Annotated in this window: 62 protein-coding genes, 1 tRNA gene and 1 pseudogene (1 of these 64 running past the window's edge); 25 read left to right on the top strand and 39 right to left on the bottom strand. The window is 34.9% G+C overall.

Features of this window, described 5'->3' with window-relative positions; translation table 11 throughout:
* The 8 genes in view from ACP5O9_RS00465 to ACP5O9_RS00430 are tightly spaced (at most 1 nt apart) and all read right to left on the bottom strand, a layout consistent with a single transcriptional unit that may run on beyond the window.
* Positions 1–228, bottom strand: partial view of a hypothetical protein gene (locus ACP5O9_RS00465; RefSeq protein WP_353686459.1) — the 5' portion only. Its footprint begins 318 nt before the window's first position; 228 of the gene's 546 nt are visible here — the first part of the coding sequence; its start codon is at positions 226–228; its stop codon lies beyond the left edge, outside the window.
* A gap of 1 nt (position 229) precedes the next feature.
* Positions 230–1054 carry an ExeA family protein gene (locus tag ACP5O9_RS00460; RefSeq protein ID WP_353686458.1) on the bottom strand — a complete coding sequence of 275 codons (825 nt, stop codon included), beginning with the start codon at positions 1052–1054 and terminating at the stop codon, positions 230–232.
* Positions 1054–2268 (bottom strand): type II secretion system F family protein, encoded by a 1215-nt coding sequence (locus ACP5O9_RS00455; RefSeq protein ID WP_428723223.1) that lies wholly within the window; start codon positions 2266–2268, stop codon positions 1054–1056. The genes ACP5O9_RS00460 and ACP5O9_RS00455 overlap by 1 nt, the downstream gene beginning before the upstream one ends.
* Positions 2265–3905 carry a GspE/PulE family protein gene (locus ACP5O9_RS00450; RefSeq protein ID WP_424904833.1) on the bottom strand — a complete coding sequence of 547 codons (1641 nt, stop codon included), beginning with the start codon at positions 3903–3905 and terminating at the stop codon, positions 2265–2267. The genes ACP5O9_RS00455 and ACP5O9_RS00450 overlap by 4 nt, the downstream gene beginning before the upstream one ends.
* Complete coding sequence (mshL, locus tag ACP5O9_RS00445) at positions 3902–5509, bottom strand: pilus (MSHA type) biogenesis protein MshL (protein ID WP_424904832.1); 1608 nt, start codon at positions 5507–5509, stop codon at positions 3902–3904. Before mshL ends, ACP5O9_RS00450 begins: the two co-directional genes overlap by 4 nt.
* A complete protein-coding gene (locus ACP5O9_RS00440) occupies positions 5485–5913 on the bottom strand; it encodes a hypothetical protein (protein ID WP_353686454.1) in 429 nt (142 codons plus the stop codon). Before ACP5O9_RS00440 ends, mshL begins: the two co-directional genes overlap by 25 nt.
* Positions 5897–6415 (bottom strand): hypothetical protein, encoded by a 519-nt coding sequence (locus tag ACP5O9_RS00435; RefSeq protein ID WP_424904830.1) that lies wholly within the window; start codon positions 6413–6415, stop codon positions 5897–5899. Before ACP5O9_RS00435 ends, ACP5O9_RS00440 begins: the two co-directional genes overlap by 17 nt.
* Positions 6390–7703, bottom strand: a complete 1314-nt coding sequence (locus tag ACP5O9_RS00430; protein ID WP_428723222.1) for a hypothetical protein — start codon at positions 7701–7703, stop codon at positions 6390–6392. The genes ACP5O9_RS00435 and ACP5O9_RS00430 overlap by 26 nt, the downstream gene beginning before the upstream one ends.
* A 122-nt stretch (positions 7704–7825) precedes the next feature.
* On the opposite strand from ACP5O9_RS00430, the gene ACP5O9_RS00425 reads away from it, so the two are divergent.
* The gene (locus ACP5O9_RS00425) at positions 7826–9049 is read left to right on the top strand and encodes a bifunctional 3,4-dihydroxy-2-butanone-4-phosphate synthase/GTP cyclohydrolase II (protein ID WP_353686451.1); all 1224 of its coding nucleotides are present in this window, start codon (positions 7826–7828) and stop codon (positions 9047–9049) included.
* Here ACP5O9_RS00425 and ACP5O9_RS00420 read toward each other — a convergent pair.
* Positions 9050–9122, bottom strand: a tRNA-Arg gene (locus ACP5O9_RS00420). It abuts the gene before it with no gap.
* A gap of 32 nt (positions 9123–9154) precedes the next feature.
* On the opposite strand from ACP5O9_RS00420, the gene guaB reads away from it, so the two are divergent.
* From guaB to ACP5O9_RS00400, 4 genes are read left to right on the top strand one after another with little or no spacing between them, the layout of a single operon-like run.
* Positions 9155–10615 carry an IMP dehydrogenase gene (guaB, locus tag ACP5O9_RS00415; RefSeq protein WP_353686450.1) on the top strand — a complete coding sequence of 487 codons (1461 nt, stop codon included), beginning with the start codon at positions 9155–9157 and terminating at the stop codon, positions 10613–10615.
* Between the two features lies 1 nt (position 10616).
* Positions 10617–12149 carry a glutamine-hydrolyzing GMP synthase gene (guaA, locus tag ACP5O9_RS00410; RefSeq protein ID WP_424904828.1) on the top strand — a complete coding sequence of 511 codons (1533 nt, stop codon included), beginning with the start codon at positions 10617–10619 and terminating at the stop codon, positions 12147–12149.
* Between the two features lie 2 nt (positions 12150–12151).
* On the top strand, positions 12152–13036 hold the full coding sequence (locus ACP5O9_RS00405) for a polyprenyl synthetase family protein (protein ID WP_353686448.1): 885 nt from the start codon (positions 12152–12154) through the stop codon (positions 13034–13036).
* Positions 13033–13800, top strand: coding sequence for a TlyA family RNA methyltransferase (locus ACP5O9_RS00400; protein WP_353686447.1), 768 nt, complete (start codon positions 13033–13035; stop codon positions 13798–13800). The genes ACP5O9_RS00405 and ACP5O9_RS00400 overlap by 4 nt, the downstream gene beginning before the upstream one ends.
* 52 nt (positions 13801–13852) lie before the next feature.
* On the opposite strand, the gene ACP5O9_RS00395 is transcribed toward ACP5O9_RS00400, so the two are convergent.
* Complete coding sequence (locus tag ACP5O9_RS00395) at positions 13853–14212, bottom strand: ArsR/SmtB family transcription factor (RefSeq protein ID WP_353686446.1); 360 nt, start codon at positions 14210–14212, stop codon at positions 13853–13855.
* Positions 14213–14356: 144 nt separating this feature from the next.
* Between ACP5O9_RS00395 and rfaD the strand changes: the two genes are divergently transcribed.
* Positions 14357–15316 (top strand): ADP-glyceromanno-heptose 6-epimerase, encoded by a 960-nt coding sequence (gene rfaD / locus ACP5O9_RS00390; protein ID WP_353686445.1) that lies wholly within the window; start codon positions 14357–14359, stop codon positions 15314–15316.
* Between the two features lies 1 nt (position 15317).
* On the opposite strand, the gene ACP5O9_RS00385 is transcribed toward rfaD, so the two are convergent.
* A complete protein-coding gene (locus ACP5O9_RS00385) occupies positions 15318–15893 on the bottom strand; it encodes a class II aldolase/adducin family protein (RefSeq protein ID WP_428723221.1) in 576 nt (191 codons plus the stop codon).
* Between the two features lie 41 nt (positions 15894–15934).
* Between ACP5O9_RS00385 and ACP5O9_RS00380 the strand changes: the two genes are divergently transcribed.
* Together ACP5O9_RS00380 and ACP5O9_RS00375 are read left to right on the top strand one after the other, a co-directional pair.
* Positions 15935–16573 (top strand): HEAT repeat domain-containing protein, encoded by a 639-nt coding sequence (locus ACP5O9_RS00380; RefSeq protein WP_353686443.1) that lies wholly within the window; start codon positions 15935–15937, stop codon positions 16571–16573.
* Entirely contained in the window at positions 16551–17426 is an 876-nt protein-coding gene (locus ACP5O9_RS00375) for a metallophosphoesterase family protein (protein ID WP_428723220.1), read from the top strand. Before ACP5O9_RS00380 ends, ACP5O9_RS00375 begins: the two co-directional genes overlap by 23 nt.
* Here the strand turns inward: ACP5O9_RS00375 and ACP5O9_RS00370 are convergent.
* The 13 genes from ACP5O9_RS00370 to ACP5O9_RS00310 form a co-directional block, all read right to left on the bottom strand.
* Positions 17398–17598 carry a DUF6485 family protein gene (locus ACP5O9_RS00370; protein ID WP_353686441.1) on the bottom strand — a complete coding sequence of 67 codons (201 nt, stop codon included), beginning with the start codon at positions 17596–17598 and terminating at the stop codon, positions 17398–17400. The genes ACP5O9_RS00375 and ACP5O9_RS00370 overlap by 29 nt on opposite strands.
* A gap of 23 nt (positions 17599–17621) precedes the next feature.
* Positions 17622–18287, bottom strand: a complete 666-nt coding sequence (locus ACP5O9_RS00365) for a Crp/Fnr family transcriptional regulator (RefSeq protein ID WP_428723219.1) — start codon at positions 18285–18287, stop codon at positions 17622–17624.
* A 33-nt stretch (positions 18288–18320) separates the two neighbouring features.
* On the bottom strand, positions 18321–19925 hold the full coding sequence (locus tag ACP5O9_RS00360; RefSeq protein ID WP_428723218.1) for a (Fe-S)-binding protein: 1605 nt from the start codon (positions 19923–19925) through the stop codon (positions 18321–18323).
* An 11-nt stretch (positions 19926–19936) separates the two neighbouring features.
* Positions 19937–20830, bottom strand: a complete 894-nt coding sequence (locus ACP5O9_RS00355) for a respiratory nitrate reductase subunit gamma (protein WP_428723217.1) — start codon at positions 20828–20830, stop codon at positions 19937–19939.
* 112 nt (positions 20831–20942) lie between these two features.
* Positions 20943–21560 carry a YkgJ family cysteine cluster protein gene (locus ACP5O9_RS00350; RefSeq protein ID WP_428723216.1) on the bottom strand — a complete coding sequence of 206 codons (618 nt, stop codon included), beginning with the start codon at positions 21558–21560 and terminating at the stop codon, positions 20943–20945.
* Positions 21547–21921 carry a cyclophilin-like fold protein gene (locus ACP5O9_RS00345; protein ID WP_353686439.1) on the bottom strand — a complete coding sequence of 125 codons (375 nt, stop codon included), beginning with the start codon at positions 21919–21921 and terminating at the stop codon, positions 21547–21549. The genes ACP5O9_RS00350 and ACP5O9_RS00345 overlap by 14 nt, the downstream gene beginning before the upstream one ends.
* Positions 21918–23147 (bottom strand): ATP-dependent Clp protease ATP-binding subunit ClpX, encoded by a 1230-nt coding sequence (gene clpX / locus ACP5O9_RS00340; RefSeq protein ID WP_353686438.1) that lies wholly within the window; start codon positions 23145–23147, stop codon positions 21918–21920. Before clpX ends, ACP5O9_RS00345 begins: the two co-directional genes overlap by 4 nt.
* 9 nt (positions 23148–23156) lie before the next feature.
* Positions 23157–23744, bottom strand: coding sequence for an ATP-dependent Clp endopeptidase proteolytic subunit ClpP (clpP, locus tag ACP5O9_RS00335; protein ID WP_353686437.1), 588 nt, complete (start codon positions 23742–23744; stop codon positions 23157–23159).
* Positions 23741–24976 carry a trigger factor gene (gene tig / locus ACP5O9_RS00330; RefSeq protein ID WP_424904935.1) on the bottom strand — a complete coding sequence of 412 codons (1236 nt, stop codon included), beginning with the start codon at positions 24974–24976 and terminating at the stop codon, positions 23741–23743. Before tig ends, clpP begins: the two co-directional genes overlap by 4 nt.
* Positions 24977–25037: 61 nt before the next feature.
* Complete coding sequence (locus ACP5O9_RS00325) at positions 25038–25562, bottom strand: DUF4416 family protein (RefSeq protein WP_353686435.1); 525 nt, start codon at positions 25560–25562, stop codon at positions 25038–25040.
* Positions 25562–26086 carry a TlpA family protein disulfide reductase gene (locus ACP5O9_RS00320; RefSeq protein WP_428723215.1) on the bottom strand — a complete coding sequence of 175 codons (525 nt, stop codon included), beginning with the start codon at positions 26084–26086 and terminating at the stop codon, positions 25562–25564. The genes ACP5O9_RS00325 and ACP5O9_RS00320 overlap by 1 nt, the downstream gene beginning before the upstream one ends.
* Positions 26087–26094: 8 nt before the next feature.
* Complete coding sequence (locus ACP5O9_RS00315) at positions 26095–28545, bottom strand: ATP-dependent Clp protease ATP-binding subunit (protein WP_353686433.1); 2451 nt, start codon at positions 28543–28545, stop codon at positions 26095–26097.
* A gap of 80 nt (positions 28546–28625) precedes the next feature.
* On the bottom strand, positions 28626–29288 hold the full coding sequence (locus tag ACP5O9_RS00310; protein ID WP_353686432.1) for a DUF1828 domain-containing protein: 663 nt from the start codon (positions 29286–29288) through the stop codon (positions 28626–28628).
* A 68-nt stretch (positions 29289–29356) separates the two neighbouring features.
* Between ACP5O9_RS00310 and ACP5O9_RS00305 the strand changes: the two genes are divergently transcribed.
* Genes ACP5O9_RS00305 through ACP5O9_RS00295 form a run of 3 tightly spaced genes read left to right on the top strand, consistent with a single transcriptional unit; the run spans position 29357 to position 32831 of the window.
* Positions 29357–30589 carry a DUF1015 domain-containing protein gene (locus ACP5O9_RS00305; protein ID WP_353686431.1) on the top strand — a complete coding sequence of 411 codons (1233 nt, stop codon included), beginning with the start codon at positions 29357–29359 and terminating at the stop codon, positions 30587–30589.
* 12 nt (positions 30590–30601) lie between these two features.
* Positions 30602–31606 (top strand): type I glyceraldehyde-3-phosphate dehydrogenase, encoded by a 1005-nt coding sequence (gene gap / locus ACP5O9_RS00300; protein ID WP_353686430.1) that lies wholly within the window; start codon positions 30602–30604, stop codon positions 31604–31606.
* 10 nt (positions 31607–31616) lie between these two features.
* Positions 31617–32831: a phosphoglycerate kinase gene (locus ACP5O9_RS00295; RefSeq protein WP_353686429.1), complete on the top strand. Its 1215-nt coding sequence runs from the start codon at positions 31617–31619 to the stop codon at positions 32829–32831.
* Here ACP5O9_RS00295 and speE read toward each other — a convergent pair.
* Positions 32828–33727: a polyamine aminopropyltransferase gene (gene speE, locus ACP5O9_RS00290; protein ID WP_428723214.1), complete on the bottom strand. Its 900-nt coding sequence runs from the start codon at positions 33725–33727 to the stop codon at positions 32828–32830. The two genes, ACP5O9_RS00295 and speE, sit on opposite strands and share 4 nt — an antisense overlap.
* Entirely contained in the window at positions 33702–34109 is a 408-nt protein-coding gene (speD, locus tag ACP5O9_RS00285) for an adenosylmethionine decarboxylase (RefSeq protein WP_353683595.1), read from the bottom strand. Before speD ends, speE begins: the two co-directional genes overlap by 26 nt.
* Before the next feature lie 377 nt (positions 34110–34486).
* Here speD and ACP5O9_RS00280 point away from each other — a divergent pair, with 377 nt between their 5' ends.
* Together ACP5O9_RS00280 and ACP5O9_RS00275 are read left to right on the top strand one after the other, a co-directional pair.
* Complete coding sequence (locus ACP5O9_RS00280) at positions 34487–36229, top strand: putative sulfate exporter family transporter (RefSeq protein WP_428723213.1); 1743 nt, start codon at positions 34487–34489, stop codon at positions 36227–36229.
* 13 nt (positions 36230–36242) lie between these two features.
* Positions 36243–36407, top strand: a complete 165-nt coding sequence (locus ACP5O9_RS00275; RefSeq protein ID WP_353686425.1) for a hypothetical protein — start codon at positions 36243–36245, stop codon at positions 36405–36407.
* 337 nt (positions 36408–36744) lie between these two features.
* Here the strand turns inward: ACP5O9_RS00275 and ACP5O9_RS00270 are convergent, their stop codons facing one another.
* From ACP5O9_RS00270 to lptC, 13 genes are all read right to left on the bottom strand, one after another.
* Positions 36745–37167, bottom strand: a complete 423-nt coding sequence (locus ACP5O9_RS00270) for a F0F1 ATP synthase subunit epsilon (RefSeq protein ID WP_353686424.1) — start codon at positions 37165–37167, stop codon at positions 36745–36747.
* A 17-nt stretch (positions 37168–37184) separates the two neighbouring features.
* A complete protein-coding gene (gene atpD, locus ACP5O9_RS00265) occupies positions 37185–38606 on the bottom strand; it encodes a F0F1 ATP synthase subunit beta (protein ID WP_353686423.1) in 1422 nt (473 codons plus the stop codon).
* 35 nt (positions 38607–38641) lie between these two features.
* Positions 38642–39526 carry an ATP synthase F1 subunit gamma gene (gene atpG, locus ACP5O9_RS00260; RefSeq protein ID WP_353686422.1) on the bottom strand — a complete coding sequence of 295 codons (885 nt, stop codon included), beginning with the start codon at positions 39524–39526 and terminating at the stop codon, positions 38642–38644.
* 31 nt (positions 39527–39557) lie between these two features.
* Complete coding sequence (gene atpA / locus ACP5O9_RS00255) at positions 39558–41066, bottom strand: F0F1 ATP synthase subunit alpha (protein ID WP_424904931.1); 1509 nt, start codon at positions 41064–41066, stop codon at positions 39558–39560.
* A gap of 6 nt (positions 41067–41072) precedes the next feature.
* A complete protein-coding gene (gene atpH / locus ACP5O9_RS00250; protein ID WP_353686420.1) occupies positions 41073–41618 on the bottom strand; it encodes an ATP synthase F1 subunit delta in 546 nt (181 codons plus the stop codon).
* Positions 41615–42178 (bottom strand): F0F1 ATP synthase subunit B, encoded by a 564-nt coding sequence (gene atpF, locus ACP5O9_RS00245; protein WP_353686419.1) that lies wholly within the window; start codon positions 42176–42178, stop codon positions 41615–41617. Before atpF (ACP5O9_RS00245) ends, atpH begins: the two co-directional genes overlap by 4 nt.
* An 11-nt stretch (positions 42179–42189) precedes the next feature.
* Entirely contained in the window at positions 42190–42609 is a 420-nt protein-coding gene (atpF, locus tag ACP5O9_RS00240; protein ID WP_353686418.1) for a F0F1 ATP synthase subunit B, read from the bottom strand.
* 125 nt (positions 42610–42734) lie between these two features.
* Positions 42735–43586, bottom strand: coding sequence for a RapZ family nucleotide-binding protein (gene rapZ / locus ACP5O9_RS00235; RefSeq protein WP_428723212.1), 852 nt, complete (start codon positions 43584–43586; stop codon positions 42735–42737).
* A gap of 1 nt (position 43587) precedes the next feature.
* Positions 43588–44109 (bottom strand): ribosome hibernation-promoting factor, HPF/YfiA family, encoded by a 522-nt coding sequence (gene hpf, locus ACP5O9_RS00230; protein WP_353686416.1) that lies wholly within the window; start codon positions 44107–44109, stop codon positions 43588–43590.
* Between the two features lie 12 nt (positions 44110–44121).
* A complete protein-coding gene (gene rpoN, locus ACP5O9_RS00225; protein WP_428723211.1) occupies positions 44122–45534 on the bottom strand; it encodes an RNA polymerase factor sigma-54 in 1413 nt (470 codons plus the stop codon).
* Entirely contained in the window at positions 45534–46268 is a 735-nt protein-coding gene (lptB, locus tag ACP5O9_RS00220) for an LPS export ABC transporter ATP-binding protein (RefSeq protein WP_353686414.1), read from the bottom strand. Before lptB ends, rpoN begins: the two co-directional genes overlap by 1 nt.
* Positions 46265–46747, bottom strand: a complete 483-nt coding sequence (locus ACP5O9_RS00215) for an LptA/OstA family protein (RefSeq protein WP_353686413.1) — start codon at positions 46745–46747, stop codon at positions 46265–46267. The genes lptB and ACP5O9_RS00215 overlap by 4 nt, the downstream gene beginning before the upstream one ends.
* A complete protein-coding gene (gene lptC / locus ACP5O9_RS00210) occupies positions 46728–47246 on the bottom strand; it encodes an LPS export ABC transporter periplasmic protein LptC (protein ID WP_353686412.1) in 519 nt (172 codons plus the stop codon). Before lptC ends, ACP5O9_RS00215 begins: the two co-directional genes overlap by 20 nt.
* 87 nt (positions 47247–47333) lie before the next feature.
* Here lptC and ACP5O9_RS00205 point away from each other — a divergent pair, with 87 nt between their 5' ends.
* From ACP5O9_RS00205 to ACP5O9_RS00150, 12 genes and pseudogenes are all read left to right on the top strand, one after another.
* Positions 47334–48992 carry an FG-GAP repeat domain-containing protein gene (locus ACP5O9_RS00205; RefSeq protein ID WP_353686411.1) on the top strand — a complete coding sequence of 553 codons (1659 nt, stop codon included), beginning with the start codon at positions 47334–47336 and terminating at the stop codon, positions 48990–48992.
* 2 nt (positions 48993–48994) lie between these two features.
* A complete protein-coding gene (locus tag ACP5O9_RS00200; RefSeq protein WP_353686410.1) occupies positions 48995–49702 on the top strand; it encodes an isoprenyl transferase in 708 nt (235 codons plus the stop codon).
* Positions 49683–50471, top strand: coding sequence for a phosphatidate cytidylyltransferase (locus tag ACP5O9_RS00195; RefSeq protein WP_353686409.1), 789 nt, complete (start codon positions 49683–49685; stop codon positions 50469–50471). Before ACP5O9_RS00200 ends, ACP5O9_RS00195 begins: the two co-directional genes overlap by 20 nt.
* A gap of 9 nt (positions 50472–50480) precedes the next feature.
* The gene (locus tag ACP5O9_RS00190; protein WP_353686408.1) at positions 50481–51626 is read left to right on the top strand and encodes a 1-deoxy-D-xylulose-5-phosphate reductoisomerase; all 1146 of its coding nucleotides are present in this window, start codon (positions 50481–50483) and stop codon (positions 51624–51626) included.
* On the top strand, positions 51623–52693 hold the full coding sequence (rseP, locus tag ACP5O9_RS00185) for an RIP metalloprotease RseP (RefSeq protein WP_424904926.1): 1071 nt from the start codon (positions 51623–51625) through the stop codon (positions 52691–52693). Before ACP5O9_RS00190 ends, rseP begins: the two co-directional genes overlap by 4 nt.
* Entirely contained in the window at positions 52690–53115 is a 426-nt protein-coding gene (locus tag ACP5O9_RS00180) for an NUDIX hydrolase (RefSeq protein WP_353686406.1), read from the top strand. Before rseP ends, ACP5O9_RS00180 begins: the two co-directional genes overlap by 4 nt.
* Entirely contained in the window at positions 53093–54097 is a 1005-nt protein-coding gene (gene rfaE2, locus ACP5O9_RS00175) for a D-glycero-beta-D-manno-heptose 1-phosphate adenylyltransferase (protein WP_353686405.1), read from the top strand. Before ACP5O9_RS00180 ends, rfaE2 begins: the two co-directional genes overlap by 23 nt.
* The gene (gene pgsA / locus ACP5O9_RS00170) at positions 54078–54614 is read left to right on the top strand and encodes a CDP-diacylglycerol--glycerol-3-phosphate 3-phosphatidyltransferase (protein ID WP_353686404.1); all 537 of its coding nucleotides are present in this window, start codon (positions 54078–54080) and stop codon (positions 54612–54614) included. Before rfaE2 ends, pgsA begins: the two co-directional genes overlap by 20 nt.
* Positions 54611–55198, top strand: coding sequence for a glycerol-3-phosphate acyltransferase (plsY, locus tag ACP5O9_RS00165; protein WP_428723210.1), 588 nt, complete (start codon positions 54611–54613; stop codon positions 55196–55198). Before pgsA ends, plsY begins: the two co-directional genes overlap by 4 nt.
* On the top strand, positions 55195–55860 hold the full coding sequence (queC, locus tag ACP5O9_RS00160; protein WP_428723209.1) for a 7-cyano-7-deazaguanine synthase QueC: 666 nt from the start codon (positions 55195–55197) through the stop codon (positions 55858–55860). The genes plsY and queC overlap by 4 nt, the downstream gene beginning before the upstream one ends.
* Positions 55857–56564 (top strand): lysophospholipid acyltransferase family protein, encoded by a 708-nt coding sequence (locus ACP5O9_RS00155; protein WP_428723208.1) that lies wholly within the window; start codon positions 55857–55859, stop codon positions 56562–56564. Before queC ends, ACP5O9_RS00155 begins: the two co-directional genes overlap by 4 nt.
* A 2-nt stretch (positions 56565–56566) precedes the next feature.
* Positions 56567–56849, top strand: a pseudogene (locus ACP5O9_RS00150) (hypothetical protein); the annotation flags it as partial.

Raw genomic sequence — 56849 nt, 5'->3', positions numbered from 1 at the left:
TAAACAGCAGATATTACTGCATGTGGCGCAAACTTTCTTAGAATAAATATCAACAAAGGGATCAATTTTTATGATTAATTCTTTTACCTGTGTTGCCAGTAACATCGTTTCTTTAAAAACTTCAGGGAAATTTTTAAAAATTGAATCTATCCTTTCAACAAGCTTTCTTAGCTCATCAATGTTATCCCATAAAAGTTCTACTTTGTTAATTAGAGTAATTTTTTCCATTTTACAAATGAAGATGCTTTACAGCAAGTTTTACATAGGATTTTTTTATTTTATACGAATTCTTAATATATCCAACCATTAAGGCTCTGGAACATATAAGATTTATAAGTCTTGGAATTCCTTTTGATGCCTTGTATATTTTTCTTATAGCTGATTTCTTAAAATACACAGGTGTTTCTGCTACTGTCTGGAGTCTGAATTTTACATACTCTCCGACTTCTTCCTTACTTAAAGGATAAAGCCTTACTTTAAGGCTTATTCTCTGGTTTATTTGTGAATATTTAGGTTTTGCAAGAAGGTCTTCAAAATAAGGCTGAGCAAATAGAATAATCTGAAAAAGTTTTTCCTTTTCTGTTTCAATATTTGAAAGATGTTTTATTTCAGTGAGAGTTTCCTCAGGCATGTCCTGGGCTTCATCAATTATAAGAATATTTTTATAACCTGAGAGTTTTTTATTTTTGAGATACTCTGATAGAAATTCAATCATTGATAACTTGCTTTGAAATTTGTTTAAATCAATCTGATTGTCGTTTTTGCTTAATTTCTCAATTATTCCTTTGAGCAACTCCTCAGGAGTAAGAGAGGAATTGTAGATAACAATTGGTAAGATATTTTCTTCTTTAAAGTTTCTTAAGAATTTTCTTATAAGCGTTGTTTTCCCTGTTCCAGGATTTCCTGTAACAAGCATAAATCCTTCACCCTTCTGAATAAGATATCGGATAGATTCAAAAGCTTCCATATGGGTTTTTGAAGGATAAAAGAAATCTGGATCAGGAGTTATCCCAAAGGGGTCTTCTTTAAATTTATAGAACTCATAATATTCCACTACTGTCCTCCAAGTTTTGAGATTAAATCATAAAGAGGACTTAAAAGACTGATTAAAATTATTGCAAAAAATAAACCGATAAATAAAATCATTACAGGCTCTATGATTTTGCCAAGCCTCACAGAGTATTCCTGAAGTTTTGAAGTGTAATAATTAGTTAAAAATCCAAGCTGTTCGTCAAGATTTCCTGAAGTTTCACCTATGTTTATAAGCCTGATTACCATAGGCGGGAAAATTTTCTGGTCTTTAAGAGATTGTGAAATTCTTTCTCCTACAGTAATTCTCTCTTTTGCATTATTTATTGCTTTTTTCATTATTTCATTGTTAACAACTTCTGCTGTCATGTCAAGAGCATTGTCTATTGGAATACCTGCTACAGTGAGAATGCGAAACTGCTCTGTAAAGAGAGCAACTGCTCTATTATAAAATATTTCTTTTATTATGGGCAATTTAAACGAAAGGAAGTCTTTTATCCATTTCAATTTTTTATTTTTTTTGATTAAAGGCATTGAAAGAACAAAAATTAAAGGTATGACAGGCAAAAGATAAAAAAACTTTGCCAGCAGGGCACCGATTTGAACCATAATTTGTGTAATAAAAGGAATCTTTACTCCCATGCCCTGCATTGCATTTACAATTTTTGGCAGAACATAAATAAGCCAGAAACAAACAGCACCAAAAGAAACCACTGTAGCAAAAATAGGATAAATAAGAGCTCTTTTTATGGCTGTTCTTAAATCCTCAATTCTTTGAAAATAATCCGCTATCTCACTAAGGCTTCTGTCAAGACGACCTGTTTCTTCTCCGACTTTTATAAGATATTGAACAACTCGAGGAAAAACATCTTTTTGCATTGATATTGCTTCATTAAAGGGCATTCCTTTTTCAATCATGTCTTTTATATCTAAAATTATTCTTTTGAATCTCTGGTTTGTCATGTTTTCAGCGATATCTGCAAGGGCTGCTGTGAGAGGCACTCCTGCTTTAAGCATTATTGAGAGATTTTTTGAAAATTCAATTAAATGAATATTTTTTATTTTGCCTGAGAAAAAGCTGATAAAAGGGGATAAAATCTTTGGTATTTCTAACATTGATAAAACATAAATGTTTTTCATTGTCAGAAGCTGCATTGCTTCTTCATAATTGTTTGCCTTTATAAAACTTCTAAAAACTTTTCCTTCTTCGGTAACAGCTCTGTACATGAAAATATTCATCCTAAAACCCTTTCAACCTCCTCAAGTGTTGAAATTCCTTCTGCAACTTTCCTCAATCCATCAATCCTAATTGGGAGCATTCCTCCTTCAGCTGCAGCTTTTGTAAGAGAGTTAAAAGAAGCTCCTTCATAAATCATCTCCCTTATTTTTTCATTTACTGTCATCAGTTCTCCTATTGCTACTCTTCCTAAGTATCCAGTATTCCTACACATCTTGCATCCTTTAGCATAATAAATCTTATCCAGCTTTATTCCTGAAGAAGCAAAAATTTCTTTTTCTCTTTCATTTAAATCTCTTGAAGTTTTACAAAAGGGGCATATTTTTCTTAAAAGTCTTTGACTTAGCACAGCAGTCAAAGATGAACTCAGAAGAAATCTGTCTGCACCAAGATCATAAAGCCTTGGAACAGCACTTACCGCATCCGAAGTATGAAGAGTGCTCAAAACAAGATGTCCTGTAATTGATGCTCTTATTGCAATGCGTGTTGTTTCTTCATCACGAATCTCACCAAGAAGAATTATATCAGGGTCATGTCTCATAAAGTTTCTTCCAGCAAGTGCAAAGTTATATCCAATCCTTTCATTTACTTCGCTTTGCTTTACAAAACTAATTCTATACTCAACAGGATCTTCAATTGTTATAACAGACCTTTGAAGTCTATTAATTTCTCTTATTAATGCATAAAGAGTTGTGCTTTTTCCAGAACCTGTAGGTCCAACAACAAGAATTATACCGTTTGGTTTTTTTATAATCTCTTTTAATCTTAAAGCAAGTGATTCACTAAAACCAAGCTTGGTTAGACTGTAGAACTCCTCTGAAGCACCGAAAAGTAGCCTCATTACAACGCTTTCTCCTTCTACTGTAGGAATAGTTGATACTCTTACCTCATATTTTTTGCCTGCAAGTGTAAAAATAAATGAACCATCCTGAGGAAGTCTTTGCTCTGCTATATCAAGCCTTGAAAGAATTTTTATTCTTGATACAACTCCTGTATGTAGCAGTCTTGGAAGGAAATAACCTTCATTTAATATACCATCAACTCTATAAAAGATTGTTACAACTCCAGCATTTATGTTTATGTGTATATCTGTAGCTCCTCTTCTTATTCCTTCTGCTAAAATTGCATCAACAATCTTAGGAAAAATTTCAGGAGGTGCTGCACCTATCCCTAAGGTTGCATTTATTGCATTTTCTATGATTTTTTCTGTAGGATTTTCCAGGAAATAGTAAGCTTTTTCAAGAGTATCTATAAAACCTTCTTCATCTGTAAGACAGGCCTTTGCCCTTTTGCCTGTTATTGATTTTACTTTATCTAAAGCAACAATATTGCTTGGATCAGTAACTGCAATCTTAATAACTTCCTCTTTTTCTTCAATTGGAAGAAATCTTGCTGACTCAGTAACATCTTTGGGAAAAGCTTTAAGAAGTTCTGTTTCAATTGGATAGTCTCTGAGATTTATGTATTCAAGCCCATGCTGAACTGCAAGAACTTCTGCAAGCTCTGAAGATGTAATAAATCCAAGTGATATTAAACATTTTCCGAGAACCTGACCTGTAATTTTCTGAACATTAAGAGCTATGTTAAGTTCATCAGGAGTTATTAATTTTTTTTCTAATAAAAGGTCACCAAGTCTCATTGTGAAATAATCCTTGGCTGCAGAAGTATTACAAGCTCAGTATTTATCTCTTCCTTATCTTTACTTTTAAAAAGCTCACCAACCATAGGAATATCTCCTAAGAGTGGCACTTTATTTTCTGATAGAGTTTCCTCCTTTTTAATCATTCCACCAATTATTATAATTTCACCATCTTTTACCTTTACTGTTGTGCTTAGTTCTCTTAAATCAACATTTGGAAGCTGGATTACTGTTTCACTACCTGAAGAACCAAAAGTTGCTGTTTTCATATCTATAAGCTTAGAGACTATTGGAGTAATTGTGAGAGAAATTTCTCCATTTTCATCAATGTAAGGAACTATTCCAATAATAAGTCCTGAAAGAAGATTGCCTGTTTCTACTGTATAAGTTATTATCGGAGAACCTGTTCCGGATGTTGTAACATTGCTCTGAACCTTTGATATAAACGAGTAATTTCTTCCAACTGTAAAAAGCGAAGTCTGTCCATTCATTATACTTACACGAGGATTTGACAGGGTTCTTACATCTCCAAATTGTCCAAGAGCTTTTATTAAAGCTGAAAAATCTTTTATAGCAGTTGTTGTCAATGAAAATTTACCCAAAGAGTATGGGCTATCAGCACCTATTACATTTGTAAAGCCTGATGTGCTCCCACCAATGCTCCAGTTATGTGTGCCATGACTCCACTCTCTTAAAAAAGACCAATCAATTCCGTATTTTAAAGATTTTGAAAGTGCAACCTCTATGACTTTGGCTTCTATAAGGACCTGTCTTGCCATAACCTTTTTCACTGTTTCAATATACTCTTCAACTTTTTTTATATTTTTCTTTGTTGCTGTAACCATCACTGTTCCTGTCATTCTATTTATTACATAGTTTTCACGAGGCATTGAAGTACCTAATTGCAATGAAGCTACTTGCTGTGGAATTGTTTTAGTATCTGATACTCCAAGAATTGTAGAAAGTGCTTTCTCAATTGAATCCCAGAATTTATATGCTGTATCATCTGTTTTTTCAGATTTTGATACATTCCCTTTAAGTATTGTAGTTGCTGTGCCTCCTGTAGTGCCTCCTGTAGTGCCTGTAGTTATACCTGGTAGCTGGCCTGTTACACCACCAAGAATGTCTCCACCAACATCTGTTGAATAATTTTGTTGAATTGGAATTGTGCTAAGGTGAAATATTTTTGTATCAGTATCTTTTACTGTAAGCACATTTCTTTCAATTTTATAAAAATAATCAGTTGAGGAAAAAACTGCCTCAAGAGCATCTTTTAATGTAACATTGTTTAAAACTACTGTTACTGGGACATTTGGATCTACCCCTTTTTCAATAACAAGATTTAAACCAGCATCTCTACACAAAACAATCAATATATCCCTTAAAGGACTTTGTCTTGCATTTACAGAAACCCTTTTCATCTTAAGTGGGGTTATATCCTCTTGCTCTATTCTGAAGTCTGGGAAAACTTCTTTTTTTACTGTTTCTTCTTTTTTAGGAAGCTCAATCTGAGGAATCTTTATTTCTCCTTTCATTTGAGTGCTACTGCAGGCATACATGAATAATAAAAGAAGCAATATTAATAATTTTCTAACTTTAGCCATTTTGTTTCTCCCTGTTTATTTTTAATTAAAACTTTATCTTTAAATATGGCTTTTACTTGGTATCCATTGATTGAGTCTCCCTCTCTGACAATTGAATCTCCTATTACAGCATACTTATTCCTGCCTTCATAGATAAATGACAGCACAGGTAAAGGAGCTTCTTTAACAACCGACTCTTTAGGGTTTTTTTTAGCTTCTACTATTTTTGAGGTTTCAAAGGGATTTTGTAAACTACTATAAGAAATACGGACTCTCTCCTTAATTGTTATCTCTGGAAAAGCATACTCTAACATGTTTTTTTCATTTGGAGAGACAACACTCAAAGGTTTTATCTTCAAAGAAACTCCTAAGCCTAAAAGGGAGATTATAAAAATAGCAATTGATATTTTAAGTTCTTTTCTCACTTTCTTGATAAAATAACTTTAAATGAACTTTGATATCAATACCTGTTGTATTGCCCTTAGAAGAAAGAGCTACTGATTTAATGAAAATCAAGGGATATTCTGTCTCTTCAAGAAAGCTTAAAATATCAACAACTCTATTCCATAAAGTTTCAGCTTTCAAAGTTATATCATAGCTTAATTGTTTTTGTTCTTTTTGTATATTCGATATTTCTATGTTAATTTCAGGAAATCTTGATTTCAGATTATCAAGAAATTGGGCTGCTAAAATTTCTGAATCTTTTCTTTCAGGTACTGTTATATTTTCAAGTATTCTTTTAAATCTAATGCCCTGAGTTATCTTGTTGTCTAATTTTGTTATCAAGGCATAATCTTCCTTCAGGGCTTGCTCTGTTTTGTTAAGATAAATAAAAACATAAAGAAGAACCATAACAATAGCATAAACAATGGTTACAAAGAGAAGTTTTCTGCCTATTTTTTTATTGTAAAATTCCTGAATACTCATAAACTGCATCTATGCTAAGGTCTCCTTTTGTAATATCCAATTTTTCATTTGTAATTTTAAATCCCCTTTGAGAAAGAAGTTCCTTAAATTTTAAGTAAGAAATCTGTCTTTCGGAAAAATTTTTACCTGTGCTTTTACCCTTTATTTTTATTTCCAATTTCTCAGGATCAATTTCTATAGAGTCCAGATAAATTAATTCTGTTTTAGCCTGAATAAGTTTCATAAGAAGAGCTCTTGTATCAATAATAGAATTTCTTTTGTTTCGTAAATCCTGAAAAGGTTTTAACTCAGTTTCATATTTTTTAATGCTTTGTTGAAGATTAATAAATTCTTGTTTATGCTGTAATATATATTGTTTTTGGGAATTAAGCGAATGGTAAAGGGAGTTTAAATCATAAAGATACACTATATTGTATCCAAATAAAACTACAGCAGCCATCAATAATACTAAACTTGCATAGTTTAAGTATTTCATTGTTTTTTTAAATTTTCTGTATAACTGTGGTAGGATGCTTCTCTTTTTTAGATTCTCTTCAAACAATACCATGCTCAGCGGAATGGCATATTTCTCATTTTCTGGCAATACTGACAGAAACCTGTGTGGAAGAATAAGTCCTGAAACTTCCTTATGTTTTGTGCCAATAAAAATAATCTCTTCAGGAGTTACTCTTAGATTCTGTATTGAATAGTTCACTGTCATATTGATATTAACTGTATCTTCATCGGTTAAACTCTCTCTCCCTTCAAACTCTCTCATAATAAGCATCTCTGATTTTTCAAAAATGAATAAAAATCTTGATGTTCCAGAAACAAAACACACTATTTTGTTTTTTTCTGCGAGTTCTGAATCAGAGTTTATAAAAAAAATTAAAGGAATATGCATTGGATAAAGAGCTTTTATATTAATTTTTGCTTCAATAAGTTCCTCAATAAATTGATAGGAAGACTCAGGCACCACATAACATCTTATCCAGGTTCTTGCCTCAGTTGTGTATTTTTCATAGATGAATGAAAACTGCTGCAAAGATGGAGATCTTTTTCTTATTTCATTAAATACAAGTTTTTCAAGAATTTTTTTCTTTTCAGGAATTTGAAAAGGCAGAGAAAATTTAAATGTGTATAGATCTGAGAAGAAGACTGAAATATACAGCTCTTTTATTGAATACTCTTTAATGAATCCAAAGATTTCATCCCGAGAAAATTCTGAAAATTCAGCATCTTCAATGTCTTTTTTAGGTATAATAGCTTTTACAATATTTCCCTCTATACTCAAATAGGCTTTTTTCATTATTAAAAATTATAACATAAACTTCAAAATGCTCAAAATTTTTCATGTTTTTCATTTAAATCTCGCAAAAACCTTTCAAATTTTGATATATTAAAAATTAATCATTAAAGGAGGTCATAGAAATGACAATAAAAAAAGAGACATTCAAATTTAATACAATAGAAGAAGTTCTTGAGGATGTGGTTCAGGGAAAAATGATTATACTCGTTGATGATGAAGATAGAGAAAATGAGGGAGATCTCTTTATAGCAGCAGAAAAAGTCACACCTGAAGCGATAAACTTTATGGCAAAGTATGCCAGAGGCTTAATATGTCTGGCTTTAACTCCTGAGAGGGTTGAAGAACTGAAACTTCCCATGATGGTAGATTTAAATGAATCACCCCATCAGACAGCCTTTACTGTATCAATTGAAGCAAGAAAAGGTGTAACTACAGGAATTTCAGCTCATGACAGAGCTCATACAATTCTTACTGCAATTGACCCGAAAACAAAACCCGAAGATCTTGTTAAACCAGGGCATGTTTTCCCTTTAAGAGCACAAAAAGGAGGAGTTCTTAAAAGAGCAGGTCATACAGAAGGAGCTGTTGATCTTGCCCGTCTTGCAGGACTGTATCCAGCAGGTGTTATATGCGAGATTATGAACGAAGACGGAACAATGGCAAGAGTTCCCCAATTAATGGAATTTGCAAGAAAACACGGACTTAAGATTACTACAATCAAAGATCTAATCAGATATCGCATGAGAAATGAAACCCTTATTAAAAAAGTTGCCACTGTTCATCTTCCAACAGATTATGGAGAGTTCAAAGCAATAGCATACACTACTTTGATTGATGACAAGGTCCATCTTGCACTGGTTAAAGGAGACATTAAGCCAGGTGATGAAGTCCTTGTAAGAGTTCACTCAGAATGTTTAACTGGTGATGTTTTTCTTTCAAAAAGATGTGACTGCGGCTCACAGCTTCACAGAGCTTTGCAGATGATTGAAGAGGCAGGCAAAGGAGTGCTTCTTTACATGAGACAGGAAGGAAGGGGAATAGGACTCCTTAACAAGTTAAAAGCCTATGAACTTCAGGAAAAAGGTTATGATACAGTTGAAGCTAACTTAAAACTCGGTTTTAAACCAGACTTAAGAGATTATGGAATAGGAGCTCAGATTTTAGTTGACCTCGGAGTTAGAAAAATGAGGCTAATGACAAACAATCCCCGCAAAATTGTAGGATTGGAAGGTTACGGACTTAAGGTGGTTGAAAGAGTCCCAATTGAAATTAAACCAAATGAAAATAACAGATGCTATTTAAAAACAAAGAAGGAAAAGCTTGGACACATATTAACAAAAGTATAATGCGCCTGAGAGGATTTGAACCTCCGACCTTGGGGTCCGGAGCCCCACGCTCTGTCCACTGAGCTACAGGCGCTTAAATAAATTATAACAAAAAGGAGTTATCAGATGAGAGAAAATGAAATACCTTTAGGATTAACCTTTGATGATGTGCTACTTGTACCTTCCCGCTCAGATGTTGTTCCTGCTGAGGTTGATGTAACAACTTATTTTACTCCCAATATAAAACTCAATATTCCCATTGTGAGCGCTGCAATGGACACAGTTACAGAGGCAAATCTTGCAATTGCAATTGCAAGAGAAGGAGGCATTGGAGTAATTCACAGAAATATGCCTCCTGAAAAACAGGCAATGGAAGTAGACAAGGTAAAAAAATCAGAAAGTGGAATGATTGTTGATCCAATTACAATTGGACCAGATGCACCGATATCAGAAGCCTTAGCTTTGATGGAAAAATATAGAATATCTGGTGTTCCTGTTACAGTAAATGGAAAGCTCGTTGGAATCATTACAAATAGAGATCTTAAATTTGAAAGAGATTTTACAAAAAAAGTAGAAGAAGTAATGACCAAAGAAAGACTTATTACTGCAGGCGTGGGGATTACACTTGAGGAAGCCCAGGAAATCCTTCATAAATACAAAATAGAGAAACTTCCAATTGTTGATGAAAACTTCAATCTCAAAGGTTTAATAACAATAAAGGATATTGAAAAAAGAAAAAAATATCCCAATGCCTGTAAAGACCATATTGGAAGACTTCGTGTTGCAGCAGCTGTGGGAGTTGGAGAACCAGCAATTTACAGAGCAGAATTACTTGTGAAAGCAGGTGTAGATGCAATTGTAATTGACACTGCTCATGGACACAGTAAAGCTGTTATTGAAACATTAAAAGAGCTTAAAAGAAGATTTGACATAGATGTGGTTGCTGGAAACATAGCAACAGCTGAAGCTACGGAAGAACTTATTCAGGCAGGTGCTGATGCAGTAAAAGTAGGAATTGGACCGGGCTCCATATGCACAACCCGTATTGTTGCTGGTGCAGGAGTTCCACAGCTTACAGCAATTATGAATTGTTACAGGGTTACATCAAAATATAAAATTCCTTTGATAGCTGATGGCGGAATTAAATATTCAGGAGATATAACAAAGGCTCTTGCAGCAGGAGCACACTGTGTTATGATTGGAAGTCTTTTTGCAGGTACAGATGAGGCTCCAGGTGAAATTATACTTTATCAGGGAAGAAGTTATAAAACGTACAGAGGCATGGGTTCTATTGGTGCAATGCAGAGTGGTTCTTCTGATAGATATAGTCAGCAAGGATTAACTCCTGAAAAGCTCGTTCCTGAAGGAGTTGAAGGAAGAGTCCCCTATAGAGGACCTCTTTCAAAAAGTGTTCATCAATTAGTTGGAGGGCTTAAATCCGGAATGGGATACTGCGGTTGTAGAACCCTTGAGGAATTAAGAACTAAAGCAAAATTCATCAAAATTACAAATGCTGGATTAAGAGAAAGCCATGTTCACGATGTAACAATAACAAGAGAAGCACCAAATTACTGGATTGAAGACTGATATGGAAGAAATTATAGTAATTGACTTTGGTTCCCAATACACTCAGCTTATAGCACGAAGAATAAGAGAGTTTAATGTTTACTCTGAAATAATTCCCTGTAACGCACCTTTTAATGAGATAAAAAAAAGAAAACCCGCAGGAATTATTCTTTCTGGTGGACCTTCAAGTGTTTATGAAGATGGTGCACCTACGATAGATAAAGAAATATTCAACCTTGGGATACCGATTCTTGGAATATGCTACGGAATGCAGCTCATTACCCATCTTCTTGGTGGGAAGGTCTCTAAAGCTGAAAAAAAAGAGTATGGTAAAGCAATTTTAAGAATTGAGGATTTTTCTGATATTTTCAGTGATGTTTCTCAGGAAACAGTAGTCTGGATGAGTCATGCTGATAAAATTACAGAGATGCCTGAAGGCTTTATACGGCTTGCCCATACAGAAAACTCTCCTTATGCTGCAATGGCTGACAAAAAGAAAAAAATCTATGCTTTACAGTTTCATCCTGAAGTGGTGCACACAGAAGAAGGCAAAAAGATACTCAATAATTTTATATTCAAAGTATGTGGATGTAGCCCTTCCTGGAATATGCATTCCTTTGTTGAAAAACAGATAGAGGAAATAAGAAAAAAAGTTGGTTCATATAAAGTTGTTTGTGCTTTAAGTGGAGGAGTTGACTCTACTGTTACAGCTGTGCTTGTTCATCGGGCTGTAGGAGAGAGCTTAACCTGCATTTTTGTGGATAACGGACTTTTAAGGGCAGGAGAGAGACAAAAAGTTGAAGAGATGCTAAGAAATAATTTTCACATAAATTTAAAGGTTGTGGATGCATCAGAGAGATTCCTTAGAAGACTTAAAGGAGTGCGTGACCCTGAGAGAAAAAGAAAAATAATTGGTGGAGAGTTTATAAAAATATTTGAAGAAGAAGCTAAGAAAATTGAAGGAGTGAAATTTCTTGCACAAGGAACTCTTTATCCAGATGTTATAGAAAGCATTTCCTTTAAAGGACCCTCTGCAACCATAAAGAGCCATCATAATGTAGGCGGACTTCTTAAAAGAATGAAACTTAAACTTATTGAACCATTAAGAGAGCTTTTTAAGGATGAGGTAAGACAGCTTGGGCAGGAACTTGGAATACCTGATGAAATCTTATACAGGCATCCTTTTCCAGGACCTGGTCTTGCTATAAGATGCGTTGGAGAGGTTACACGTGAAAGGCTTGAAATACTGAGGCAGGCTGACATGATTGTTCTTGAAGAAATTAAAAATTCAGGATGGTATAAAAAGGTGTGGCAATCCTTTGCTGTTTTGCTTCCAATAAAAACTGTTGGAGTTATGGGAGATGAAAGAACATATGAGCATGTAATAGCTGTGAGAGCAGTTCACAGTGTTGATGGAATGACAGCAGACTGGGTAAGGCTTCCCTATGAATTACTTGAGAGAATCTCAAATAGAATAATCAATGAAGTAAAGGGAGTAAACAGGGTTGTTTATGACATAACATCAAAGCCTCCAGGAACCATTGAGTGGGAGTAAATATGTTTGATTTAAAAAAATACATTGCCGAAAAAAGAGCCAAAATTGAAGAATTTATAAAATCCTACTTTAATCCAGCAATTGTTCCTCCCATTCTTCATGAATCTGTTCTTTACTCTTTAACAGCTGGAGGGAAAAGATTAAGGCCAATTTTATGCATATCTGCTTATGAAGCCTGCGGAGGAAAGGAAGACATAACTGCATATGCCACTGCAATAGAGTTCATCCATACCTATTCTTTAATTCACGATGACCTTCCAGCAATGGACAATGATGATCTCAGACGCGGCAAACCAACAAATCACAAAATATTTGGAGAAGCAATTGCTATTCTTGCAGGTGATGGTTTGCTGACAGAGGCTTTTAGAATCCTATCCAATCCTGCTTATACAGATGTTGAGCCATTAAATCTCATAAAAGTAATTCATGAATTAAGCAGTTCAGCAGGTGTTTACGGAATGGTAGGGGGTCAGGCAATGGATTTAATATCAGAGAGAAAAGAGCCTGACAAAGAAAGCGTTGAATTCATTCATTTAAATAAAACTGCTAAGCTTATTTCTGCCTCTGTTAAATCAGGAGCAATACTTGCAAGTGCTGATGATGAGCAAATGAAAAAAATTGAAACCTATGGGTTAAGCATTGGACTTGCCTTTCAAATAATTGATGACATCCTTGACATAGAAGGTAGTACTGAGGAGATTGGAAAACCAAAAGGCTCTGATATTGAAAAAGGAAAAATGACCTATCCAAGAGTGTATGGAATTACTCAATCAAGAAAAAAGGCAAAACAGCTGATTGATGAAGCCCTGAATGCTCTTGAAACATTTGATGAAAAGGCAGAGCCTTTAAGAGAGATTGCAAAATACATAATAAAACGCACATCGTGAAGCTTCGCCTTGATCAATTACTTTATAAAAAGGGTATCACAGAAAGCAGAGAAAAAGCCCGTGCTTTAATTCTTGAAGGAAAAGTTATTGTAAACGGACAGAAAATTGAAAAACCTGGCACAATGGTTGATGAAAATGTTGAAATTACTATATGTGGACAGCCTCTTTCCTATGTGAGCAGAGGTGGATTAAAGCTTGAGGCAGCATTAAAAGCTTTTTCAATAGATGTTAAAGACAAAATTGCAATGGATGTTGGTGCAAGCACAGGAGGATTTACTGACTGTCTAATTCAGCATGGTGCAAAGCGTGTTTATGCGGTGGATGTTGGATATGGTCAGCTTGCATGGAAATTGAGAACAGACCCGAGAGTTATTCCAGTAGAAAGAACAAATATAAGATACATGAATAAAGATAGCATTCCAGAGGATATTGATATAGTAACAGTTGATGTATCATTCATATCTTTAAAACTTGTTATTCCGAAAGTCATAGAGTTCCTGAAACCAGAAGGTGAAATTATAGCGCTAATTAAGCCACAGTTTGAGGTTGGTCGTGGTGATGTTGAAAAAGGAGGAATTGTAAAATCCGCAGAAAGGAGAAGAGAAGCAGTAGAGGAAATCAAAAAATTCTTTGAAACTATAAAGCTCAGAGTAATTGGAATTATAGAGTCTCCAATTAAAGGACAAAAGGGCAACATTGAATATTTAATCTATGCTAAGGTTAATCAACAATTGCACCAAAAACCATACCCACAACAACTTTGATATATGCCCATTGCTTAGTTATTTCCTTCAATTTTATCCTTTTGAATTTTAATTAAGTTTTACAATAGCGAGGGTCCTGGCTATCTTTAAAATTTTTTAAATTTTCAAGCTCTTTTTTAATCTCCTCATTTGAAATCTTTTCCAGCACAGAAAGAATTAAAAATCTCTTAAACAGATCAGTATCATCAAGGCTATAGAGAATCCATTTTCCCTTTCTTTTTATCTTTACCAGCCCTGCCTCCTTTAAAACCCCGAGATGAAAGGAAACCTTTGGCTGAATCATATCAAGAGCATTAACTATTTCGCATACGCAAAGTTCACCTTTTTCAAGAAGCTTGAGAATTTTAAGCCTCGTTTCATCAGACAATGCATGAAACACCTTTGTCAACTCAGATGTTTTCAAATTTTCCATACAAAAAGTATAAAAAAATTTTTATATGTTTGTCAACATTCTAAACAAAACACTAACTTCCTAATGGAAAATTTAAGTCCTTCTGGTTACAGAATAGAGCAGATTTCTGGTAAAATAAAAAATTAAACTGTTCTGGAGGTAAAATTGAACTACCTGATTGTCACTGGAGGAGCTGGATTTATTGGCTCAAATGTGGTAAAAAGGCTTAATGAACTGGGAGAGGAAAAAATCCTCATAGTTGATAATTTAAATACCTCGGAAAAGTGGAAAAATCTTGTGGAACTCAATTTTGAAGATTACATTCACAAAGATGAGTTTATTGAAAAAATAGAAGAATTTAAAAATTCAACTAAAGCAATAATCCATCTTGGTGCAAGAAGTAGCACTACTGAAAAGGATGTTGATTTTCTTATGAAAAACAACTATGAATACACTAAAAAACTGGCAAAATGGTCATTACAAAACAATGTCAGATTCATATATGCATCAACTGCAGCTACCTATGGAGATGGCTCTAAGGGATTTTCTGATGAGCATAGCTTAATACCTTTTTTAAGACCTTTAAATGCCTATGGTTATTCAAAGCAGATATTTGACCTCTGGGCATTAAAAAATGGAATTCTTGATAAAATAGTTGGCTTAAAATACTTCAATGTTTACGGACCAGGAGAAGCTCATAAAGGTGAGATGAGAAGTATGGTTTTGAAAGCCTATGAGCAAATTAAGAGAGATGGCAAAATAAGACTCTTTAAATCCTATCACCCGGATTACAGAGATGGTGAACAACTTAGAGATTTCATTTATGTAAAAGATGCGGTAGAAATGACTATATTTTTCCTTGAAAAACCTGAAATAAATGGAATTTTCAATGCAGGCACAGGCATACCCCGTTCATGGAATGACTTAGCAAAAGCGGTTTTTTCAGCATTAGAGCTTGAACCACAGATAGAATACATTGACATGCCTGAAGAAATCAAAGGAAAATATCAATATTTTACAAAAGCTGATATGGGTAAACTTAAAAAAGCTGGCTACAATAAATCCGCTGTATCTCTTGAAGAAGGGATAAAAGATTATGTTGTTAACTATCTTGAAAAATGCTAATTTATTTCTGAATTAATCTTATCAAAATATAAATCTTACAGAGTTTTTCAAGAAGTTCACAAACTGAAAAAGCTTCTTCCATGGAGTCTCCTACACTTACAGCTCCGTGCCTTGATAAAAAAACAGCTTTTTTATCCCCTAAAGCTTTTACAGCCTTCTCGGCAAGCTCCTTTGTCCCTGAAGGAGCGTATTCTGTAACATTTATGGGCCCACCAAGAACATCAGTCTGTTCATCAAGAATTGAAGGGAGAGAAAGATTCAAAGCTGCCATTGTGCATGCAAAAGTAGAATGTGTGTGGATCACCGCATTTACATCTTTTCTTGCCTTATAAATTTCTATATGAAGCTTTCTTTCTGATGATGGTTCGCTGTCTCCTTCTATGACATTCTCATTAAAATCAATAATGACCACATCTGATGCTTTAAGTCCATTGTAAGATTTGGATTTTGCTGTAATGGCAATAAGATTTTCTTTAAGCCTCATGCTAATGTTACCACTACATCCAGTAACAAGCCCTTTTTTATAAATCCTTTTTGCTATCTTCACAATTTCTTCTCTTTCTTTTTTCCATTGCATAGTTTTATTATAAAACATAAAAACTGTTACGGAGGTTTTTTATGAAAATTTTTTTGAAATTTCTGATTTTAATATTTCTGCTTTTCCCTTTTACCAGTGTTTACAGCCTTACAATTGATGAACTTCTTAAAGAGCTTGATACACCTCAATGGAGAGAAAAGGTTTCAAATCCAGCTTTTGTAGAAAAATTTAAAAATCCTGATATGCTCTCCACAGTTATTAAACTTGCTGACGCAAGGGGTTATGACTGGAGATACAGAATCCGTGCAATAAAACTTCTTGGAAGCATTGGCAGCCCTCAGGCTGAGGAAGCTTTACTGGGAATGTTTCAGGATCCTTTTTTTCATCATGAGTGTCCTTCGTTAAAATCCTATGTAGCTGATGCCTTAGGAGACTTTAAACCAAGTATAAGGCTTCTTGAGATTCTGAAAGAAGGCTTAAATGACCCAGAAACTCTTGTAAGGGAAGCTACAGCAAAATCACTGGGTAGAATTAAGATGGCTGAAGCAGTTAAATATTTAAAAGAAGCCTTTTTATCAGAAAAAACTCTTGCAGTGAGAATAGCAATTGTAAGTGCATTAAAATCAATAGGAACACCAGAGGCAGTTAATTTTATAAAGGAAATAGCTTCTGACGGAAACCATAAAGAGTTATTAAATGCTTTCGGAGGTGCTTTATAATCCTGAATTATTAAATAACTTCGAGCCAGAAGATATAATTGATATTTTCAAAAATACAGCTGAGGTTCTGGCTAAAGAGCCTGCTTTTGTAAAACCAGATCTTAAAGAAGGTGAAGCAGTGTTTGTAGGAGATACTCATGGAGATTTTTCAACCACGAAATATATTGTGAAAAGATTTTTACATAACTCAGACAAACAAAATCTGATATTTCTTGGAGATTATGTGGATAGAGAGCCTGAACCTGAGGGGTCTGTCTGGAACCTCGTTTATCTTTGCCTGCTTAAAATAAACTTTCCAGACAGAGTTTTTCTCTTAAAGGGTAACCATGAGGCGAACTATGCAGTGCAATGTTTTCCCTATGAATTTAATGAAGAGCTTGGAAATTTATTTGGAAAAACAGGAGTAAAAATGCATGATGCTGCAGTATCTGTTTTTCAGGAAATGCCTTTAATGATACAAACAAAAAATGGAGTAGTAGCCGCGCATGGTGGGTTTCCTTTAAAAGATCAAAAAATTGATGACAAATCTAGTACGGATTTGATTATAGATATATTATGGGCAGACCCTGAGTGTTCTCCCATGTTTAGAGGATATGGAATTCCTAAGTTCACAGAAAAACAACTTATTGAGTTTTTAAATTCAATCAATGCATCATGTTTTATAAGAGGACATGACTACAATGTAGCAGGTAAGCGCATCTATTCAAATAAATGTATAACTGTATTTACCTGCCGTAGATATGCCTTCAGAGCAGGTATAACTGTAGCAAAAGTTGATTTATCCAAAAAAATCAAAGATGCAACAGATGTTGAGTTAGAAAACCTTACTTTTTCCCTTGATACATTGAGATAAATCTTTTTATACTTCTGTCATAGGTAGCTTCCACTTCTGGAGTAAAATAACATGCTGGTAGTTCCCCTCTTTTTCTGTGATAATGCAGGCATTCACAACAAATTCCCTTTTTTTCACATGGCTCATAACTGCAGTTACAGATTTTTTTGTTTCTCTCAATTTTGCATTCCATAAACCTTCCTCCTCAATCAAAGTTTATTTTATTAATTCAAAAAGTCTGTCTATGTCTTTCACGATAATTTTACGATTTTGTTCAATTATGTAGCCTTCTTTTTTTAATCTGCTTATTACTCTTATGGCAGTTTCAGTGGTTGTACCTGCCATTTCTGCAATCTCCTGCTTGGTTAGTTTTAAATCTATTAAAACACCTTCTGACACTTTTTTGCCATACTTTGTGATAAGCTTAAAGATTTGATAAACAATCCTTGACAAAACATCTTCCAGTGCGAGATTTTTAAGAGTTTCAACTCCTGCTTTCAGCCTCATAGTAATATGATGCAGAATCTGATTATTAAAACGAGGATACTTATTGGATACTTCTAAAAAAATATCCCTGCCAATTTTCCAAACCTCGCAATCCTCTATTGCTATTGCAGTAGCTGGATAAGGAAATTCTTTAATTACAGCGAGAGCTCCGAAAAAATCAGGTGCATCAATTATTTCAAGAACAATCTCTCTACCATCAGCGGAACACTTTGATATTTTAACCTTACCTTTTAAAAGAATATAAAACCATTCAGGTTTGTCTCCTTCATGAAAAATTACCTGACGTCTTTTAAAGCTCTGAATTATTAAATTTTTTTCAAGATTTCTCAGGTCATCATTGCTCAGTTCATTGAAAATAGCAATTTCTTCAAGCATTAATAATTTTAACAAAAATTTACGGTTTCTATCTCATTCTGCCATCTCCTCAAAGTTAAAGAATGGTGGTATATCTGCCATGGCATTAACGATTAAATCAGCCAGTCCAGAGTAATTAATTTTGAACTTCTCAAAAAGTCCATAAGTCTTTATCATATCTCTCAATGCTCCTTTACAATTAGAGCATGTGGCAACAACAAGTTTAGGAACATCCTGATTCAGGACATCGTTGAAAGTATCAAGAATCTGCCTAGTTTTTAATCGGAAAGAGACTTTATTTCTCCAGACAGGGAAATTAAGTGATCGGATTATTGCAAAACCACTTCCTCCACCACAACAATAATTATAAGGACCATGAGGGTTCATCTCTCTAAATGTGCCTGGAGAAACAGCTTTTATAATCTCTCTTTGAGGACTCAGAATCCCCATTAATCTAACTATGTTACAGGAATCATGGAATGTTATGGGGAAATTGTTTCTCATTGGGTCTAATTTAATTCTTCCACTTTTCACAATCTCCCACATTAAAGGTATACAGCTTTCTCTTTTAATGTTCCACAGTGGAGAGCTTGCAGGAAGAATCCTGTCAAAAATTACAGAATAAACCTTGTGAGAGTGACCGCATTCTCCTATTATTAGCTTTTTCACTCCAAGCTCTTGAGCAATCTGTAAATGCCTTAATCCTACTCTTGCCAATTCAATATCATCATACCAGGCACCATAATTAACTCCATCATATCCGAGTGTTTCGCTGCTTAAGGTATAATTTACTCCAGCGGCATCTAAAAGTATTGCAAATGCAGCTACATGGTCAGGCCAGGCAAGGTATTCTCCTCCGTTATGCAATAAAAGAATATCAGCCCCTTTTTTATCTACAGGAATATTGATCTTTCTTCCAGTTCTTTCATGGATATCTTCTTCAATGAATTTTATTATATCCTTAAAAGCATCTGATCCCATTCCGGTTGATGAACCAGCTTTTAAATGCAACCTTGTTCCTTTTTTATAAACCTCTTCAGGAGCTATGCCAAGTTCCTGACTGAATAATTTTCTTAGTTCTCTCGCAATCAACCCATTATCAACTCCAACAGGGCAGTATAAAACACATCTTCTACAAAGAGTGCATCTGTAAGCAAGTTCTAAAAGTCTTCTTACTAAAGCGTAAGTAACTTCTATGTCAGCTCCAACAAAAGATTTTAATACTTTGCCGCTTGAGGTGAAATATCTATTATGAATTCTGCGAAGTATTTCTGAACGGAAATTGGGTCTATATATTTCTTTCTTACCACTGCCGATATATACATGACAGGCTTGTGCACAAGTATTACATCTCACACAATATTTCAGGGAAAGATAAAAGGGTTTATAAAAAGTCCAGTTGGATTGAGGATTTAGAAGTTTTTTAATACCATTGAGAAATCTTTTTACAACTTCTTTTTTCTCTTCTTCTGAAGGATTTATTATTGGAAATCCGGAGAAACCATCAAGAAAAAGCTCGTATTTATCAAACCAATCATCAGGAGCTTTGTAATTGTCTTTTTTTTCATCAATATATGGAGCCAATGATAAAAGTTCATTTTCATTTATATAAACAATTGGCTGCCTGGATTCCTTTGCAATTTCTTTTAATTCTTTCATTCTTATCCCCCCTATATTTTTTCATGAAGATTAGTATTTTTGGCATTTTCAAGCCAAGTTTGTTGAGAAAGTATATGTGGACCTGCCCATCCCACTTTGTAATTAAGCTGTTCAGAAATTTTTTTCTCTTCTGTAGAACCTTTTATCTGATACATATCGTTCCATAAAATATTGTGAAAGGTTGAATATTTAACAGGACCGTGAAAAAATCTTGAAAAGGGAATGTAAATTAAAAATAACTCAAAAATAACAAAATGAACGATTGTAATCGTAGATAATTCTTCAACCGGAATACTTCCATTTAAAATTCCATTTACATAAGCTAAGAATTGATCGGATCCATTGTCTTTCATTATTGTCAATAAGCCTGAGGTAAAAAGAAACAGAAGAAACAGAAGATTAAAATAATCAATACCTGAAGTATATATCTTTAAATCATGCGTGAAAAATCTCTTAATAATTAACCCAAAACTTCCAATAATCCCTAAAGTGTAAGAAAAATAGGCTATGAAATCAAGCTTTGAAGTAATTTCCCAATTAAAAACTCCATTTATCAAAAGAATTCCCATCCAGAGGAACAGTAGCCAGATTCCCCAATGTAAAGCCAGTGACCAAATCCATATACCGTAGGGATTGAATTTTTTTACTCTGTGTAGATAAAAAATTTCTTTAAGAGGCTCTATTATTTCTCCTATAAAGTGTTTCTCTGGTTTTTTATCCTGCCAGTCAAACTCTTCCATATAAGAACCACCGTATTTTCTTTTTTGTTCTGTTTCATGAGGCACTGGATAAATCTCCCATCTAAGATTAAGTGGCATTTTTGAAATTCTGTAGAACTTAATTGCAATACCAAGAATCATTATAACAGGAGAAGCTAAAGCCATAAAAAACAATAAATTTTCCATTTTTTCCTCCATGAAAAAATTTTTTATAGAATATATAAATTTATTTTATAATAAACTAAAGACTTTAAAAAAATCAATATTTGATTGAAATTCTTTTAAAGGGTGAAGGTTTTTAAGGTCTTAGATTATCAATTCTTCGTGCCAGTTCAATCCATGGATAGTTTTGAAGAATTCTGACAAGTGAATTAAGTCTGCCAGAGTTTATAAAATCAACTCTTTCTTCATCAGTATAAACATTGTAAAATGGCGTTGTCTCATAGAGGGCTTTGCCAAGATAGTGCTCTGAAGGCTTTAAAACATCTTCAGGTCTTGTATAAAAAGGGTCCTCCCCTGCACTGCAGGGCCTATTAAATACATTGAACTGTCTGCATGCAAGGGGCCTCACTGGATAAATTGAACATACTTCATCAATTAAAAAAGGACAGAAATCACCTCGGTTGTGTGATATGAGTGAGGCTTTTATTTTTGCTCGCAGAGGTTCTTTTACCTTCTCAATTACATACCAGTAAATTCCTACAATTTCAATTGGATAAACGGGAATGTCACGATGGGTTTTACAGCAGGAGCTACATCCACGACGACATGCCAGGCGACGACCTAATTTTTCATATTTTTTAATATCCCTTTTAACTCCTTCATCCATTATTGCATAAGCATTAAGAAGTACTGGTAGCCAGCTATGCATCTTTTCATCTTCAGGAAAACTGAGCCTTAGTTTATTCTTTTTCAATTCTAATTTTTCTTGCTCCTTTTAGAGTTTTTAAAATGGCTGGATCATCAATAATTCTGCCAACTATATTTACTTCACTAGCTGGCACAGGATCCTCTCCGGTGCTTAAAGGAGTTTTTCCAAAAAATACTGCCATAGCCTCACCAGCTGGCCAATAACCAATGTCTCCTACTGCTACACAAGTCGTTGCTGTGCTGTCAAGAGGCATGCTTATCCCTATTGAAAAGTAGAATTCATCTCCCCATTCATTAATTTTGCTTTCTATTGGAAGTGCCTCAAGAATTTTTTTTGCACATTCCGTATCATATAATTCTGCTCTTATTTGTCTTCCGTCAATAATTAATCTGACTTTTGTATTCATGCATGTTTTGCTCTTTTTTCTTTATAAATCAAAAGAGGAGATGTCTTTTTATTTACCACATCTTCGTTTATAATGCACTCTGAAATTCCCTTTTCAGAAGGAATGAGATACATAACATCAAGCATTATGTCTTCAAGTATGCTTCTTAATGCTCTTGCACCTGTTTTTCTTTCAATTGCTTTTTTAGCAATTGCCCGTAAAGCATCTTCAGTAAATGTGAGTTTTACTCCATCAATGCTGAATAGTTTCTGATATTGCTTTACAAGGGCATTTTTTGGTTTGGTAAGTATCTCTACAAGTGCATTTTCATCAAGTTCATTCAGAGTTGCTACAACAGGAAATCTTCCAACAAATTCTGGAATCATCCCGTATTTTATCAAATCCTCTGGTTCAACATAGTCTAATACATTTTCTTTATCCACTTTCGGTGTTTCTGAAAGAAAACCAATTGTTCTTTTCCCGATTCTCTTTTTTATAATTTCTTCAAGCCCGACAAAAGCGCCACCACATATAAAAAGTATGTTTGTGGTATCCATCTGAATATAATCCTGTTGAGGATGCTTTCTTCCTCCCTGAGGTGGTATGTTTGCCAGTGTTCCTTCAACTATTTTTAAAAGTGCCTGTTGAACTCCCTCCCCTGATACATCACGAGTAATGGAGGGGCTATCTGATTTTCTACTTATTTTATCAATTTCATCAATGTAAATTATTCCTATTTGAGCACGCTGGAGGTCATAATTGGCATTCTGGAGTAGTTTAAGAAGAATGTTTTCCACATCCTCGCCAACATATCCAGCTTCTGTAAGTGTTGTGGCATCAGCAATTGCAAAGGGAACATCAAGGAATTTTGCCAGAGTTTGCGCTAAAAGGGTTTTACCTGTGCCTGTAGGTCCTATAAGCATTATATTACTTTTTTGAATTTCATCAGAGGAAGTGCCTTTAAAAATTCTTTTGTAATGATTGTAAACAGCCACTGAAAGTATTTTTTTTGCCCTTTCCTGTCCTATAACATAGTCATTTAAAAACCTGTGAATTTCCTGTGGAGTTGGCAAATCTGTCTTTATACCCTCAAGGCTATTAAATCTTTCTTCTTCAAGAATCTCGTTACACAGGGCAATACATTCATCACATATATAAACGCCGTTTCCTGCAATAAGTTTTTTTACTTCTTTCTGTGACTTTCCGCAAAAGGAACATTTTAAAGTTTCTTCATTTTTCTTTGCCATACTACCACCTTATTTTTTTATTGATGTGATAACTTCATCAACAATTCCATATTCTTTTGCTTCTTCTGCTGACATAAAAAAGTCTCTTTCTGTATCCTTCTGAATTTTTTCAATTGGCTGTCCTGTGTGTTTTGCAAGAATTTTATTGAGCAAATCTTTCATTTTTAAGATTTCTCTTGCATGAATCTCCACATCCGTTGCCTGTCCATAAAAACCACCAATTGGCTGGTGAATCATTACCCTTGAATGAGGTAGCGCAAATCTTTTTCCTTTTGTTCCAGCTGCAAGAAGAACACAAGCCATTGAAGAAGCCTGTCCGATACAGTATGTGGCAATATCAGGTTTTACATACTGCATTGTATCATATATTGCAAGTCCGCTTGATACCATACCTCCTGGTGAGTTTATGTAAATATGAATGTCTTTGTCAGGATCTTCAGTTTGAAGAAAAAGCAACTGAGCTATTACAACATTGGCAACCTGATCATTTATTTCTGTGCCAATAAAAATAATCCTATCCTTTAGCAGTCTTGAGTATATGTCATAAACTCTTTCTGTTCTTCCTGTTTGTTCTATTACTATTGGAACAATGCTCATACTGCCTCCTGTTTTTTAATCTTATTTGATTTACTTAGAAGTATGTCAAATACCTTTCTTTCAAATACACTATTTTGTAGTGCCTCTAAGGAGCCATCCCTTGACATGTAATACTGTATAACTCCCTGTGGAGTTATGCTGTATCTTCTTGCAATATCCATAATTTCCTGTTTAAGCTCTTCCTCTGAAACAGTAACTCCTTCCTTTTCTCCTATGGCTTCAAGAAGAATATATGCTTTAACATTCCTTTTTGCTCTTTCTGAGATTTTATCCATATTTTGTGTTATATCAAGTCCTAATGATTCATATTCTTCAGTGATTCGTTTTATTTCCATCTCAACAAGCCCTTCTGGAAGTTCAAATTCATGAGTATCAAGAAGTTTTTTAAGTATATCAATTTTCTGCTGTTCAATAGCTTGTTGTTTTTTAGCGTTTTCAAGATTTTTTCTTATGTAATCTTTAAACTCTTCCATACTTTCAAAACCAAGCTCTTTATAAATTTCTTCATAAGGAACTGTTTGTTTTCTTTTTACTTCTTTTAAAGTAATCTCAAAATTAACTTTTTTGCCTGCAAAATCAGCAATAGAGTCTTCCGTAAAATCAATTGTTACATTAAAACTTTCTCCTTTTTTCTTGCCTTCTATTGCCTTTGAAAAATCCTCTGGAAATGGTCCAGCACCAAGCTTATAGACAAAGTCCTTTGCTTCTTTTCCAATGTCTGTTTTATAATCAATAACTACAAGATCTCCAGCCCGGGTAGGCTCATCTGTTGGTTCATAACTACCTCTTTCTTCGCACAATCTTTTAATGACTTCTTCAATTTCTTCATCTTTTACTTCTGTTTCAATCTCTTCTACCTCTATATTTTCATAGCTAAGATTTTCAATCTCTGGCCTTACTTCAACAACTAATTCAAAAGAAAGAGGCTCCTTCCTCTTTATATCAATGGCATCTTCAGCTATTGGAGGAACAAGAGGTTTTAAATTAGCCTCTTTAACTGCTTTCCTGTAAGACTCTGAAACCAGTTTTTCCAGAACATCGGAAATAGCTTCTTGACCAAATTTTTTTTCGATTATTGCAAGAGGAGCTTTTCCAGGTCTGAAACCAGGGATTTTTGCTTTCTTTTGAATTTCTTTTAATGCTTTCTGAATTTCTTCTTCAACTACATCTGCTGGTATTTCAAATTTCAATCTTTTTTTGGTCGTTGAGATTTCTTCGATTCCTTTTAACACATTTCCTCCCTCAGTATGATTTATTTTAAGTTTAAAAGTCAGATAGAATTTTTGTCAATTTTTACTTGAGTAACAAATCCTTATAAATAGCTCTTGCAAGATTAAAAAGTTTTATATATTCATCTTCTGCATAATCTCTGTAAGTGTTTATATAGGGTCTGAAGGAATTATCCCTGAAAATCAATGTAACCTCTGCATAAATTCCATCTTTAAGATAAATTCTGTGAGAGTAATCCTTTGTTGTAGCAAGAATAAGCTTTGCAAGCCCTATATAACCTGGATCAAGATTTATAGTTCGTTTTCCATCCTTAGAAAGTTCCTCTTCAATCTGATTTGTTTGAATTTTTATCTGGGCAATATCCCCTTCAGAAATCAAATTTTTAAAAAACATGAATCTTCTCAGTATTGGGCTACCAAGTTCTGCAGTATAGTAATCTGAATAATTCCATTGTTTCGGACTTGACTCTAAAATTATTTCGCCGAAAAATTTCTCCAGGATTTGTCTTGCCCTATAGTATACCTCTTTATCCTTGAAAAGTGTTCCAATAAATAGCAAAACCTTTTTTGGCTGAGCGGGTTTACCCATTAAGATAATACTTGTCTTAGATGAGGAACTATATGAGGATTACTCCAGTCAACAGGACCAACGATCTTGTGCCTTAATATTCCTTTTTTATCTATGAGAAATGTTTCAGGAACTCCCTTTATTCCATAAATTGTTGATGTAACTCCGTCATCAATAAGCACAGGGAAAGTAAAACCCTCTTTTTTTGCTATTTCAGTGGCAGTTAGGGGATTATCTTTGTAAAGAACTGTAAGAAATACAAAGTCATCGGAAGCTCCATTTTTATTTAAATAAGCCTGTATTGACTTTTTCTCTACTTTACAGTCATTGCACCATGATGCCCAGAAGTTGAGAATAACAATTTTACCTTTTAAGTCTTTGAGACTCCATTTTTTACCATTAATATCTTTAAGTTCAAAATCAGGAGCAGGGAGTCCAATCTGTACATTTTCTTTTATAGAAGTCTTGCCCTTTTTTAATAAAATACTTCCTGTAACAATCAGGGCAAGTAAAACAAATAAAATTAAAAATACATTTTTTTTCATCACTCACCTCAATTAACAGATGCTGTTACTTCTTCAGCAACTTCTTTAAACTCTATCTGATTGTTATTTAGCTCAACTTTTATAAGGCTCGCTCCTTTAAAGTTACCCTTCAGAATTTCTTCTGAAAGCGGGTCTTCTATTTCTTTTGCAATAGCTCGTCTCATAGGTCTTGCACCATAAGCTGGCTGATAGTATTTACTGAGAATCCAATGTTTAACTGCATCGGATACAGCAATAACAAATCCGTATTCTGCAAGTTTTTTATTTGTTTCAGCAATTAAAAGATCAATAATAGCAAGTAAATGGGATTCTTCAAGAGGATGGAATACCACAATATCATCAACTCGGTTCAGAAATTCAGGATTAAAGGTCTTTTTAAGTTCATCAAACACGCTGTCTTTGATTTTCTGGTATATATCAGTGGACTGAGGCTTGTGAAAACCAAGAGGTGTTGATTTTTCAATCAATCTTGCTCCTATGTTTGATGTCATTATTATAATCGTATTTCTGAAATCCACTTTTCTACCAAAACTATCTGTAAGAACGCCTTCATCAAGTATCTGGAGCAACAGATTAAATACATCAGGATGAGCTTTTTCAATCTCATCAAATAAAACAACAGAATAAGGTCGTTTACGAATTCTTTCTGTAAGCTGCCCTCCTTCTTCATAACCAACATACCCAGGAGGTGCGCCTATTAGCTTTGATACATTGAATTTTTCCATATACTCGGACATGTCAAATTTTACTAAAGCAGTCTCATCATTGAACATGAACTCTGCAAGGACCCTTGCAAGTTCTGTTTTGCCAACTCCTGTAGGACCTAAAAAGAAAAATGAACCAATTGGTCTGTTTTTTGTTTTCAATCCTGCACGAGAGCGTCTTATTGCCTTGCAGACACTCTTTATTGCCTCATCCTGTCCTACAATTCTTTGATGTAGAATTTCCTCCATATGAAGCAGTTTTTCAGACTCTGTCTGTTCAAGTTTATAAAGTGGGATACCTGTCATCTTGGAAACAGTATATGAGACATCCTCTGCTGTAACAAGAGGAACTTCCTTGTGCATTGAGTCTTTCCATTTTTTGTAATTAGTTTCATAAATTCTTTTTAATTTTTCCTCTTCGTATTTTGCCTTCTGCGCTGCAGGAAGATCGTGAAGCTTTATGTATAAAGACTTTTCTTTGGTAATTCTAGCAAGCTCAAACTCAAGGTCTTTAAGTTCCTGAGGCATCACAGATCTTCTAAGCTTAATTCTTGAAGCAGTCTCATCAATAACATCTATTGCTTTGTCTGGTAAAAATCTGTCTGCAATGTATCTATCTGAAAGCTTTACAGCAGCTTCTATTGCTTCATCTGTAATTTTTACCCTATGATGGGATTCGTATTTTTCTCTTATTCCTTTTAAAATCTCGATTGTTACTTCCACAGTTGTTGGTTGAATGTATACAGGTTGAAATCTTCTTTCCAAAGCTCCATCTTTTTCTATATATTTTCTGTATTCTTGTGGAGTTGTCGCACCAATACACTGCATTTCTCCACGCGCCAGAGCAGGTTTTAACATGTTTGAAGCATCAACAGAGCCTTCTGCTGCACCTGCTCCAATTATTGTGTGAAGCTCATCAATGAATAAAATAATATTGTCTGATTGAGTTGCCTCTCTTATTACTGCTTTGAGTCGCTCTTCAAACTGGCCTCTGTATTTTGTTCCTGCAATTAATGCTCCCAAGTCAAGGGCAATAATTCTTTTGCCAAGTAAAATATCAGGCACATCTCCTTCAATAATTTTTTGAGCAAGCCCTTCTACTATTGCTGTTTTGCCAACCCCTGGCTCACCAATTATAACAGGATTATTTTTAATTCTTCTTCCAAGAATCTGAATGACTCTTTCTATCTCATCTTCTCTTCCGATTACAGGATCAAGTTTGCCTTCAATAGCAAACAAAGTGAGATCTCTTCCAAATTCATCAAGAGCTGGAGTATTTGTTTTTCTTTTTTCTTTTTGAGGTGTACTCTGGAAATGAGGTCTTATTGAAAAGTTAATAGTCAATTGTCTTGCGCCTAAAAGATTAATTCCAAAACTTCTCAGAATTTTACCTGCGATTCCTTCTTCCTCTTTAATTAAACCAAGAAAGAGATGTTCACTCCCGATATAGGGATGGCCTAAAAGTCTTGCCTCTTCCACTGCATTTTCAAGAACCTTTTTAGCTCTTGGAGAAAAAGGTATTTCTCCATAAGTAAGAAGATTACCCTCTGTGTTTATTCTTTTTTCAATTTCATATCTTACATTTTCAGGAGAAATTCCGATTTTTCTTAGTATAGCCACTGGAATGGAATCTTCTTCTCTTAAAATTGCAAGAAGTAAATGTTCTGTATCAAGAAACTCGCTATTTCTTTTTTCTGCTTCTTCTCTGGCATAGAGAATTATTTTACGACCCTTTTCTGTAAACTTCTCAAACATTTTAATGCTCCTGTAAAAATTTTTAGTTTCTAAAATCAATATTAATTTTTTTGCCTGTTTTGTGTCAACCAGAAGGAATATTAAATCAAGTAAAACAAATATACTGCAGAGACAAACTGTATAAACTTGTAAAAATTTTGAGAGAGTTCTTCTCGAGAGGATTCAAGAAACAACTCTTCTTCTTTAATTTCTATGCCCAATTTTTTTGCAGCAAAAATAACTCTTTCTCTCTGACCTCTTTCATGGGGACGAAAACTTCTGAGTATTAATCCATCATCACTGAAAAAATAATCTCCTGTTTCTTTTTTCCTTAATATTACTTTAATTACTTTTGCTTCCTTCTTAGCAATTGGAATAGTCAGAACGCAAGCACCTTCAGCTGTTATCCTGTATTGCACAGAGGAGGCAAAAAATTCTATAAAATCATTAAAAATCTTTTCAGCTTCCTCATCCTCTATTGGTTCTGTTGTAGCAATCAAAGTACCAAATAAAAATTCTTTAATAAAATTTTCTGCCTCTTCTTTTATCTGCATGTCCTCTGGAGCATCACTCCACATGATTCTACAGGACCTGAATACAGGACTGTAAATTATCTCTCCATAAGCAAGTTTTTCATTCAATTGAAGATCAAAGGGAAGAGAAATTGTTGTTTTATCCTTTGTGATTTTTCTCCTTTCACGGTAAAATGTTATTCTTGTTTTTCCAATCTTTGGAAGAAGAACTGTTTTCGTAATCAGATTCATGAAAAACAATATAACATATTTTATCAGTGTTGAGCTACAATAACTTTAAATGTTATCATAGAACCTATATGACTGTAATCAAACCTTTTAAGGGAATTGTTTACAATCCTGAAAAAATCATTGGAGATGATGTCATGTGCCCTCCCTATGATATCATCTCCAATGAACTTAAAGATATTCTCTATGATAAAAGCCCTTATAACATAATAAGAATTGATTACGGGAAAAATTCAGCAGGAGTAGATAAATATGTTCTTGCAAAAGAGTATATGGAGAGATGGCTTAGGGAAGGAATTCTTATTCAAGAAAAAGAGCCTTGTTTTTACGGTTATGAAGTTGAATATGTATATAAAAATAAAAAGAAAACACTAAGAGGAATCATAGGCACTGTAAGACTTGAAGAACTTGGCAGAGGAATTTATCCTCATGAGCAAACATATTCAAAACCTAAGACAGATAGATTAAATCTCATGAAAGCCTGCATGGCAAATACTTCTTTGATATTTTCTATTTATCGTTCAAAAGAGAGAGTAACCTCTCAAATACTTGAAAATCTTAAAAATCCTTATATCCAGGCAAAAGATTTAGATGGAAATATTCACAGGCTATTTAAAATAAATGAGCAATCTCAAATAAAAAAAATAGCGGAAGAGTTTAAAAACAAACCCATATTTATTGCTGATGGTCATCATAGATACGAGGTTGCTCTTGAGTTTAAAACAATGATGAATGCAATTTATCCAGACAGAGAAGACCCGCCATGGAATTATGTTCTAATGTTTTTGGCCAATATTGAAGATGACGGTTATCTAATTCTGCCAACTCACAGAATTTTAAGCACTCCTTTACCTGTCAAGCAACAACTTGAAAAACATAATAATCTTTTTTGTTTACTTGAATTCAACAAAAATGAGGATATTCAGGAAGCAATTGAAAGAATGGGGAGTAAAAATATCGGAGTTTATTTTAAAAATAACAAATTCTATATCCTTCAATATAAAGGCTCATCTCTTGAACATTTACCTGAAGAGTTGAGAGATCTTGATGTTACCATTCTTGAAGAGGTAATTCTAAAGGAAATGTTTCCTCAGAAAGAAGTCTGTTATGATACAGATATTGACAAAGGTATAAAGATGGTGGAAGAAGGAAAATGTGATGCAATTTTTATTCTCAGAGCGACAAAAGTAGAAGAAATAGAACGAGTTGCACTTAAAGGTCTAAGAATGCCTCCCAAATCAACATATTTCTACCCGAAACTTCTTACAGGAATGGTTATTAATAGTTTTAGAGAGAAAATTTAATGGAGGTGTAATATGGCATTAAAAGTCGCCATTAATGGTTTTGGCAGAATTGGAAGGCTTTTCTTCCGTGCTTCCTACGGTTATCCAGAAATTGAAATCGTTGCAATTAATGATCTTACAGATGCATATACTCTTGCTCATTTGCTTCAGTATGACTCTGTTCATGGGAAGTTTAAAGGAACTGTAAAAGCTCAAGGAAACAATATCGTGGTTGATGAAAGACAAATTCAAGTTTTTGCTGAAACAGACCCTCAAAAACTTCCATGGCAAGATTTAAACATTGATGTTGTGATTGAATCAACAGGAAGATTTACAGACAGAGCTGGTGCATCTAAGCATCTGCAGGCTGGTGCAAAATGGGTAATAATTACAGCACCTGCAAAGGAAGAAGATATCACAGTCGTGATGGGAGTTAATCATTATCTTCTTGATCCATCTCAGCATAAAATAATTTCAAATGCTTCGTGTACCACAAACTGCCTTGCTCCTGTAGCAAAAGTCCTTCATGAACACTTTGGGATTGAAAGAGGTTTTGCTACAACTGTTCATGCTTATACAAATGACCAGAGAATTCTTGATCTGCCTCACAAAGACTTAAGAAGAGCAAGAGCTGCTGCTGTTTCAATAATTCCTACCACAACAGGTGCTGCACGGGCTGTAGGAAAAGTTTTTCCAGAACTTAAAGGAAAACTTGATGGAATGGCAGTAAGAGTTCCAACTCCAAATGTATCAATGGTTGATTTTGTAGCTCAACTCAGTAAAGAAGTTACGGAGTCTGATATCAACGAAGCATTAAAAAAAGCCTCTCAGGAGCATCTTAAAGGAATTATTATGTATATTGAAGAACCTCTTGTTTCTGTAGATTTCAACCATTCACCCTACTCATCAATTGTTGATGGACTTCTTACAAAAGTTTTAGAAGGCAAACTTGCAAAGGTGATATCATGGTATGATAATGAATATGGTTATAGTTGTAGAGTAAGAGACCTTGTGCTATATTTAATGGAAAAAATTTAAGGAGGCAAAAATGGCACCCTTTAATAATTCCTTTGACAAAATGACAATTGAAGATTTACCTATAAAAGGTAAGAGAGTTTTTATTAGAGCTGATTTTAATGTTCCCCTTGACGCAAACCTGATGATAACTGATGACAGAAGAATTCGCTCTACACTGCCAACTATAAACTATGCAATTGACGAAGGGGCTAAGGTAATTTTAGCTTCCCATCTTGGCAGACCAAAAGGAAAACTTGATCCAAAGCTTTCTTTGGCTCCTGTTGCGAGAAGACTTCAGAGATTACTCAACAAAGAAGTAATTTTTGCACCCGATTGCATTGGTCCACAGGTAGAACAGCTTGTCTCAAAAATGAAGGAAGGCGATGTTGTGTTGCTTGAAAATCTAAGATTTCACATTGAAGAAGAAAAAAATGACGAAAAATTTGCCAAAGCTCTTGCCTCTTTAGCGGATTTTTATGTGAATGATGCCTTTGGTGCCTCACACAGAGCACATGCTTCAATTGTTGGTATTCCTAAGTTTATTCCCTCTGCTGCTGGTTTTTTACTTAAAAAGGAAATTGAATACCTGAAAGGTGCAGTGGAATCTCCAATAAGACCCTTTGTTGTAATACTTGGCGGAGCAAAGGTAGGAGGTAAAATTGGAGTGCTTGAAAATCTTGCAGATAAGGCAGACAAAGTTATAGTTGGTGGAGGTATGGCTTTCACATTTATAAAAGCCATGGGATACGAAGTGGGAGACAGTCTTGTTGAACCAGATATGATAGATTTTGCCCTTAAAATTATAGAAAAACTTCACAAAAATAAAGTTAAATTTTATTTGCCCGTTGATGTTGTTATTGCTCAAAGTATAGAGCATGGAGCAGAAACAAAAATCGTTCCTATTCAGGAAATTCCACCAGGATGGCGTGGCCTTGATATTGGTCCTGCTTCAGTAAAACTTTTTACAGAAGCATTACATGATGCGAAAACTATTCTTTGGAATGGACCAATGGGAGTTTTTGAAATAGATGCCTTTTCAAGAGGAACTTTTGCAATTGCTCATGCCGTAGCTGACTCTTATGCTTTTACAATAGTTGGCGGTGGAGATACAGACTACGCAGTGCATAAAGCAGGTGTAAGTGATGCTATCTCCTTTATATCAACTGGTGGCGGTGCTGCTTTACAACTACTGGAAGGTAAAGAACTGCCAGGTCTTGCAGTGCTGCCTTCTAAAAAGAGAGATTAATAAAAAGAAAGAGGGGAGTCATCATGGATGACTACCCCTTCTGTTTCAATAGCTTTTTTAATATGCTTTGGAAGACAAAACATTGCAGTATGTGCATCTATATCATAAAACTTTAGACTATCCTTAATGGAAACAATTTTTTCATTTATTTTAGCCATTGAGCCTTCTGGATTTATTTTTTTGGAAACAAGAGCAAAACCCCATGGAGCAAAAAAGGAAGGAATATAAGCAATGTAGGGTTTCACATAGGGGAATACCTGCTTGAGAGTGGTAACAATTGAGACAAAAACTCTTAAATTATTCACAGATGCAGAGGCAGACTGCGTAACCATCATTCCCTTTTCAGTAAGAGCTTCTTTGACTTTTTCATAAAACTCTTTTGTATAAAGAAGATACGCAGGTCCTCCTTCTGCTGGTTCTGGCAAGTCTATTATTATTACATCAAAATAGTTTTTCGTTCTTTCAATATAAGCTCTTGCATCATCTATAACTAACCTGACCCTTGGATCATCAAAAGCGCCATTATGCCATTCTGGAAGATATCTCTTAGCAGTTTTAATAACTAATTCATCAAGCTCAACCATTACAACTTCCTTAACAGGATATTTTAATACCTCTCTCAAAGTAGCTCCTTCTCCACCACCTGCAATAAGCACCCTTTCTACAGATTCACTTAAAAGCATAACAGGATGAACCAGTGCTTCGTGATAAATAAATTCATCAGCCTCAGCAGACTGCATTTTACCATCAAGAAGAAGACATCTGCCAAGATTACCCGAACAAATGACTTCAATTCTCTGATAAGGAGATATTTCAGAATATATAATCTCCTTCAGAGAATGAAGTATAATCTCATCCTCTGATGTCTGCTCAATATACCATTTGCAATTCTTCATGACATACCTTATGTGGTAATTTCTCGTTTTTGTAAGAAATTATACCTCTTTTCATTTCAACAATTGAGGGAGATTCACATTCAAAGGCTTCTATAATATATTGAGCTGCAATCTCTGGCTTTATAGTATCTCCACAGGTAAATACATCCACTGCAGCAAAACCATACTCAGGCCATGTATGAATCGTCAGATGAGACTCAGCAATAACTACTACTCCACTAATACCAAAAGGATTAAATTCATGGAAATTTACATTAATGATTGTTGCATTTGCTTTTTTTGCAGCATCTACAAGAATTTTTTTGACGCTTTCGAGATCTTTGAGGATCTCGGGATTGCAATTTTTTAATTCAATTAAAAGATGGGTCCCTAAAGCATACAATTTTTCGACCTCCTCCCACAGAGATGAAAACAGGGACAAAGCCCCTGTAAACTTTATATATTAAAGCAAAAGAAATTTTTTTGTCAAACAATTTTTATGAGCAGTGTAAAAATTTTTTATGTGTAAAATTGAACCCATTGCCTAAGTCTAAAGAATTATACCTTATAATTGATGATTAAAATTGTTACCATAAAGTAACATATAAATAAAAAATTGTTACTGCAAAGTAACATAAATGAAAAAATTTTTTGATTTTTCCTGCTTTTTATTCTGGTATATATTTTGCTTAAATTAAAGTGAATCTTTTTTTGAAGAGAGGGGGTGAAAATGCACTTTACTTTATTTTATTAAAATTTTTAAGAGAAGGAGGATGAAGTATGGAAGAAAAAAAGAAAGGTGTTAGTGAGGATTGGTTAGCCTTTTGGTTAGCTATTGTGATTTTTGCAATTTCTCTGCTGGCTTACACAGGAATTGATCCCTTAGGATGGGTTGTCTCTACAAAAGAGTGGACAGACTCAAGCAAGGCAATTGCTCCAACAGGAAAAGTTTATCAAAGCCTGAAGGGTGAAATTACAAAAATTGATGGGAACAAACTAACCATCAAGAAACCTGACGGGAAAGAAGAAACTGTAACAGTCTCTGATCCAACAAAATACAAAGTTGGTGACACCTATGAAAAGAAAGGGCTTTCAGGATTTGCATCTCTTGTGCTTACCTATATTTTCATGGCTGTAGTTTTCACAATCGGTGCAGCACTCATGCGAGCTAATATAGTAAAATTCAATATTGGATTCTTCTTTGTTTTCTGGTTGAGCTATCTGTGCTGGTTTATTGGTCATTATGCTTATTTTGCAGCAACCGATGCTAAAAAATTCAATATTCCATGGTCATTGAAACTTACAGGTGAAGGTGGCTTTATATTTGCTCTGTTACTTGGCTTGATTGTTGGTAATTTCTTCAGAGGTTTTGCAAAATTCATTGGTGAAGCATTAAAACCAGAGTTTTACATTAAAACCGCAATTGGTTTAATGGGCGCATTACTTGGATTAAAAGCAGCTCAATCATTTGGACTTGCACAGGCAGTACTTTTCAGAGGACTCTGCGCCATAATTGAAGCCTATCTCATTTACTGGGCATTGGTTTATTGGATTGCGAGAAAATGGTTTAAGTTCAGTAAAGAATGGGCAGCTCCACTTGCATCTGGGATCTCCATTTGTGGTGTTTCTGCAGCAATTGCAACAGGTGGAGCAATTAAAGCAAGGCCTGTTGTTCCGATTATGGTAAGCTCACTGGTTGTTATATTTGCAGTTGTTGAGCTCATTATTCTTCCTTTCTTTACTCAAGCTTTCCTCTGGAAAGAGCCAATGGTTGCTGGTGCATGGATGGGACTTGCAGTTAAGACAGATGGTGCAGCCTTTGCATCAGGTGCAGTTGTTGATGCCCTTATAAGAGCAAAAGCAGAAACTGCTGCCGGGATTAAGTATGAGCCAGGATGGATGCTAATGGCAGCATCAACGACAAAGCTTTTTATTGATATATTTATCAGTATCTGGGCATTCATACTTGCCTATATATGGTGTGCAAAAATTGAATGCAGACCTGGAGAAAGGGTCTCTGCAACAGAAATATGGAGAAGATTTCCAAAATTCGTCATAGCATATGCTGTTACCTTTATAGTTATTCTTCTCATTGCTATTCCGTATGCTCCAAAAGTTGGCTCTGTTGAAGGAAAGGTAAACAAAATCAAAAAGGAAATAACAACAATTGAAAAGCAGCTTACTCAAGTTACGGACCCAGCACAACAGGCAACCTTAACAGCACAAATTGATGCAAAGAAAAAACAAATTCAAGATTTAGAAGCAAGTGTAAAAGACGCAAAGAAAATTATTTCTCAAACATCTGTATCAACAGCAGGAACAAATGCCTTGAGAGTGCTTTTCTTCTTGATCACATTCTTTACAATCGGAGTAATGTCTGACTTCAGAAAACTCTGGGAAGAGGGTATTGGAAAGCTTGCTCTTGTCTATCTGATATGTCTTTTTGGATTCATTCTCTGGATTGGTTTGTTGATATCCTATATATTCTTCCACGGAGTAAAACCTCCGGTAATAACAGGATAAAGGAGGTAGGAATATGACAGAAGAAGCAAAACTCAAAGAAGAACTTGAAAAAATGGAGTTTGAGCCACTACTTCCAATTGAGAAAAAACTTATCTTATGGAGTGTAGGGCTTGGCATAGTTTTATTGATTGTGCTTGTCTGGATAAGCTACACATTCTTTCCAGCATCCCACGGATAAAAAAAGAAAGGGTGTGAGAGGGATAATGCCCTCCCACCCTTTTTTTATTTTCCCGAGCACTGAGTAATTCGTATATCATCATATATTCCGAACACCTCGATGGCACGAGGAATCTCTGAGCCTCTAATATCCAATCCACTTATAAAATAGTTCAAATGTTCAAGGGCTTAAAATTGCCATTATGATTTTGTCTTGAGCGATGTTAAAAATTTTTTGATAAAAAGCTCCTAACAAAAGTTAAAAACAATTTTCTATCAGCAATCTGAGTGTTGAATGAATGGTTAACGCTATTGAAGTGAAAAGAGGAGGACAATTTAAATCCTCCTCTTTTTATATGCTACCTTGGAATAAGCTTTGTAGCAAGTTGAATTCTTATGGTTGCTCTTTCCAGGGCTGCCTGAGCTCTTGCAAGATCAATATCTGTTTCACCAGCCTGAGCTTTACGAATTCTCTCCTCTGCACGAGCTAATGCAGCTTTAGCTCTTTCAATATCAATTTCCTCAACTCTCTCAGCACTTCCAACTAACACTAAAACTCTATCATTCAACACTTCACAATATCCCCTATTAACGAAAAGATAATGCATCTGTCCATCTTTTTTGTATGAGAGAGAGCCAATTCTGATGGCTGTCATAAAAGGACAATGCCCTGGCAATACTCCAAAATCTCCTTCTGCACCTGTAGTATAGACTTCATCCACTTCTTCGTTTACTACTTCTCCATAGGGAGTTATAACTTCTAACTTCAATTTATCTGCCATTGTCTACTCCTTCTAATTTATACCTGCCTTGTATATCCCATTTTCTTGGCTTTTTCCTCCACTTCTTCTATTGGACCAACCATGTAGAATGCCTGCTCTGGAAGATCATCGTATTTACCATCAAGAATTGCTTTAAAGCCTTTTATTGTATCCTCAAGCTTTACATATCTTCCAGGTGTTCCTGTAAAGGTTTCTGCTACATGGAATGGCTGGCTAAGGAATCTCTGAAGCTTTCTTGCTCTTGCAACAGTGAGTTTATCATCTTCTGAAAGCTCTTCAATTCCAAGAATTGCTATGATGTCCTGCAATTCTTTATATCTCTGAAGAACTGCTTGAACTCCTCTTGCAACCTGATAATGTTCCTCACCAATTATTCTTGGATCAAGAATTCGGCTTGTTGAATCCAGAGGATCCACTGCTGGATAAATTCCAAGCTCTGCAATCTGACGGGAAAGAACAACTGTTCCATCAAGATGAGCAAAAACTGCTGCAACTGCTGGGTCTGTTAAGTCGTCTGCTGGAACATATATTGCCTGCATGGATGTAATTGAACCTTTTGCTGTTGTTGTAATTCTTTCCTGCAACGCTCCCATTTCTGTTGAAAGTGTTGGTTGATAACCAACTGCTGATGGCATTCTTCCTAAGAGAGCAGAAACTTCTGATCCTGCAAGAGTGTATCTAAAAATGTTATCTATAAATATTAGAACGTCCTGTCCCTGATCTCTGAAGTATTCTGCAACTGTAAGTGCTGTAAGAGCAACACGTGCTCTAACACCAGGTGGCTCGTTCATCTGTCCGTAAACAAGGGCAACCTGAGGTAAAACTCCAGAATGCTTCATTTCAAGATAAAGGTCATTTCCTTCACGGGTTCTTTCACCAACACCTGCAAAAACTGAAACACCACCGTGTTTCATTGCGATGTTATGAATCATTTCCATAATGATGACTGTTTTACCAACTCCTGCACCACCAAACATTCCCATTTTACCGCCTCTGACGAATGGGACAAGAAGGTCAAAAACTTTAACACCTGTTTCAAACTGCTGGGTTGTTGGAGACTGGGCTGTAAAATCAGGAGCTGGAATATGAATTGGATAATACTCATTAGCCTGAATTGGACCTATTTCATCGACAGGTTCACCAATAACATTTATAATTCTTCCAAGAACAGGCTTACCAACAGGAACTTTAATTGGTGCACCCGTGTCAACAACCTTCATTCCTCTTACAAGTCCGTCTGTTGAACCCATAGCTATTGTTCTTACTCTATTTTCACCGAGATGCATAGCAACTTCCAGGGTTAGATGAATCTCTGGAATACCCTTCTGAGGATCACCAGGTTCATCTATTCTTAGAGCATTTAAAACTTCAGGCAACTGTCCTTCAAATTCACAGTCAACCACTGTTCCAATAACCTGTACTACCTTGCCTACGTTCATAATTTTTAAACCTCCTTTATTCTTTTTTTAAATTTTTATCCTTCACTTTGTTTTAAAGCTTCCACACCACCAACTATGTCCATAAGCTCTTTTGTGATTGATGCCTGTCTTACCTTGTTTGCTATAAGAGTTGTCTTCTTAATTAACTCATCACAGTTCTTCGTGGCATTATCCATTGCTGTCATTCTTGCTGCCTCTTCTGCTGCCTGTGATTCCAAAAGTGCTCTGTAAATCTGAATTTCTATATAGATTGGCAGTAACATTGCAAACAATTCAGGTGCTCTTGGCTCATAGGTAAATGGATAAAAAGGCTGCTCCACAGGTTCAGTTTCTATTCTGCCAATTGGAAGAATTCTGTTTACTACAACCCTTTGAGATATCACGGATTTAAATTCATTGTAAATGATCACCACTTCATCAACTGCTTCAGTTACATAAGCATTAATCATCTCCTGGGCTATCATCTGAGCGTGAGTGTATTGAAGTTTTCCAGAAATTCCCGTCCATATATTTTTAAGGGGAATCTCTCTTCTTTTGAAATAATCTCTTGCTTTTCTCCCAACCACTGAAATTGTAGTATTTAAACCTTCCTTCTTTAGCCTGTCTATCTCTTTTGTGGCAACTCTTAAAATATTAGTATTAAAGGCTCCGCAGAGTCCTTTATCAGATGTAATAACCAGTACTTCTACTGTCTTAATAGGTCTTCTTAAAAGCAGAGGTGGAAGATCACTTCTTGTCTCAACTGCTGCAGCCAGATCTGCAAGAACCTGTTGCATTTTTGTAGCATAAGGTCTGTATCTGAGCATACTATCCTGAACCTTGCGGAGCTTGGCTGCTGCCACCATTTTCATAGCAGAGGTGATCTTTTTTGTTCCCTGTATTGCTTTTATTTTTTTTCTTATATCTCTTAATGTTGGCATTTAACTGCTCCTACCTTCAGATTTTATTTAATTAAGGCTGAAATGTCTTTTTAAACTCTAAGATAGCATCTGTAATTTTTTGTTTTAATGTATCATCAAGCTCTTTCTTTTCTCTGATTTCTTTTCTAAGGTCTTCTTTCTGGCTTCTTATAAAGCTCAGGAAGCCCTGTTCAAATGCTTTAATAGCAGAAACAGGTAAATCATCAAGATATCCCTGAGTTCCTGCGAAAATGAGCATTATCTGATCTTCAACAGGCATTGGAACGTACTGGTCCTGTTTCAGAAGTTCCACCATTCTCTGTCCTCTTTCAAGTAATGCTCTTGTAGCTTTATCAAGATCTGCAGCAAACTGAGCAAATGCTGCAAGCTCTCTGTATTGTGCAAGGTCAAGCCTTAACATTCCTGCAACCTGTTTCATAGCTTTAATCTGTGCTGCACCACCAACACGGCTAACTGATAGTCCCACATTAATAGCAGGACGGACACCGGCATAGAAAAGCTCAGGTTCAAGATATATCTGACCATCTGTAATAGAAATAACGTTTGTTGGAATATATCCAGAAACGTCACCAGCCTGTGTTTCAATAACTGGAAGTGCTGTAAGAGAACCACCACCCTCTGCATCAGAGAGCTTAGCTGCTCTTTCAAGCAATCTGGAGTGGAGATAAAATACATCACCAGGATATGCTTCTCTTCCTGGTGGTCTTCTAAGAATCAATGAAATCTGCCTGTATGCATAAGCCTGCTTTGTAAGGTCATCATAACATACAAGTGCATGCATGCCTTTATCTCTAAAGTATTCACCCATTGCACAGCCAACATATGGGGCAATATACTGCATGGCAGCAGGTTCTGAGGCAGTGGCTGCAACAACAATTGTATGATCCATTGCACCATATTTTTTCAGAGTCTCAACAACCTGAACAACACTCTGACGTCTCTGCCCGCATGCAACATATATACATATACAATTTTGTCCCTTCTGATTAATGATTGTATCAAGCAGAATTGCTGTCTTACCAGTCTGACGGTCACCAATAACAAGCTCTCTCTGTCCTCTTCCTATTGGAATCATTGCATCTATTGCCTTAATACCTGTCTGCAAAGGCTCCTTAACAGGCTGTCTTTTAATAATTCCAGGTGCAATAACATCAACTTTTCTAAAGTGTTTTGCATTAATTGGACCTTTACCGTCAATTGGCATTCCAACTGCATTGACAACTCTTCCAATGAGCTCTTCTCCAACTGGTGTTTCCATAACCCTTCCAGTTCTTTTAACAATATCACCTTCTTTTATCAGTCTGTCATCACCAAACAGAATTGCACCTACATTGTCTTCTTCAAGATTGAGAGCCATTCCGTAAACACCATTTGGTAGCTCAAGCATTTCGGAAGCCATGCAGTTATCCAATCCGTAAATTCTTGCAACACCGTCACCAACAGAAGTAACAATTCCGATTTCGCTGACATCAGCCTTCTTCTCAAAGTCAGCAATCTGCTTTTTAAGGTACTCACTAATTTCTTCCATCTTAAGTTCCATAGTTTTTCACCCCTTTATAAGCTTATCTCTTAAAAGACCTAACTGGCCTTTTATGCTCAAGTCATACATGGTACTACCCACTTTAACCCTGACTCCACCAAGCAGTGAAGGGTCAATCTCATATTGCAATTCAATATCTCTGCCAGTAATTGCTCTGAGAGATTCAACAATCTTTTGCTTGATACTTTCAGGAAGCTCCACAGCAGATGTAACAACGCCTTTAACCTTTTTCTTGGCTTCCAGATAAAGTGCATTGATATATTTTACAATTTCTCCCAATCCAACAAGCACCCCTTCAATACTGAGGAAAGTGAGAAATTTCTTTGCTTCTTCAGGAAGTGCCAATTTCTCACAGAGATAGTTAATCACTCCAGCTCTTTCTTGCTCATTAAATGAGGGAGATGCAAGCATGTTTCTGAACTGCTTTTCTTTCTGCATAAGCAGAGCCATTGTTTCTAATTTGCCTGCAATTTCAGGAACCTGGTCAAGATTAACCAGGCTTAAAAATTGTTTTGCATATTTTTTTGCCTTAGCTCCTCTTACCTTTCTCAATTTTTCCGCCCCTCTATTATTTTTATTGATTCCTGAAGAAGCTTTTCTTGCTCTTCAGGTGTAATTTTCTCTTTTAATTTTTGTTCACTGAGCTGAATTGCAAGCTCCGCTGCCTCAAGTCTTAGTGCATCCTTTGCCATCTTAACTTCAAATTCAATATTTGTTTTAGCCTGTTCAAGAATTTTTTCCTTTAATTTATCACTTTCCTCTATAATCTTTAATTTTTCCTGCTCTCCAATTTTTTTGGCTGTATCCAAAATATCCTGAACTTCTTTATCCTTTAATTTAAGTTTTTCCTCTACTTCCTGAAGAGCTTTCTTAGCAAGCTCTTTGGCTTCCTGTGATTCTTTTATACTCTTCTCAATTAATTCTCTTCTCTGAGCAAAAAACTTTTTAAGGGGCTTACCTAAGAATTTAACAAGAAGAAAGACAAGTATGGCAAAATTAATGAACTGATAAATCCAGCTTTTTGAACTCCCTCCAGCATGCTCTGCCCCTGCTGCCATTGCTGATGAAGCAAATATAACTATCATTAGTATTGAAATTATTGATTTTTTCATATTCCCTCCAATCAAACCTTTATCAGTTTATTCACAATCTCTTCAGAAAGTCTTTCAACTTCCTGCCTGAGCGCTGCTCTTATTCTTTCTGTTTCTGCTTTAATTTCTGCTCTTGCTTTTTCAATCATCTGAACAGCTTCTTTTTCAGCATTAGAGACAACTTCTCTCTGATAAGAAAGCCCTTCCTCTCTTAAAGCATTGATAATACTTTTTGCCTGAGCCTTTGCCTGAGCCAGATCTGCATTCATCTGAGCAATGGCTTTTTCCTTCTTTTCATTCATCAGTTGAGCTTCTTCCAGAGCACCTTTAATTGTCTGTTCTCTCTGCCTGAAAAGCTCCATCATTGGCTTAAAGAGAATAGCATTAAGAATAAACATCAATACAAAAAATTGAATCATTAAGACAAAAAACCAATTGTTGAACTCTAACATACCCCACCTTCTTTCTGTTAGATTTTTGCAGCTAAAAAAAACAACTGCAAAAAAGAATACCATAGAAAGTCTATTTTGTCAAGAAATTGTTAATTTTAAATTTTTATGGATTTCTTAAAATTTACTTATAAATCTCTGTGAATCACCACAGGATTAAGAGAAAGGCTTTTTATATACTCAGCTATTTCTTCTGCTAAAACCACTGACCTGTGCCTGCCTCCAGTACATCCAATTGCTATTGTTATATAAGCTCTTCCTTCTTTTTTATACCCTGAAACCGCAAAATTCAAAAAGTTCTTGATATACTTCAAAAATTCAATTGTTTCCTTCTGTTTCAATACAAAATCTCTTACTGGTTTATCTTTGCCGCTTAACTCTGTTAAAGAAGGCACAAAATAAGGATTGGGCAGGAATCTTGCGTCAAAAACAAGATCAGCATTCATAGGGACACCCTTTTTATAGCCAAAAGAAATAACAATTACTGAAGGCAGTATTTCTTCTGCTGCATAAATTGAACGAATTAAAGACTTCAACTGATGAGGATTAAATCGTGATGTATCAATTATTCTTTCAGAAAAGCTTCTGAGAGGATAAAGCATAGCTCTTTCCTTTTTGATTGCCTCAATTAAATCGCTGACATAACCTGAAAGGGGATGAGGTCTTCTTGTTTCTTTATATCTTAAAAGAATTGCCTCATCATCAGCTTCAAGAAACAAAACTTCTGTTTTATATGATTTTTTTATTTTTTTAATAAGTTTTATCGCTTCTTCAAAAAATTGTTGAACTCTAATGTCAATTCCTATTGCAATATTTCTAAAAGTTGTGTGCTTCTGAAGCAACTTTAAAAACTCCAGTATAACCGGAGGTGGAAGATTATCTACGCAAAAAAATCCTATATCTTCCAGCGTTCTAAGAGTTACGGTTTTACCTGCGCCAGAAAGTCCTGTTACTATTACTATAAATTTTTCAGAATTCAACTTATCTGGCTGGCTCAATTAAGCCAAAATTGCCATCTTTTCTTCTGTACACCACATTGACATCTCCAGTAAATGAGTTAAGGAAAATAAAGAAATCTTTATCTAAAAGTTCCATCTGGTCAACTGCTTCCTCTGGAGACATCGGTCTTAAATCAAATTTTTTATATTTAACAATTCTCTTTACCTGTTCTATTTCTTGAGGAGCTGTAGTAGGATATTTAACTGCTTCTTTTTTATTTTTATTTTGAATCTTCTCTTTATACTTCAAAACCTGTTTTTCAAGCTTCTCCACGACCTGATCCACTGCTGAATAAAGGTCTTCTGTTTTGCCTTCAGCCTGTATTAAATGCCCATTTACTTTTAACAAAACATCTATTTTGTGAGTAAACTTTTCTGTGCTTATTGTTACTATTGCCTCTGAAGCATCATTTAAAAACCTTTCAAATTTACTCACTCTTTTCTCAATATACTGTTTTAATGCTTCTGTGACATCAATGTTTTTCCCTCTGATTGTTATCTTCATGCTTGCTCCTCCCTAATAATTTTTTAGTTTTCTCAAAGATTTTGGTGGAATTTTAAGCTCTTCTCTATATTTTGCAACAGTTCTTCTGGCAATATCTATACCCTGTTTTTTTAACATATCTGAAATTTCCTGATCAGAAAGAGGATTTGCTGGATTTTCCTCGTTTATAATTTTTTGAATTAGCTCCTTTACAAAAGTAGTGGAAACACTTCCATGATTGGATGGCAAGGCATTGCTGAAAAAAAATCGGAAATTAAATACACCATGTTCACAGGCAAGATACTTATTTGAGGTTACCCTGCTTATTGTGCTTTCATGAAGTCCGAGATCACTCGCTACATCCTTCAAATTGAGGGGTTTTAAATAGCTAACACCTTTATCAAAAAACTCTCTCTGAAATTTGATCAGACTTTCAGTTACTCTGTAAATTGTTCTATTTCTCTGCTCTATGCTTCTTAAAAGCTCTATAGCATTTTTAAATTTTTCTTTCAGATATTTCTTTTCATCAGAAGATAAATCTTTTTCTGTAAAAAGCTCCCTGTAAAGTTTGCTTAACCTTAGCTTTGGAATTCCTTCGTCATTCAATATAATCTGATATTCACCTTCAACTTTGTTTACATAAACATCAGGAACTGGAATGTTCACCTGTGCTTTAGAAAAATTTCTACCGGGTCTTGGTTCAAGTTTCTCTATGATTTTTACTGCTTTAATGACTTCATCAATAGAGACATTAAATTTCTTCGCTATGGTTTCATATTTCTTCTTTCTTATATCTTCAAGATGCTCTTCAACAACAAACTGAACAAGAGTATTTCCAAGATCAAGTGCTTTTATCTGCAAGATTAAACATTCTTTAATATCCCTTGCGCCAACTCCTGGAGGATCAAATTCCTGAACAAGTTTAATTGCTTTCTTTACAGTCTCAATATTTGTATCTGCAATTTTTGCTATTTCTTCCTCTGTTGCCTTAAGATATCCGTCTTCATCAATGTTACCAATAATTATCTCTGCCACTGCTCTTATTTCATCTGAAGCCTTGCTTAATCTTAGTTGCCACAGGAGATATTCCCAGAGGTCAGAGGTCGTTGAATAAAAAAGTTCAAAGGAAGGCTTTTCCTCTATGCCTGGGGTAAAATAGCCAAGATCTCTACCATCATCAGCTCTTTCAGCAAAATATTCATCTATCATTATCTTTTCTAATTTATCAACTGCTATGGGTTCTTCAATTTCTTCTGAAATTTCTTTTTCATGATTGTTTTCAGTCTCTTCATCTATTTCAAGCATAGGATTTTCCATTAACTGAAGTTCAATAAACTGACTGAGTTCAAGCTGTGGTAACTGTAAAAGCTTTAGCTGAAGCTGAAGCTGCGGTGTAAGTGCCAGTTTCTGCGTAAGCCTTAACTCAGTTTTCTGTTCAAGTGCCATTATAGTTTAAACTCCTCCCCTAAATAAGCTTCTCTTACCACTGGATCATTAATCAAAGTATCTGGGCCACCCTCGGCAAGCAATTTACCGCTGTGTATAATAAATGCTCTATCAGTTATAGAAAGAGTCTCTCTCACATTATGGTCTGTTATTATTACTCCAATTCCTCTGTCTTTTAAATGCTTTATTGTTTTTTTTAGTTCAACCACAGCAAGAGGATCTATACCTGCAAATGGTTCATCAAAAAGCATAAAAATAGGTTTTAATGCAATTGCCCTTGCAATCTCAGCTCTTCTACGTTCACCACCTGAAAGTTTGTATCCTTCTCTGTCTGCAAACTCTGTTAAATTAAATTCTTTAAGAATTTCATTAACCTCTTCGTCAATTCTTGATAAAGCATTTTTATCATCGTCGTATTTAATTTCAAGAACAGCCTTCAGATTCTCTCTAACTGTTAACTTTCTAAATATAGAAGGTTCTTGAGGAAGGTATCCCAATCCAAGTCTTGCTCTTTCATAAATTGGCATTGATGAAATGTTCTTATCATCAAGAAAGATACTGCCACTGTCAGGCTTTATTATTCCTGTTATCATGTAAAATGTGGTTGTTTTCCCGGCACCATTAGGACCAAGTAAACCAACAACCTCTCCGCTTTCTACTTTAAAGCTGATACTCTTAACAGCTTCCTTTTTACCAAAGCTTTTTTTTAAATTTTCAACCTTAAGAGTGCTCATTTTCCTGATTTTTTCTCTTTTAAATAAACCTTACTTTTTTCCACCACTGATCTGTCATCTTTCATGAAATATGTTATCTTTTCACCTGTTACAAGATTTTTACCCTCTGTTGCTCTTGGCTCTCCAGTAAATATTACTCTTTCTTCTGGCTCAGGAAGATATGTTGCCTTATGGGAGGTAATAACTCTGTCTGCCTTTACAAGCTTTACATCTCCTATTGCCTCTATCATTTTTATATTCCCACCTTTTTGCTCATCTTCATAATAAACAATCATTTTATTTGCATACAATGTAACCTCTCCTCTTTTAGCAACAACATTTCCCTCAAAAGTAGCTGTTTTTGTTTTACTATCATTTATAAGCGTTTTTGAGGTTATTATTATAGGCTCTGGCATTTCCTTTTTGTCCTGAGCCAAAACTGGATTAATAAAAAGAAACAAAGCTACTAAAAATATAAAACTACTTCTTAGAATAGACAATTGCTTTCACCCCTTTCTTTAATTCTATCAAATTCTCACTGGCTTTGCCAGAGTTGCCTTCTATAATAAACCTGTTTCCTTCAATCTTAAGTGGATTATCGGAATAAAGAGTTTTATCCTTCGCACTCCAGTAAGCCTCTGTGCCATAAATTTTATAGTCCTTTGAAAATCCTTCTATTCCTTCACTTAAAATAAGGTCGCCGGATTCAATCCAGTAAAATCCCTTTCTGGCTTTTACAGTAAGATTTTTTTCAGGGAAAAACATTGTAAGCTCCCGTAAATCCATTAACTTCCCATCATCACTCATTAAAGCTTCTTTTGAAAAAAGTTGTAGTTTCAACTGCCCATCTTTTTTCTGAATAAACTGAGCATCTCTAAAAAAAGAACCTTCCATTGAAACCTTTACCTTAATAGGATGCTCTTTGTCCAGATAATTAAACACTACAAACAAAATCACCACAAAAAATATACTCGAAAAAATCAAAATCAGTTTTTTCATCTCTGTTTAAATATACCATAAAAAACCTTTCCCGTGCGATTAAGGAAAACTTTTGACTTGTAAGAGCAATTTAGTTTAAACTTTAAAATGCATTTTATAAAAAATGGAATAGTGATATTTTTTCTGCTGTGTTTAATTTATGCAAAACCTTGTTATGCAGAAGTTGACTATTTTAAAAATTTTAAAGAAACTCTTTTATCCTACTTCCCTATAATTACTGGTAAAGTTGTAAAACTGGAAGAAAACAAACTCTCTCTTGATAAAGGCTTTAAAGATGGAATAAGAAAAGGACAGAGAGTGGTTATTTTTGAAGAGACTGTTCCTTTAATTCATCCTGTAACAAGACAGGTTATAGGTAAATCAGAAAAAATAGTTGGTTTAGCTGAAGTTATAAGCGTTGAAGAAAACTCTTCTGTGGCTGAGGTTTTAGAAGGAAATATTTCCTCCAGCGAACCACTTTTATTCAAAATACCGAAATCAAAAATTAAAATTTTATATGCTCAAGGAGATACTGAATGGGCAGTCGGTGAAGGCTATTACAGGGAACTGAAAGATACTGAGAGATTTGAACTTATTGATGCTCCTGTAAATGTAACAGATATAGAAAAAGTTTTAAAACAGTCTGGGAACGCTGATGTCTTACTCTTCCTTAAACAATCAAAACAGAATGGAAACCTGAAGATTTCTCAAGAGCTTTACTGGATAAAGGATAAAAAACTTTTTTCACACTCAGAAATTGAACTCAATCAAGTAGCTTTGAGTGAGTTAAGAAAGAAATATGCCTCATTAATAGTCCCTGAAGGGCACACACTTCTTTCCTTCAGACTTTCAAGAAGCATTAACAGGGTAGCTGTTGGCAATTTTGACGGAACAAGTCAAAATCAAATTTTAATTGCCTCAGACAGTGAAATAAGCCTCTACACCATAGATGTTGACCTGAAACTCAAGAGTAACTATTCAATTCCAGTAGGTGGTGATATTCTCTGGTTTGATACAGGTGATATTGACAGAGACAGCAAAGACGAGATAGTAATAACAATAAAGAAGGATGAAAGAGTTATTTCACTAATAATTAAGTGGGTTAGCGATGGTTTCAATGAAATTGCCAGACTTAATGATGTATTTTTAAGAATCTATGATGGAAAATTAATTGCTCAGAAGTATTCTCCTTCCTCTGGTTTTGATGGAGAGATTTTTTATATAACAGCTCAACAGTCAAGGTATCAGTCTCAGGGTGTGTTTAAACTTCCAGTTAAAGCAAATATCTATGATTTTTATCTTTTCGGCAATATTATGTTTAAATGGGAAGATGATGGCTCTCTCGCAGTATACAACAAAAAAGGTGTTTCTCTCTGGCGCTCACAGCAACCTCTTGGATACGGGCTACAGTATGAAAAACAAACTGGAATTGCCATGTTAAGCCTCGGAAAATGGAAAGTTCAAAGCAGAATAAAACCTTTAAGTAATGGAGTAATAGTTATAGAGAAAAAACCTCTTTTAGGGCTTGTAAATGTTTCAACTTTGGGATACAAAAGCTCTACATTACATCTTCTTCAATGGACAGGAATCGGGATTGAAGATACATCCGTTACAGAAGAGATGTCAGGAGAAATACTTGACTATGCTGTTTCATCAGATAAATTGTTTGTTCTTGTAAAGCCTCCTTTTGGCTTCAATCCAAAGAGGCTTCTTCAGGGAGAGAATCCTTTTGAGACAATTCTACATATACTTTCCTTCAAATATTAAAAATGGGCAGATTTATAAAACATGTTGGAATAATAATGGATGGAAATGGAAGATGGGCACAGATGAGAGGACTGCCTCGTTATGAAGGACATAAAAGAGGAGTTGAAAAAGTAAAAGAAATTATCCGTGCTGCTATAAGATTGAATATTGATATTGTTACTTTTTATGCCTTTTCAATAGAAAACTGGCAAAGACCCAAAAAAGAAGTTGAAATAATTATGGAGTTATTACAAAATCATCTAAAAAAAGAAACTCAATTGTTTCTTTCCCAGGGAGTCAGGTTCAAAATGATAGGGAATCGTCAGATGATGCCTTCAGATGTCCTTAAAATAATTGAGGAAACAGAGCAAATAACAGGACAGTGTAGTACTCTTACTGCACAGTTTGCCATAAGTTATGGCGGAAGGGATGAAATTTTAAGAGCAGTAAAAAAAATAATTGAACATCAAATCAAACCTGATGAACTCAGTGAAAGCTTATTCTCATCTATGCTTGACACAGCCGGGTCTCCAGAGCCTGATCTTATAATAAGAACTTCAGGTGAACAAAGACTTAGCAATTTTTTAATATGGCAGTCTGCCTATTCAGAGTTTTACTTTACACAAACCCTCTGGCCAGATTTCACTGAAGAGGAGTTTACAGAAGCAATTCTTGATTTTAAAAAAAGACAGAGGAGATTTGGAAAAGTAAGTGAATTTGCAGGGTCATAAAAAAAGAATTCTTGTTGCATTAATAACGCTTCCTCTTTTACTTTTATTGATTGTAAAGCTACCGCCCTACTTCTTTTTAGCATTCCTTACAGCAGTTTGTGCTACAGGAATGTGGGAATTTTTAAAAATGTATAAGACTCATGGTTTCTGGATTGGTTTTGGAATTTTCTGTTCTGTGATCATTTTTTTACTTAACTGTGTTTATCCCCAGTTTGCACTGAATTATTATGCTACAGCCTTTGCAGTAATAACTATCATTCGTTTAATATCAAAAAAAGAGCCTCAGTATGCGCTCTCTGAAATCTCTCCTGTTATGATTGGACTTCTTTATATTCCTTCGTTACTCGTTTTTCACTGGTTCTTAAGAGAGCATGGATGGCAATGGATTATATATTTGTATGCTGTTGTATGGTCAGCAGACTCTTTTGCCTATTACATTGGAAAGGGATTCGGGAAAAAGAAGCTTTATCCAGAGGTAAGCCCCAAAAAAACATGGGCTGGTGCTTATGGTTCTATAGTAGGTGGAATAATTGCTTCTTTATTATTTGGAAATTTTTTACTGTCAAAGCCTTTTGTCAAGCTTTTAATCGCAGGTTTTTTAATTGGCTTTATCAGCATATTTGGTGATCTTGTTGAATCAATGTTTAAAAGAGATGCTCAGGTAAAGGATTCAAGCTTTCTTTTTCCAGAACATGGTGGAGTTCTTGATAAAATAGATAGTATGCTTTTTGCTGGAGTTTTACTTTATTTTTTTATGAGGCTTATGTAGGAGAATGCATTGAAAAAAGTTGTAATACTTGGTAGCACAGGCTCTATAGGTAAAAATGCTCTTCAGGTAATAAGGCAATTTCCTGAAAAATTTAAGGTACTGGGACTTGCTGTAAAAAGCAGCATTAACCTTCTTAAAGAGCAGATTGAAGAGTTTAAACCAGAGTATGTAGCAGTCTATGATAAAAAAGCCTGTGAAAAGTTAAAGAAAGAAATACAATCATTAAATATACTCTGCGGAACTGAAGGAGTATGCGAGATTGCAGGACTTAAAGAAGCAGACATTGTTCTTTCAGCCATTGTTGGTGCAGAAGGTCTTCTACCCACATTTGAAGCAGTAAAGGCTGGCAAAGTAGTAGCACTCGCAAATAAGGAGAGCCTTGTAATGGCTGGTGACTTAATAAAAAAACAAGCTAACCACAGCGGAGCTCAGATAATTCCTGTTGATAGCGAACACAGTGCTGTTTTTCAGTGCATTAATGGATGCAATAAACCTTATATAAGAAAAATATGGCTTACTGCCTCTGGAGGACCTTTTAGAGGGAAAAAAACCAGTGAAATAGAAAATGTAACTCCTCAGGAAGCACTAAATCATCCAAAATGGAAGATGGGGAAGAGAATTACCATAGATTCAGCAACCCTTATGAATAAAGGATTTGAGGTTATTGAAGCACATTTTCTCTTTGACATACCTGTTGAAAACATTGCAGTATTGATTCATCCTCAAAGTATTGTGCATTGCCTTGTTGAATTTATTGACGGAACCTATCTCGCCCAGATAAGCAACCCTGATATGAAAGCACCTATTGCACTGGCACTATCCCTTCCAGAGAGGCTTCCAGATATAATTTCTCCAATAGACTGGAAAGCCTTACGAGAGCTTAACTTTGAATTACCTGATACAGAGGTTTTCCCATGCCTCAGTCTTGCTTATGAAGCAGTCAGGATTGGAGGCAGTATGCCAGTGGTTTTAAATGCAGCTGATGAGATTGCTGTTGATGCTTTTCTTTCAGGAAAGTTAAAATTTAATGAGATACCCAAATTGATTAAAAAAGTTATGGATGCCCACAGGGTTTTTAATCCTGACAGTATAGAAGAAATCCTTGAAGTTGATAGCTGGGCAAGAAAAAAAGCATTGAAGGAGATAAAAAAATGAATTTTATTTATGCAATAATTCTTTTTGGTTTTTTAATATTCATTCATGAATTTGGACATTTTTTAGCTGCTAAGATAAGCGGAGTAAGAGTGCTTAAATTTTCAATTGGTTTCGGACCAAAAGTGATAGGAAAAAAAATTGGAGAAACAGAATATCTACTGAGTGCTGTTCCTCTTGGTGGATATGTAAAGATGTATGGGGAAGAACCAACAGATGAAGTAATTGATGAAATGCGATCTTTCAAGCACCAGCCAGTTTATAAAAAGATTTTCATTGTTTTTGCAGGTCCTTTTTTTAATATTCTTGGTGCAGTCATTCTTTTTTGGATTGTATTTGTTCACGGAGTTCCTGTAATTAAACCAGTAATAGGAGAAGTTATGAAAAATTCACCTGCCTACATGGCAGGATTAAAGACTGGCGATAAAATTGTAGAGATTGAAGGGCAAAAAATCTCAAACTGGTTTGATATGGCTCAGTTCATCCAGCAGAATCCAAATAAAAATCTCAATTTCAAAATTGAAAGAAACGGTGAAATCATTCAACTTCAGATAACGCCTCAGGAAAAGGAAGTTAAAAATATTTTTGGAGAAAAAGTTTTTGTTGGGCAAATCGGAATAAAACCAGATGAAAAGGCAGTCTTTATCAAGAAAGAAAATCCTCTTTCTGCTCTTAAAATATCTATCCAAAGATGTTATGAAATTGTAGAGCTTACTTATCTTACTATCGTAAAAATCTTTCAAAGAGTTGTTTCAACAGAGGTCATAGGAGGTCCTATCCTCATATTTCAGGCTGCAGGTAAAACTGCTGAGCAGGGCATGGTAAGTTTTTTAAGCTTTGCAGCAATAATTAGCATAAATCTTGGAGTGCTCAATCTCTTGCCAATTCCAGTACTTGATGGTGGGCATATTTTATTTTTCTTAATTGAAGCAGTAAGAAGAAAACCTCTAAGTGAAAAATTCATTGCAGTTTCCCAAAAAATTGGAATAGCACTTTTAGTTGCCTTGATGATGCTTGCTTTTTACAATGACATTCTGAGACTTTTACATCCAGGGAAGATGTTCCGATGAAAAGACTATTTTCAGCTGGAGGAGTTGTTTACAAATTTGAAAACGATGATTTAAAAATACTCCTGATTTCAACAAAGGAAGGCAAAATATGGGCTTTACCAAAGGGATTGATAGAAAAAGGAGAGAGTCCTCATGAAACTGCATTAAGAGAAATAAAAGAAGAAACAGGCATAAGTGGTAAGATAGTTGATGAAATTGGAGAAACTTCTTACTGGTTTGTCATGGATGGGAAAAAATACTTTAAAACCGTAAAATATTTTCTTGTAAAATACACAGGCGGACAGATAATGCCTCAGTGGGAAATCAACTCCGCAGAGTGGTTCAGTCCTGAAGAAGCAATGAAAAAAATTACATATAAAACTGACAAAGAAATCTTGAAAAAAGCAATAGAGAAAATCTATGAGCAAAATACTAAATCCTGAAAAACTTAAAAAAGAAATAGACAAATTAAAAAAAGAAGGGAAAAAAATTGTTTTTACAAATGGTTGCTTTGACATAATCCATGTTGGGCATATAAGATATCTTAAAGAAGCAAAAAAAATGGGAGATATTCTTATTATTGCCTTAAACACTGATAAATCCGTGGGAAGAATTAAACCCTCAAGACCAATTAATCCAGAAAATGAAAGAGCAGAAGTGATTGCATCTCTTCAGATGGTTGATTTTGTCACTTTTTTTGATGAAGATACTCCATACAATCTTATTAAATATCTTCAACCTGATGTTATTGTTAAAGGCGGAGATTGGAAGGTAGAACATATTGTAGGCGCAGACATTGTAAAAGAAGTTTACAGCCTTCCGTATTTTGAGGGAGTCTCTACAACTGAAATAATAAATAGAATTCTGAATAAATATAAAACTCAACAGTCACAGCCTCCAGCTGAAATCATTGAAAAAGCAAAAAAATTAAAATTTCTCATACTTGATGTTGATGGAGTTTTAACTCGTGGAGACATAATACTTGATGAAGAAAACAACGAGTTTAAAATCTTTAATGTAAGAGATGGCCATGGGCTTGTTATGCTTCATAAAGCAGGTGTAAATATTGCAGTAATTACTGGCAGGCATTCAAAGGCACTACAACGAAGAATGAAAGAGCTCGGAATTACAGAAATTTATCAAGGAACAAGGGAAAAATTAAAAATTTTCAATGAAATAGTTAAAACATATGAATTAAAAAAAGAAGAAATAGCAGCGATGGGTGATGATATAATTGATTTATCCATGCTTACAAGAGCAGGGCTTTCCTTTGCACCAGAAGATGCTCATGAAGAGGTCAAAAAAAGAGTTGATTATATAACTTTAAACAAAGCTGGAAAAGGTGCTGTGCGGGAAATCTGTGATATAATCTTAAAAGCAAAGGGACTTTGGGATAAATTCATAGATGAGTACTCAAATTTTTAATCTTCCAACAACATTAACGATTATACGCATACTTATTATCCCGATTTTTATAATAGAAACACCAACAAATCCGCAATTGGGTGCTGTACTGTTTTTTATTGCTTCTTTAACAGATTTTCTTGATGGATATCTGGCAAGAAAATTTCGTCAGATAACAAAATTAGGAATTATATTAGACCCTATTGCTGACAAACTTCTTGTAATATCTGCCTTAATTATCCTTGTTGACATAGCAAGAGTTCCTGCATGGATAGCCACTGTTATTGTTTTAAGAGAATTTATAATCACCACAATGCGTTTTTATGCTTTATCTCGTGGAGTTGTTATTCCTGCTGAAACTGCTGGTAAGGCAAAAACCGTACTTCAGATGATATCAATTTTACTACTTCTCATTGCAGAGGAAATATACGGAGTTGACCTTTACGATATAGGACTTATTTTAATATACATTGCTACATTTGTGGCTGTATTTTCTGGAATTAAATATATTTTCCACTTCTGGAGGAGCATAAAATGAGCGCACTTTTATGCATAATTGCCTTTTTGTTTGGCTCTATTCCATGGGGTTATCTTATTGGTAAAGCAAAAGGAATTGATCTGAGAAAAACTGGAAGTGGAAATATTGGTGCAACAAATGTAATGAGAGTCATTGGCAAAAAACAGGCATTAATTACTTTATTGCTTGATATATCAAAAGGTTTTATCCCTGTCTTAATTTTTAAAATAGCCATCACTTCAGATCCTGTTTTGCTTGGGATGGCAGGTATCTCAGCTGTACTTGGACACTGTTTTACGCCTTTTCTTAAGTTTAAAGGAGGCAAAGGAGTTGCTACATCTATCGGAGTTTTATTAGCCTATATGCCTTTAGCCGGGTTTATTACAGTTTTTATCTGGATAATTACTGTTAAAATTAGCAAAATCTCTTCTCTTGGAGCACTTGTCTGCTTTGCTTTGCTTCCCTTGAATGTAATCATTATAAACTATCCCAAGGAGTTTTTGGTTTTTGCATGGCTCTTTACAATTCTCATTTATTCAAGACATATTTCAAATATAAAGAGGTTGATTAAAGGAACTGAACCAAGAATCGGAGAAAACAAATGAAAGCTGTTGTGCTTTTAAGCGGAGGAATTGATTCATCTACCACACTTGCCATAGCAAAAAATGAAGGATTTGAATGTTATGCGATTTCCTTTGATTATGCTCAAAGACATCGAATAGAGCTTGATTTTGCTAAAAAGGTGGCAAAACATATAGGAGTAAAAGAGCATTTAATCATTTCCTTTGATTTAAGAAAAATCGGAGGTTCAGCTTTAACATCAGAGATAGATGTGCCAGCAGGAACACAGGAAGGAATTCCTGTCACCTATGTTCCGGCCCGTAATACTATATTCCTGAGTTTTGCCCTCGCATGGGCAGAAGTTTTAAATGCACCATTCATTTTTATAGGTGCTAATGTTGTTGATTATTCTGGATATCCTGATTGTAGACCCGAATATCTTCAAGCTTTTGAACGCATGGCAAATCTTGCAACAAAAATCTCAGTAGAAGGCAAATTGCAGTTTAAAATTCATGCTCCTCTTCTTTATCTTACAAAAGCAGAAATAATTAAAAAAGGAATTGAACTCGGGCTTGATTATTCTCTTACATGGAGTTGCTATGATCCACAGGGTGATCCTCCAAAACCATGTCTTGAATGCCCAAGCTGTTTGTTTAGATTAAAAGCCTTTGAAGAAGCTGGTATAAAAGATCCTTTGCTTAAATGATTACACTCACAATACATACAAATGTAATAAAAAAAATAATTCTAAGCGCAATCAAGGCAAACAAAGGTAAATACAGCTATGAAGAATTGGTAATTGATGGTTTAAAAATTCTTGATATGATAAGAAATGTAGGTTGTAAAATCACCATTACAGGTAAAGAAAACCTCAAAAATTTAAAATCTCCATGTGTTTTTATAGCAAATCACATGAGCACCCTTGAAACACTGGTTCTTCCCGGTGTAATTGGAAAAGAATTCAGAGTAACTTTTGTAGTGAAGAAATCTTTGCTTAAATATCCCTTTTTTGGAAAGATTTTGTCTGCTCTGAATCCAATTCCTGTTACAAGAAAAAATCCCAGAGAAGACTATAAAGTAGTCATAACTGAAGGAGTAAAAAGGCTTCAGGAAGGAATATCTGTAATCGTCTTTCCTCAAGCAACCCGTGAGATTATTTTTGACCCAATAAAGTTCAACACTCTTGGAATAAAGCTTGCAAAAAAAGCTCACGTTCCCGCTGTGCCTATAGCTTTAAGAACAGATGCATGGGGAATAGGCAAAATTTTTAAAGACTTTGGTAAAATTGATCCTTCAAAACCTGTGTGTTTTTTCATCGGTAGTCCCCTTTATGTTGAAAATAAAGGACTTAAGGAGCATATGCAGGTCATTCAATTTATAGAAAACTCTCTTAAAAAATGTTATAATTGATTATGCAAGTTAAAGCTAATGATAGAATTGAAACTTTTCACGACCTTGTCAGAGTTCTCAAAACTCATCCAGAATGGCTTGAAGAGCTGAGGCAACTTATTTTAACTACTGAACTCATTGAACTACCGAAAAAATTTGAGGAATTCATAGAAAACGAATTTAAACCTTTAAAGAAAAAAGTAGACAAATTAGAAGAAGATGTGGCTGTCCTTAAACAGGATGTGGCTGTCCTTAAACAGGATGTGAAAGTATTAAAGGATGATGTTGGAATGCTTAAAGGTGACA

The sequence above is a fragment of the Thermodesulfovibrio sp. genome, assembly GCF_049969575.1.
In the GTDB taxonomy this organism is placed as follows: Bacteria; Nitrospirota; Thermodesulfovibrionia; order Thermodesulfovibrionales; family Thermodesulfovibrionaceae; genus Thermodesulfovibrio; species Thermodesulfovibrio obliviosus.
The sequence above is the reverse complement of the archived record's forward strand: the minus strand, read 5'-3'. Positions and strand labels throughout refer to the sequence as shown.

Excerpts from the sequence above, each read along its gene's own strand:
- ACP5O9_RS00455 (WP_428723223.1), bottom strand. The coding sequence starts at position 2,268 with ATGAATATTTTCATGTACAGAGCTGTTACCGAAGAAGGAAAAGTTTTT.
- ACP5O9_RS00450 (WP_424904833.1), bottom strand. The coding sequence starts at position 3,905 with ATGAGACTTGGTGACCTTTTATTAGAAAAAAAATTAATAACTCCTGAT.
- mshL (WP_424904832.1), bottom strand. The coding sequence starts at position 5,509 with ATGGCTAAAGTTAGAAAATTATTAATATTGCTTCTTTTATTATTCATG.
- ACP5O9_RS00435 (WP_424904830.1), bottom strand. The coding sequence starts at position 6,415 with ATGAGTATTCAGGAATTTTACAATAAAAAAATAGGCAGAAAACTTCTC.
- ACP5O9_RS00430 (WP_428723222.1), bottom strand. The coding sequence starts at position 7,703 with ATGAAAAAAGCCTATTTGAGTATAGAGGGAAATATTGTAAAAGCTATT.
- ACP5O9_RS00425 (WP_353686451.1), top strand. The coding sequence starts at position 7,826 with ATGACAATAAAAAAAGAGACATTCAAATTTAATACAATAGAAGAAGTT.
- guaB (WP_353686450.1), top strand. The coding sequence starts at position 9,155 with ATGAGAGAAAATGAAATACCTTTAGGATTAACCTTTGATGATGTGCTA.
- guaA (WP_424904828.1), top strand. The coding sequence starts at position 10,617 with ATGGAAGAAATTATAGTAATTGACTTTGGTTCCCAATACACTCAGCTT.
- ACP5O9_RS00405 (WP_353686448.1), top strand. The coding sequence starts at position 12,152 with ATGTTTGATTTAAAAAAATACATTGCCGAAAAAAGAGCCAAAATTGAA.
- ACP5O9_RS00395 (WP_353686446.1), bottom strand. The coding sequence starts at position 14,212 with ATGGAAAATTTGAAAACATCTGAGTTGACAAAGGTGTTTCATGCATTG.
- ACP5O9_RS00385 (WP_428723221.1), bottom strand. The coding sequence starts at position 15,893 with ATGCAATGGAAAAAAGAAAGAGAAGAAATTGTGAAGATAGCAAAAAGG.
- ACP5O9_RS00380 (WP_353686443.1), top strand. The coding sequence starts at position 15,935 with ATGAAAATTTTTTTGAAATTTCTGATTTTAATATTTCTGCTTTTCCCT.
- ACP5O9_RS00375 (WP_428723220.1), top strand. The coding sequence starts at position 16,551 with ATGCTTTCGGAGGTGCTTTATAATCCTGAATTATTAAATAACTTCGAG.
- ACP5O9_RS00370 (WP_353686441.1), bottom strand. The coding sequence starts at position 17,598 with ATGGAATGCAAAATTGAGAGAAACAAAAAAATCTGTAACTGCAGTTAT.
- ACP5O9_RS00365 (WP_428723219.1), bottom strand. The coding sequence starts at position 18,287 with ATGCTTGAAGAAATTGCTATTTTCAATGAACTGAGCAATGATGACCTG.
- ACP5O9_RS00360 (WP_428723218.1), bottom strand. The coding sequence starts at position 19,925 with ATGAAAGAATTAAAAGAAATTGCAAAGGAATCCAGGCAGCCAATTGTT.
- ACP5O9_RS00355 (WP_428723217.1), bottom strand. The coding sequence starts at position 20,830 with ATGGAAAATTTATTGTTTTTTATGGCTTTAGCTTCTCCTGTTATAATG.
- ACP5O9_RS00345 (WP_353686439.1), bottom strand. The coding sequence starts at position 21,921 with ATGAATACAAAAGTCAGATTAATTATTGACGGAAGACAAATAAGAGCA.
- clpX (WP_353686438.1), bottom strand. The coding sequence starts at position 23,147 with ATGGCAAAGAAAAATGAAGAAACTTTAAAATGTTCCTTTTGCGGAAAG.
- clpP (WP_353686437.1), bottom strand. The coding sequence starts at position 23,744 with ATGAGCATTGTTCCAATAGTAATAGAACAAACAGGAAGAACAGAAAGA.
- ACP5O9_RS00325 (WP_353686435.1), bottom strand. The coding sequence starts at position 25,562 with ATGGGTAAACCCGCTCAGCCAAAAAAGGTTTTGCTATTTATTGGAACA.
- ACP5O9_RS00320 (WP_428723215.1), bottom strand. The coding sequence starts at position 26,086 with ATGAAAAAAAATGTATTTTTAATTTTATTTGTTTTACTTGCCCTGATT.
- ACP5O9_RS00315 (WP_353686433.1), bottom strand. The coding sequence starts at position 28,545 with ATGTTTGAGAAGTTTACAGAAAAGGGTCGTAAAATAATTCTCTATGCC.
- ACP5O9_RS00310 (WP_353686432.1), bottom strand. The coding sequence starts at position 29,288 with ATGAATCTGATTACGAAAACAGTTCTTCTTCCAAAGATTGGAAAAACA.
- ACP5O9_RS00305 (WP_353686431.1), top strand. The coding sequence starts at position 29,357 with ATGACTGTAATCAAACCTTTTAAGGGAATTGTTTACAATCCTGAAAAA.
- gap (WP_353686430.1), top strand. The coding sequence starts at position 30,602 with ATGGCATTAAAAGTCGCCATTAATGGTTTTGGCAGAATTGGAAGGCTT.
- ACP5O9_RS00295 (WP_353686429.1), top strand. The coding sequence starts at position 31,617 with ATGGCACCCTTTAATAATTCCTTTGACAAAATGACAATTGAAGATTTA.
- speE (WP_428723214.1), bottom strand. The coding sequence starts at position 33,727 with ATGAAGAATTGCAAATGGTATATTGAGCAGACATCAGAGGATGAGATT.
- ACP5O9_RS00280 (WP_428723213.1), top strand. The coding sequence starts at position 34,487 with ATGGAAGAAAAAAAGAAAGGTGTTAGTGAGGATTGGTTAGCCTTTTGG.
- ACP5O9_RS00275 (WP_353686425.1), top strand. The coding sequence starts at position 36,243 with ATGACAGAAGAAGCAAAACTCAAAGAAGAACTTGAAAAAATGGAGTTT.
- ACP5O9_RS00270 (WP_353686424.1), bottom strand. The coding sequence starts at position 37,167 with ATGGCAGATAAATTGAAGTTAGAAGTTATAACTCCCTATGGAGAAGTA.
- atpD (WP_353686423.1), bottom strand. The coding sequence starts at position 38,606 with ATGAACGTAGGCAAGGTAGTACAGGTTATTGGAACAGTGGTTGACTGT.
- atpG (WP_353686422.1), bottom strand. The coding sequence starts at position 39,526 with ATGCCAACATTAAGAGATATAAGAAAAAAAATAAAAGCAATACAGGGA.
- atpA (WP_424904931.1), bottom strand. The coding sequence starts at position 41,066 with ATGGAACTTAAGATGGAAGAAATTAGTGAGTACCTTAAAAAGCAGATT.
- atpF (WP_353686419.1), bottom strand. The coding sequence starts at position 42,178 with ATGAAAAAATCAATAATTTCAATACTAATGATAGTTATATTTGCTTCA.
- atpF (WP_353686418.1), bottom strand. The coding sequence starts at position 42,609 with ATGTTAGAGTTCAACAATTGGTTTTTTGTCTTAATGATTCAATTTTTT.
- hpf (WP_353686416.1), bottom strand. The coding sequence starts at position 44,109 with ATGAAGATAACAATCAGAGGGAAAAACATTGATGTCACAGAAGCATTA.
- rpoN (WP_428723211.1), bottom strand. The coding sequence starts at position 45,534 with ATGGCACTTGAACAGAAAACTGAGTTAAGGCTTACGCAGAAACTGGCA.
- lptB (WP_353686414.1), bottom strand. The coding sequence starts at position 46,268 with ATGAGCACTCTTAAGGTTGAAAATTTAAAAAAAAGCTTTGGTAAAAAG.
- lptC (WP_353686412.1), bottom strand. The coding sequence starts at position 47,246 with ATGAAAAAACTGATTTTGATTTTTTCGAGTATATTTTTTGTGGTGATT.
- ACP5O9_RS00205 (WP_353686411.1), top strand. The coding sequence starts at position 47,334 with ATGCATTTTATAAAAAATGGAATAGTGATATTTTTTCTGCTGTGTTTA.
- ACP5O9_RS00200 (WP_353686410.1), top strand. The coding sequence starts at position 48,995 with ATGGGCAGATTTATAAAACATGTTGGAATAATAATGGATGGAAATGGA.
- rseP (WP_424904926.1), top strand. The coding sequence starts at position 51,623 with ATGAATTTTATTTATGCAATAATTCTTTTTGGTTTTTTAATATTCATT.
- ACP5O9_RS00180 (WP_353686406.1), top strand. The coding sequence starts at position 52,690 with ATGAAAAGACTATTTTCAGCTGGAGGAGTTGTTTACAAATTTGAAAAC.
- rfaE2 (WP_353686405.1), top strand. The coding sequence starts at position 53,093 with ATGAGCAAAATACTAAATCCTGAAAAACTTAAAAAAGAAATAGACAAA.
- pgsA (WP_353686404.1), top strand. The coding sequence starts at position 54,078 with ATGAGTACTCAAATTTTTAATCTTCCAACAACATTAACGATTATACGC.
- plsY (WP_428723210.1), top strand. The coding sequence starts at position 54,611 with ATGAGCGCACTTTTATGCATAATTGCCTTTTTGTTTGGCTCTATTCCA.
- queC (WP_428723209.1), top strand. The coding sequence starts at position 55,195 with ATGAAAGCTGTTGTGCTTTTAAGCGGAGGAATTGATTCATCTACCACA.
- ACP5O9_RS00155 (WP_428723208.1), top strand. The coding sequence starts at position 55,857 with ATGATTACACTCACAATACATACAAATGTAATAAAAAAAATAATTCTA.